This is a genomic window from Dongia deserti, from assembly GCF_003574735.1.
Classification (GTDB): domain Bacteria; phylum Pseudomonadota; class Alphaproteobacteria; order Dongiales; family Dongiaceae; genus Dongia_A; species Dongia_A deserti.
In genome coordinates this window covers 1-57,671 of sequence record NZ_QORW01000012.1, presented here as the reverse complement: position 1 = coordinate 57,671, position 57,671 = coordinate 1, and the positions used below count along the sequence as shown (strand labels likewise).

The window sequence follows — 57,671 nt, the reverse complement described above, 5'->3', positions numbered from 1 at the left end:
TCAGGGCCTCCGTCGACACACCTGACGCGATGTGCGACTTCGAGAGCGAGGCGCCCTTGGTGCCGTAGAGATAGTCGCCGGCGGCCTCGCTGGCCTGGGGATCATAGGATTCGCTGGTGTTGACGATGCGAACCGCAGCGGTGCCATGGGTGCTCTTGATTGCCGGCGCTTCGTTGACGTTGGCGACGTCGATCGAAAAAGCTTGGGATATCTGGTGGCCGGCCTTATCGGTCGCAGTCACGGTCAAGTTGACGCTGCTCTCGTTCTCGTGGTCCAGCGCGATGCCGCCCTTCAACTTGAGCTGGCCGTTGACGACCTCGAAGCGACTGTCGGAGACCTTGAAACTCTGGCTGTCGCCCGCGTCTGGGTCGGCCACAGTTAGCGTACCGATCACGGCACCAGCGGCATTCTCAGGCACTTGCGTCTGATCGATAGTCAGCGCGGTCTGCGCCTCGTTCACGTCGCCGACACTGATGCTGAAGGTGCGCGTGATCTGGTTGCCGCCCTTGTCGGTGGCAGTCACATCGACGTCGACTGTAGCGCCTTGCTCGAAGTCGAGGGAGACACCGTCCTTCAGCTTGAGCTTGTTGTTGACCACCTCGAAACGGGAATCGGAGACTGTGAAGCTTTGCTTGTCGCCGGCGTCTGGATCGGTGACCTTCAGCGTGCCGATCAAGGCCCCGGCGGCGTTCTCCGTCACCTTGCTCGCGCTCAGGGTCATGCCCGTCTGCGCTTCGTTGACGTTGCCGACGCCGATGGTGAAGGTCTTGGTGATGTCATGACCCGCGGTGTCGGTGGCAGTCACGCTGACCTTGAGAGACTTCGCCTCCTCGAAATTCAGCGAAATGCCATCCTTCAGCTTGAGCTGGCCGCTCACGACCTCGAACCGGTCATCCGAGACCGAGAAGGTCTGTGTGTCGCCCTTGTCCGGATCGGTCACCTTCAGAGTGCCGATCACCGCGCCGGCGGCATTCTCCGACACTTTGGTGCCGCTCAACGTCATCTTGGTCTGCGCCTCGTTGACGTCCTGCACGTTGATGGTGAAGGTCTTGCTGATCTGGTTGCCGCCGGTGTCGGTCGCCGTCACCTTGACTTTGACATTGGCAGCGGATTCGTAGTTCAGCGACACGCCGTCCTTCAGCTTGAGCTGACCGTCGACAACTTCGAAGCGATTGTCGGACACCTTGAAGCTCTGCACGTCGCCGGCGTCCGGATCGGATACGTTGAGCGTGCCGATGATGGCGCCCTTGTCGTTCTCCGTGACCGTGGCGCTGCTCAAAGCCATCGCGGTCTGCTTCTCGTTCACGTTCGTGACGTCGATCGTGAAGGTCTGCGAAATCTTGTGGCCGGCCGTGTCGGTCGCGGTCACCGTAACATCGACCTCAGGCTCGGCTTCGTAGTTGATCGACACACCACTCTTCAGCTTGAGTTGGCCATTGACGATTTGGAAGCGGCTGTCGGAAACCGTGAAGCTCTGCTTGTCGCCGGCATCCGGATCGATGACGGAGACGGCACCGATGACGGCGCCCTTCGCATTCTCGACGACGGTGCTCTTGCTTAGGGTGAGGGCAGTCTGGGTCTCGTTGACGTTGCCGATATTGACCGTAAAGTTCTCGGTGATCTGGTTGCCGCCCTTGTCAGTCGCGGTCACTTGCAGCTTCACCGTCGGCTCGGTCTCGAAGTCGAGTGAGACGCCGTCCTTCAGCTTGAGTTGGCCGTTCACGACCTCGAGCCGGCTGTCGGAGACCTGGAACGTTTGGCTGTCGCCACCATCCGGGTCGGCGACGCTCAGAGTGCCGATAACGGCACCCGAGACGTTCTCCGCCACCTGGTTCTGGTCGAGCATCAGCGCAGTTTGCGCCTCGTTGGTGTCGCCGAGCGAAAGCGTGAACGTCTCCTGCACCTTGTTCCCGGCGCTATCCGTCGCGGTGACGACGACGTCGAGGCTAGGCTCGTCCTCAAAGTCGAGCGAGACACCGTCCTTCAGTTTGAGCTGCCCGTTCACGACCTCGAAGCGATCGTCCGAGACCTCGAAGCTGTGGGTATCGCCGGCATCGGGGTCGATGGCGGAGAGGGTGCCGACCACGGCGCCCGCGGCGTTCTCGACCAGCGTGTTGCCGGAGAGATCGATAGCGGTCGGCGCCTCGTTCACGTCGCCAACGTTGATGGTGAAGGTGCGCTGGATCTGATTGCCGGCGCCATCGGTCGCGGTGAGCGTGACGTCGACCGTCGGCTCGCTCTCGTGGTCAAGCGATGCGCCGTCCTTCAGCTTCAGCTGACCATTTACGATCTCAAAGCGATCGTCTGAGACCTCGAAGGTTTGAGTGTCGTTCTGGTCCGGGTCGGCGACAGTCAGGCTACCGATGATGGCGCCTGCCGCGTTCTCGTTGGCAGCCTTGCCGTCGATCACAAGCTCAGTCTGCGCCTCGTTGACGTCGGTCACGCCGATATGGATCGACACCGTCTGGACGTCACCGCTGCGCGACGTGGCTTTAACTTCGATGTCGATTCCAGACTCGGTCTCATAGTCGAAGCTGACGCCATCGCGCACTTGCAGGATGCCGTCGACGATTTCAAACCGATCATCGGAAACTTCGAATGTGAAATCCGCCGGATTGCCGCTGACGACCTTGCCGAAGGAGCCGCCGGACTGGTTTTCGGAGATCTGCCAGCCGTCGTGACTGTTCCAGGTCACTAGGATCGGCGCTTCGACTTCCTCGTTCGGATCGTAGGCCTTCTTTTCGTCCGTGTTCAGCGCGTCGAAGCTGAGCGAAGTGCCGCCCAGCGTGCCGGCCGAATCCAGGCCGCCGAACTTGTCCGGTTCCGTGTGGAAGGGCGTGAAGATGCCGGCGCCGCCATTCACAGACCCGGTATTATCGTTCGCCGGGCCAGCGGCCGTCTGGAAATTCTCAAGATCAGAGTCGGCGAGGATGGAGGCCAGATCGATCTTCTGACCGTCGGGCAGTGTCAGCTCGCCGTCGACGTCATCGAGATCGACCGTCTCGACAATCGCGCCGCTCTCGTCGCGGACGACTACTTCGTCGCCGCTGATCTCGAGAGAATAGTCGCCAACATTCACCTGGTCGGACACGGTACTGTCTCCAATGGACACGTCATTGGAGACAGCGTGCCTCAGTCTTACTTGGAGCGTTATCGGCGGTCCGGTTGATCCCGCACACTGCAATGTGCTTGGGAATGAGAAAAATCGAGACGCATACAATGCGTCCTTTTTCTTAGCACCGCATTAACTATAGCGGCTAGTCCGCGCGAAAGATGGGACACACGCGCGTATGCCTATTCTAATGGCCTCAATAGACTACGCGAGATGATGTGCCGCTGAATTTCCGAAGTACCGTCCCAAATCCTTTCGACTCGCGCGTCGCGCCACAGGCGCTCCACGCCGACTTCCTCCATCAAGCCCATCCCGCCGAAGATCTGGACAGTCTGGTCTGTCACCCGCGCGAGCATCTCCGTTGCGAACAATTTTGCCATCGCGTAGTCGGCATCGGCTACGGTGCCCTGGTCGGTCTTCCAGGCGGTCTGCAGGCAGAGCAGGTTCGCCGCCTCGATCTCCGTCGCCATATCGGCCAGCTTGAAGGAGACGCCCTGGAATTTTCCGATGGCCTGGCCGAACTGCTTGCGGGTGGCGGCCCATTGCGTCGCCATTTCCATCGCGCGCTGAGCGCGGCCGACGCATTGGGCGGCGACCGTCAGGCGGGTGGCGCCTAGCCACTGGTTGGCGACATCAAAGCCGCGATGCACCTCGCCCAACACATGGCGCTTGTGAACGCGGCAATTGGTGAACACCAGCTCGCAGTGGTGGAAGCCGCGATGCGACACGGAATGCGGGCCCATGTGCACATCCAGGCCCGGTGTGTCCTTATCGACCAGGAACGAGGTGATCTTTTTCTTGGTACCCTTGCCGGTTTCCTCCGCGCCGCTCGCGGCGAACAGCACGATGAAGTCGGCGACATCGGCGTAGGAGATGAAATGCTTCGTGCCGTTGATGACGAAGTCGTCGCCATCGGATTCGGCGCGTGTCTGCATGGAGCGCAGGTCGGAGCCGGCATTCGGCTCGGTGAGCGCCAGGCACTCGACCCGCTCGCCGCGAATGGCCGGCAGTAGGTAGCGCTCGATCTGCTCGCCCTGACAGGCGCGCAGGATGTTGCTGGGCCGCGCCACCGCGTATTGCAGTGCGAACGAGGTGCGGCCGAGCTCGCGTTCCATCAGGGTCAGTGCGATGTGGTCGAGGCCACCGCCGCCCAGCTCCTCCGGCATGTTGGCCGCGTAGAAACCGGTCTTGATCGCGGCCGCATGGATCTGCTGGATCAGCTCCGGCCGCACCTGATTGGTGCGCTCGACCTCGTCCTCGTAGGGCTTCAGCTCCTGCTCCACGAAGGCGCGGATGCTGTCGACCAGCATTTGCTGTTCCGAGGTCAGGCCGAAATCCATGGCGGTCTCTCTACTTCTTCTGCGGCAGGGCGATCGTCCGCCCCGAATAGGCGGGCAGGGGCAAGGCCTTGTGCGCTTCCATGATCTCCGCCAGCTTGGCGGCGACCTCGGGCCGGAACGGCGCCGATCTCGGCTCACCAGAGGTGTCGATGTTAACGAGCATGAACTCCGATGCCGCCGCAATCTCGTCCCCCAGCCGCGCCGTGTGCATGGTGAGATAGAGCTGGAAGCGCTTCTGATCGAAGCCGATCAGCTGAGTGCGGATCTCGACCTCTTCATCCAGCTTCACCTCGCGCAGGTAATTGACATGCGCCTCGAGGGTATAGATCGTGGTTTTGGTCGCGCGTCGCTCGGCATCCGACATGCCGATCAGGTCCATGAAGGCATCGACGCCGCCGAGGCTGAAAATGACCAGGTAATAGCCGTCATTCAGGTGGTTGTTGTAATCCACCCATTCCGGCTTCACCCTGGTCCGGTATAGGCTGAGCGGCGCCGCGATCGTCATATCACTCGTCCGGTCGCAGGCCGTGGCGCTGCTTGGCGCCCTTGATCGCTTCCATCACGCTGATGATGGCATCGTCGCGATAGCGCTCGAGTTGCTTGATGGAGCGGCTGCCTTTCTGCTGATCGGTGCCTTCGACCACGCGATCAATCAGCTGGTCGGTGAGGGGCGGGGCCTTGAGCTTGGTCCAGGGCAGCTCGAGGGCCGGGCCGAACTGTTCCATGAAGTGGCGCATGCCGGCATCGCCGCCCGCCAACGTATAGATCAGGAAGCTGCCCATGAAGGAGAAGCGGATGCCGCAGCCGAAGCGGATCGCATCGTCGATCTCGGCCGTGGTGGCGACGCCCTCATTGATCATGTGCAGGCTCTCACGCCATACCGCTTCCAGCAGGCGGTCGGCGACGAAGCCGGGAATCTCCGCGCTCAGCTTCAGCGGGTGCATGCCGAGGGCAGCATAAATCTGCGCGGCGGCATCGGCTGCTTCCTGCGACGTCCTCTTGCCTTTCACCACTTCGACCAGCGGCAGCAGATAAACCGGATTGAACGGATGGCCGACCAGGCATCGATCAGGATTGACCGCATCGCTGTAGAAATCGCTCGGCAGCAGCCCCGAGGTCGAGGAGCCGATGATTGCGTTCGGCTTGCAAGCCCCGGTGATCTGGGCATGCAGCTTGCGCTTCAGGTCCTCGCGTTCCGGTGCGCTCTCCTGGATGAAGTCGGCATCCTTCACGCTCTCCTCGACTGTCTTCACGACCTTGAGGCGGCTCTGGCTGGCACCGGGCTTCAATCCGACGCGCTCCAGCGCCGGCCAGGCGTTGGCGATGTTGGCGCGCAAGGCCTGCTCGCCATTGGGCGCCGGATCCCAGGCGACGACGTCGAGGCCGTTGGCGAGTGCGCGCGCTGCCCAGCCGCTGCCGATCACGCCGGCGCCGATTACGGCGAAGGTCTTGATGTCGGTAATGTAAGCCATATGCGTTTTTCCTCGCGTGATCTCAATTGCGCGGCTTCAGGCCGAGCTTCTTGCGGCCTTCCGCCGGCGTCAGCGGCCGACCGCCCAGCTTCTGGATGATATCGACAGCGCGGTCCACCAAGGTCGCGTTGCTGGCATAGACGCCTTTCTCGAGGTACAGATTGTCCTCGAGGCCGACGCGTACATTGCCGCCGAGCAGCATGGCCTGCGCCACCATCGGCATCTGCATGCGGCCGATGCCGAACCCGGCCCAGATCGCACCTTCCGGCAGATTGTCCTTCATCGCTTTCATGGTGGTCGTGTCGGCCGGTGCACCCCAGGGAATACCGAGGCAGAACTGGAACATCGGCGGCGCGTCGAGCAGGCCTTCCTTCAGCATCTGCTTGGCGAACCAGAGATGGCCGGTATCGAACACCTCCAGCTCCGGCTTCACCCCCAGCTCCTGGATGCGCTTGGCGCCGGCGCGCAGCTGCTTCGGGGTCGACACATAGATCATATCGCCGTCGCCGAAATTGAGCGTGCCGCAATCGAGGGTGCAGATCTCCGGCAGCAGCTCCTCGACATGCTTCAGGCGCTCGATCGGGCCGACCAGGTCGGTGTAGGGGCCGAACTTCAGCGGCGCCTCGCCCGGGCCGATGTCGAGATCGCCGCCCATGCCGGCGGTCAGGTTGACGATCATGTCGACGCCGGAGGAACGCACGCGATCGACCACCTCGGCATAGAGCTTCACGTCGCGCGAGCCCTTGCCGGTCTCCGGATCGCGCACGTGCATGTGGCAGATGGTGGCGCCGGACTTGGCCGCTTCGATCGCAGAATCGGCGATCTGCTTCGGCGTGACGGGGATCGCTGGATGTCTGCCGACCGTGTCGCCGGCACCGGTGATCGCGCAGGTCACGATGACTTCGGTGTTCATTGGATAGCTCCTCTTGGGTGCAGCTCCGATTGCTGGAATCGTGGTTCCGCGAGGCGAACAAGTGTTGACGAATTACGACATCAGGTTGGATCGGCGCGACTAGCGCAGGGCCGGCATGATTCCGCCCTGCGTGCGGCGCCTCTCTTTGGTCGGTGCCTTGCCGGCCCAGGATCGGTAGGCGCGCGAGAAATGCGCGGGCGAGGCAAAACCGCTGGCGACCGCGATCTCCACCACCGCCAGGTCGCTATATTGCAGCAGGGCGCGCGCCCGCTGCAGCCGCAGATCCAGGTAGTAGCGATGCGGCGTCATGGAGAAGTGCCGATGGAACAGCCGCTCCAGCTGGCGCAAGGAGAGGCCGGCTTTCTTCGCCAGCGCCGCAGCGTCGAGCGGCTCTTCGAGATTCTGCTCCATGAGCGAGAGCGCCTGCGATAGGCCGGGATGCGTGACACCTTGGCGGGCCGGCGGTTCCATGCGCTGGCGATCGCTGGGCGGCCGGATGCGCGCATGGATGAACTGCTCCGATGCGGCGGCAGCCAGGCGATGGCCGTGCTGCAGCGAAATCAAGTGCAGCATCATGTCGAGTGCCGCCGTCCCGCCGGCACAGGTGAGGCGGTTGCGGTCAATCACGAATAAGCCGCTGTCAGCCTCGACCTTTGGAAAGGCTTCGCGGAAGGAGTCCAGCCCTTCCCAATGCGTGGTTGCGCGATAACCGTCCAGCAATCCCGCCCAGGCAAGAAAGAAGCTGCCAGTATCGATGGCGCCGAGATCGACTGAGCGGCTGTTCAGCCCAGTCAGCCACTTGCGGATCGTGCGGTCGAAGTAGCGCTCGGGCTCGAAGCCCGCGCACGCGACGGCGAACGTGACCTCCAGCCTGCCGTCCAAGCCGTGATCGGCCAACAGCGACATGCCGTTTGAAGCCGTTACCGACTTGCCATCGCGTGAGACCACGATCCAGCGATAAAGCTCGCGGCCAGCGAGCCGATTCGCGACGCGCAGCGGCTCCACCGCCGAGACGAATGCCAGCATGGAAAATTGCGGCACGATCAGAAAGGCGATCGTCTGCGGCGTCTCGATCGGCGCGGCCTGGATCCGCGGCTCCGGCTTCATGATCCACCCTCAGGAGCACATGACGTGCTTTCGTCGTTATTCGTCATGGCTTGACGGAATTTGTCAACTGGCGTTTTCCCTGGCTTCATGCTTTCGGCCCGTCCCGCAACAGGTGAGGGGACCCTGGCGTGCTGGATCCTGATATCGCCGCGTTTGCGGTCGACCAGGACAAGACGTTCGACCGGCACTTCTCCACTCGGCCGATCGCGGAGCAGCGTGCGCTTTACGACGCATTCTGGCGGCGTTGGCACGCGCCACTTCCCCTCGGCGTCGAGTCAGAGGATTTCGAGGTTCTCGGTCTCAGCGGCCATATCGCCGTCCGGCTCTATCGGCCCCCGAAGGCGAGCAGCCCAGCGCCTGTCATCGTGTATTGCCATGGCGGTTTCTGGATGTTCGGCGGGCTGGACAGCCATGATCTACCGGTAGTGCGTCTTGCGCTGCACGCGGAAGCCGCGGTCCTTGCCGTCGATTATCGCTTGGCACCGGAACACAAATATCCTGCGGCACTGTACGATGTGTGGGACGCCCTCAACTGGGTGGTCGAAGACGGCGGCGAATATAACCTCGATCCGCGCCGGATTGCGGCGTTTGGTGATAGCGCAGGCGGCGCGCTTGCCGCCGGCATAGCCCTGATGGCGCGCAATGATGGCTGACCGCGTCTGCGGGCGCAGTGACTGATCTATCCGGCCTTGCGCACCAATCGGCCTTCAATCGCGCCGGCCAGCCCAGGCTTGGACGCGGCAGCTGTTTCCGACGCCATCGGTGCCTATCTGTCATTTCCGCGCGATGTGGAGGACCCGTATGCCATGCCGCCGATGGCGCGCGACTTCTCGCGTCTGCCGCCGGCCGTCATCTGCGCCGCGGGGCTGGACGTAATCCTTCCGGATGCCCTGGAATATGCGGCGGCGCTCGAAGCCGCCGGCGTCCCGCAGCGGTTGATCGTCGTGCGTGGGCTGCCGCACAGATTCCTGCGCACGTTTGCACTTTTGCAGTGCCGCAGAGCGGGCCCTTGTCGATTTCGCGCGTGCCCTGGCCGAGTTGCTGCATTGCCAGTGGCAGAAAAAACGGCAGCGTTCGGCATCGAATATCTCACGTGACGCGGACTGTCCGCGATTGTGCGGAGCAAAGTCCATCTGCATAGTAACGCGTGCACACGGTAATGAATGCATAAGCCGAACTCAGGGAAGAGGGAGAATGGGCATGAATCAATGGGATGAGTTGCAGCGCGCCGTCACCAACGGCCGCGTGAGCCGGCGTGAGTTCATGCGTCGTGCCGCGGCGCTGGGCGTCGCCACGTCGATCGCCAGCGGTGTGCTGGCGAAAGCCGGCTTCGCACAAACCCCAGTGAAGGGCGGTCATCTGCGCGTCGGCATCGCCGGCGGCAGCACCACGGACAGCCTCGACATCCGGACCTACACCGATACGACGATGATCAACATCTCGACCAGCATCTATGACGGCTTGGTCGAGGTCGACGCCAAGAACCAGATCCAGCCCGAGCTCTTCGAGACGCTCGAACCCAGCGACGATGCAACCGAATGGGTCTGCAATGTCCGTAAGGGCATCACCTTCAGCAATGGCAAGACGCTGGATGCCGATGATGTCATCTACTCGATCAACCTGCATCGTGGTGACTCCACATCCGGCGCCGCCGGCCCCATGCGGCCGATCAAGGATGTGGTCAAGATGGACACGCATCAGGTCAAGATCGCGCTGGAAGCGCCGGACGCCGATCTGCCGTACGTGCTCAGCGACTATCACGTTCTGGTCGTGCCCAAGGACTTCACCGACTGGTCCAACCCGATCGGCACCGGCGGATACAAGCTGGAGAACTTCGAGCCCGGCGTGCGCGCCATCCTGACCAATCGCGGCGGCTATTGGAAGGAAGGCCGCTGCAACCTGGAATCCGCGGAGCTCTCCGTCATCAACGACGATGCGGCGCGCATGCAGGCACTGCTGGCCGGTGAAGTTGATGTGACTCACCGTGTCGTGGTGCCGCTGGTGGATCAGATCGAGGCCGCCGGCAATTTCGAGCTGGTACAAGCCGCGGCGGGCTATCACTTCATCATGCCGATGATGTGCGACAAGGCGCCGTACGACAATCCGGATGTCCGGCTTGCGCTGAAATACTCCATGAACCGCGAGAAGCTGGTGCAGATGCTGTTCGGCAAATTCGCGCGGCGGGGCAACGACCATCCGATCCCGGAATCCGATCCCTACCACAACAATGAGCTGCCGCAGCGCGAATACGATCCGGAGAAGGCGGCATTCCATGCGAACAAGGCCGGTCTCGGGCCCAAGGATGTCATCCTCTCGGCGTCTGATGCGGCCTTCAATGGCGCGATCGACATGTCGGTGCTGTTCCAGGCGACGGCTGCGGCGGCCGGCATCAACGTCACGGTCCGCCGTGAGCCGGCAGACGGCTTCTGGGAGAACGTTTGGCTGAAGGCGCCATTCATGACCTCCTACTGGGGCGGGCGGCCGGCGGCGACGCAGATGCTGGCAGTGGCGTACCAGTCCAGCGCGCCGTGGAACGACACGCACTGGAAGGTCGAGGCGTTTGACAAGCTGCTGGCCGACGCGAAGGCGACGACCGATCAGGCCAAGCGCAAGACCTACATCTGGGAAATGCAGCGCATGCTGCACGAGCAGGGTGGGGCGCTGATCCCGCTGTTCAAGGATTGGCTCGACGTGCACGACGTCAAGGTCAAGGGGCACACGCCGCACGGCATGTTCGACTTGTGCAACAGCCGGATCGTCCAGAAAGCCTGGATCGAGGCTTAGCGGACAGTTTGGTTTCACGGGCGGCGGATCGGTGGCCGCCGCCCTATTTCCTTGATTTTATCGGACATTTCCGCGCCACGCCCCCTTGGAGAGGAAGCGGCTTGGCGCTAGTGTTGCCGCAAGCCGGTAGCCAACGCGGCGAGTCGAGGGGCGGGCGCCGATATGCCGCCCGGAGCGGAGGGGGATGAATGCTGAAACTGCTCGGTCAGCGGCTGGTGTTGGGTATCCTGACGTTGATTCTCGTTTCGGCTTTGATTTTCGCCGTGACCGAGTGGCTTCCGGGGGACATCGCCACCAACATCCTTGGCCAGCAAGCGACACCCGAGAATGTCGCCGCGATCCGCGCCGAACTCGGTCTCGATCGACCGCCCTACGAGCGCTATGTCGAATGGCTGCGCGGCGCTGTTGACGGCGACTTCGGTACGTCGCTGGCTAACAAGCGCCCGGTCGCGGATGTCATCGGCCCGCGCCTGTGGAACACCTTGTTCCTGGCCGCCTACGCCGCGCTCATCGCGGTGCCGCTTTCGGTGTTCCTGGGCATCCTGGCCGCCATCTACCGCAACAGCATCTACGATCGGCTCGTGAACATCAGCACGCTCGCGGCGATTTCGATGCCGGAATTCTTCATCGGCTACATCCTCATCCTGTTTCTGGCCGTGCAGTTCCGCTGGTTCCCGGCGATCGCCACCTTCAAGCCGGAACAGACCTTTACGCAACACCTCTATGCCACATTCCTGCCGATGCTGACGCTCGTGCTGGTCGTGATCGCGCACATGATGCGCATGACCCGCACGTCGGTGCTGACCGTCATGGCCAGTCCCTATATCGAGATGGCGCTGCTCAAGGGGTTATCCAAAGCGCGGATCGTGGTGCGGCACGCGCTCCCGAACGCGATGGCGCCGATCATCAACGTGATCGCGCTGAACCTGGCCTATCTCATCGTGGGCGTGGTGGTCGTGGAGGCGGTCTTTACCTACAACGGCCTCGGCCGGCTGATGGTGGATGCGGTTTCCAAGCGCGACGTGCCGGTGGTACAAGCGTGCGGCCTGATCTTCGCCGTGGTGTTCATCGGCCTAAACTTGATCGCGGATGTGCTGTCGATTCTCAGCAATCCGCGGCTCCGGCATCCGCGGTGAGAGAGCGATGAGAGTCGGCGGCATCAGGATCACGCTCACTGCGATCATCGGTACGCTGATCATTCTCGCCTGCGTCGGTGGCGCCATTCTTGCGCCCTGGGTCGCACCGCATGATCCCAACCTGCCGATGGGCGGGCGCTGGGATCCGCCCTCGCCCGAACATTGGCTGGGGCTCGACCAGATCGGGCGCGACATGTTCTCGCGCATCCTCTACGGCGGCCGCATTTCCATCGGCCTGGCAATGCTCGCAACCATCCTCGCTTTTGTCGTCGGGGTCGTTACCGGGCTTGCCGCCGCCATCTTCGGCGGATGGATCGACATGCTGTTCTCCCGCGTCGCGGATGTCGTTCTCTCCATCCCGAACCTCATGTGGGCGCTGATCATCCTGTCGGGCTTCGGCACGGGAGCGACGATCATCGTCCTCACGATTGGCTCGCTCTATTCAGTCTATGTGTTCCGTGTCGCGCGGTCGGTAGCCATGAACGTCGTGGTTTTGGAATACGTGGAAGCGGCGCGGTTGCGCGGCGAAGGCCTGATGTGGGTCATCCTGCGCGAGATCCTGCCGAACGCGCTGCCGCCCCTTGCGGCGGAGTTCGGTCTGCGTTTCTGCTTCGCCTTCCTGTTCGTGGCGGCACTGAGTTTCCTGGGGCTCGGCGTCCAGCCGCCCGATGCGGACTGGGGCAGCATGGTCAAGGAAAGCGCACTCGCCATTCCCGCCGGAATCGCCGCGCCGCTCTATCCGGCGGCTGCGATCGCGCTCTTGACCATTGGCGTCAATATGGTGGTCGATTGGCTGCTGTCGATGTATTCGCGTCCCCAGGGTGAGAACGCGTGAGGCCCGCATGGCGCAAGTAAGGCCCAAAGCCGAAGGTCAGATCCTCGATGTCCGCAACCTGCGGATCGAGGCCGTCACTGAGACCGGCCAACGCGTCACCCTGATTGATGACATCAGTTTCACCCTGAATGCGGGCGAGGTGCTGGGCCTGATCGGCGAATCCGGCGCGGGCAAGTCGACCATCGGACTCTCGACCCTGGCGTATGCGCGCACCGGCTGCCAGATCACCGGCGGGCAGATCATGCTGCACGGCAGCGATCTGCGCGGGCTGAGCGTGCGAGGCCGGCAGAGCCTTCGCGGCGTCAAGGTGGCCTATATCGCGCAGAGCGCCGCGGCCGCTTTCAATCCGGCGCACACGATCTTCGATCAGGTGGCGGAGGTCGCCCTGAAGCACGGACTCATGAACCGTGCGCAGGTCCGCATGGATGCGATCCGGCTGTTCAGGGAGCTGGATCTGCCCAATCCCGACGTGTTCGGAAAGCGTTATCCCCATCAGGTCTCCGGCGGGCAGCTGCAGCGTGCGATGGCGGCGATGGCCATGATCGCCAAGCCGGACCTCCTGGTGTTCGACGAACCCACCACGGCGCTCGACGTCACGACCCAGGTGGAGGTGCTGGCATCCTTCAAGAAGCTGATCCGCGAGCATCGCACTGCCGCGCTCTATATCACGCACGACCTTGCGGTCGTCGCGCAGATCGCTGACCGCATCATGGTGCTGCGCGGCGGCAAGATGGTGGAGCAGGGCACCGCGACCCAGATCCTGCAACAGCCCGGGATGGATTACACCCGTATGCTGGTGGCGGAGCGAGTGGCGGCCGAGCAGAGCCGGTTTGTCGAAGATCACGCTGCGGGCGACCGACCGGTCCTGGAGGTGAAGAATGTCGTCGCCGCCTATCGCGGCACGGTCAACGTGATCGATGATGTCTCAATCGACGTCCGGCGTGGTGACACGCTGGCCATCGTCGGCGAATCCGGCTCCGGCAAGAGCACTCTGGCGCGGGTCATCGTGGGGCTTCTGCCGCGCCGGCAGGGCGATGTCCTGTTCGATGCCGCCAGCTTGAAGCCGCGGCTGCAGGATCGCAGCAAGGAACAGCTTCGGCGCATACAGATGATCTATCAAATGCCGGACGTGGCGCTCAATCCGCGCCAGACGCTGCTCGATATCATCGGCAGGCCAGTGCAGTTCTATTTCGGCAAGCGCAGGGCGGAGGTGCGCGTCCGCGTGGAGGAACTGCTGCAACAGATCGACTTGCCGCCGGACTACATCAAGCGGCGGCCGCACGAGTTGTCCGGCGGCCAGAAGCAGCGCGTGTGCATCGCGCGGGCGTTGGCGGCAGAGCCGGACATCATCATCTGCGATGAGATCACGTCGGCACTCGACCCGCTGGTGGCGGATGAGATCCTGCGCCTGTTGCGACGCATCCAGGATGACACCGGTGTCGCGTTCCTATTTATCACGCACGACCTCGGGACAGTTCGCCGCATCGCCAACAAGGTTGCCGTCATGCTGAAAGGAAAGATGGTGGCGAATGGTCCGACCGAGCAGGTGTTCAGCCCGCCGTTCCACCCCTATACGGAATTGCTGTTGTCCTCGGTCCCGGAGATGCGGCCGGATTGGCTGGACGAAGTATTGAGCCGAAGACGAAAGGCTGGTTGATGACCGTGCACCGCAAGCTCGACGAGCTCCCAAACAAGATCAAGAAGGTCGAGCATTTCTGGATCACGCTGAAGGATGGTTGCCGCCTCGCGGCACGCATGTGGCTGCCGGAGGATGCGGAGACGCATCCGGTGCCGGCGATTCTGGAATACATCCCCTACCGCAAGCGCGATGGCACCCGCGGGCGCGATGAACCGATGCATGGCTATTTCGCCGGCCACGGCTATGCGGCGATCCGCGTCGACATGCGCGGCTCCGGTGAATCCGACGACGTGCTGCAGGACGAGTACCTGCAGCTCGAGCTCGACGACGCGGTGGAGGTGATTGACTGGATCACGCGCCAGCGCTGGTGCGACGGCAAGGTCGGCATGATGGGCAAGTCCTGGGGCGGGTTCAATTGCCTGCAGATTGCTGCCATGCGGCCGGAGCCGCTCAAAGCCGTGCTGTCGGTCTGCTCGACCGACGACCGCTATGCCGACGACATCCACTACATGGGCGGGTGCCTGCTCAACGACAATCACTGGTGGGGCGCGATCATGATGGGCTTCCAGGCGCGCCCGGCCGATCCGCTGCTGTTCGGCGAAGGTTGGCGCGAAAACTGGCTGAAGCGTCTCGACGAGATGCCGTTCTGGCCGGCGCTCTGGATGAAGCACCCGACGCGCGACGACTATTGGCGGCACGGCTCCATCTGCGAGGATTACGGCGCGATCCAGTGCCCGGTGATGCTGGTCGGCGGCTGGGCGGATGCCTATACCAACGCGATTCCACGCATGCTCGAGCATCTGAAAGTGCCACGGCGCGCGATTATTGGGCCGTGGGCGCATCTTTATCCGCATGACGGCATGCCGGGCCCGGCATTCGGCTTCCTGCAGGAAGCGGTGAAGTGGTGGGATCACTGGCTGAAGAATGCCAAGAACGGCGCGATGGATGGGCCGATGCTATGGTCCTGGCTGGAAGACGGCGCACAGCCGACAACCACTGCCACCTACCGCGAGGGCAGGTGGGTCGGCGACCAGACCTGGCCCAGCCCGAGCGTCGCAACGCAAGCCTGGTCCCTCGGTGCCGGCGTGCTGTCGCAGTCTGCGCAAGCGGCGGCCGATCTCGCCATTTGCTCACCGCAGACGGTCGGCATCGGCTGCGGTGAATGGATGGGCGCCGGCTGTCCGGGCGAGATGCCGCTCGATCAGCGCATCGATGACGCGGGATCATTGGTGTTCGATTCCGCGACGCTGACCCAGGATCTCGACCTGCTGGGCTTTCCGGTGCTTGATCTGGAATTCTCGGTCGATCGCGCGGTTGCGCAGGTTGGCGTGCGGCTCAGCGATCTGTTTCCGGACGGTGCCGCGCTGCGCGCCAGCTATGCGGTGTTCAACCTCAATCACCTGGCTGGTCACGACAAGCCGCAGCGCCTCGAGCCGGGCAAGCGTTATCGCGCGCGCATCAAGCTGAATGTGCTCGGACATCGGTTCGCGGCTGGGCACCGTCTGCGGCTCGCGATCTCCACCGCCTACTGGCCGCTGATCTGGCCGACACCGGAACGCATTATGCTGACCGTGCACACGGCGAACACACGGCTGGAACTGCCGGTACGGGCACCGCAGAAATACGACGGCGCGAACCCCTTTGCGCCGCCTGAGTCCGCGCCGTTGACGCCGGTCAGCAAAGTCGCGGAAGGACGCATCAAGCGCGAGATCCACCACGATCTTCTCACCGGCGTCGTGACCTACGTCACCGACGGAGAGGGAGGTGTATTCGGCGAGGGTATCCTCCGGTTCGATGAGATCGATGTGACCGTGAACCACGCGCTACGGCGCGAGCTCGTGATCCATCCCGACGATCCGCTCAGCGCGCATTACCGGATCACGCAGAGCCAGGATCTCAAGCGCGACGGCTGGGACATCCACGTGGAGACCGAGACTATCATGGCCTCCACCAACAGCGAGTTGATCCTGACCGGCCGCCTGGATGCCTATGAGAACGGCAAGCGCGTGGCTAGCCGCAACTGGCGCGAAACCGTCGCGCGCACGTTCCTCTAGCCGGATCATGGGGCGCCTGTCGGGCCGGGCCTACACGGATCTGCTCGCCATCCTGTTCGCCGTCATCTGGGCGTTGCTTGCGATTGCGCCGCTCTACCGGCACGACTGGATGCTGGAGAACCTGCTGGTCGTCGCCGTTGCGATCGCTTTCCTGTGGTGGCGCAACGACCTTCGCCTCTCGAAGCTGTCGAGCACACTGATCTTCATCTTCCTATGCGTGCACGAGATCGGCGCCCACTATACCTACTCGGAGGTGCCGTACGACAGATGGGCGCAGGCGCTGATCGGCACGACGATCAGCGAACTCTTCGGCTTCACGCGCAATCATTTCGATCGCCTCGAGCATTTCTTCTATGGCTTGCTGCTCTCCTATCCCATGCGCGAGGGATATATTCACGCCCAGATGCTGACAGGTCGGTTGACCTATACCGTCCCGATCGCAATCACCTTGGCTCTCTCCGCCTTGTACGAGCTTCTCGAGTGGGCGGCGGCGGAGGTTGTAGGCGGTGAACTGGGCGCAGCCTATCTTGGCACCAGGGCGACGTGTGGGATGCGCAGAAGGATATGGCTCTGGCCGGCTTTGGATCGATCCTGGCGATGGGCGCAACGTTTCTCGCGCACCGGCGGCGTCGGGAAAGTGTGGCGTTAACGCTCTGATTGCTCCTATGATGTCCTGAAAGAGCTCCGGTCTGCACGGAGCCGACGCTGGGAGGGACGTCATGCTGACCTTCGACGATTGCGTTGCGCTGTGCGATCTGACGGAAGAGGAGATCGCGGCCATCGCGGAGCATGAGCATCTGCCGATGATCGTCGCCGCAGAACTTGGCAACTATCTCATCCATGGTCCGGATGGTGCGTTGCGCGTGAAGCGCATCATCCTCGATGACGTGACGGCTGCGAACCGGGCGGGCGACGTTCGCCATGCATTGACGCTGAAGCTGGTGCTTCGCCATTTCGTGGAGCGGCATCCGGAGTGCAAGAAGCGGCGTCCGGCACCGCGTCGCGTGGTCAGCGAGACGGTGCGTCAGTTCCTGGAGACGACGCAGCCGGCCGCGTGACGCGCGGCAAGCCGCCCCAGATCTCCGGCCGTTCGGCGTGAAAGGCGAAGCCAAGTTTCAGGCTCTCGGCAATGCGCTGGGCACGCTCTATGAACATCGCGGCAAGCTCAAGATCGAACAGGCCATGGGCCGTTTCCGAGAAGAGCGCGAGCCAGCGCTCGAAGTACCTGGGCTCGATGCAGGGCAGCTTCACGTGCGCGGGGGATCGGCTTTCCCTTGTAGTGGCCAGTCGTGTTCATTACGGAAGACCAGAAATCGCACATGGTCTTGAGGTGCGCGGTCCAATCCTGGCCGATGGCGGCTAAAAAAAACGGACCCAGCTCCGCGTCCGTGCGGATGCGCGCATAGAAGGTCGCGACCAGAGTCTCGATCTGGTCGCTGGCGACCGCCTGCCGCAGCCACTGTCACATATCGATTGTGACAGGAGAGATCCCCGCGGATATAGAAGAGCGCGGCATTAGGGACATTTCAGGAGCGATGATGAAAACGGCCGACGTGATCGTGATTGGCGGCGGCATCGCCGGCGCCTCCGCCGCTGCCGAGATCGCGGCTGACGGCGCGCGCGTTCTGCTGCTGGAGATGGAGAGCCAGCCCGGCTATCACGCCACTGGCCGATCTGCTGCGATGTACGAGCCATCGGAGGGCGCGCCGATCGTCCGCGCTTTGACCCGTGCCAGCTATTCCTTCCTCTCGCAGCCGCCCGAAGGATTTGTGGAGGTGCCGCTGCTTTCGCCGCGCGGCGTGCTGATGCTGGCCTTTGGGGGTAACGAGCGGCTGACCGAGGAAGCGAAACGTAACGGCTATGTCGAAGTGGATGCCGCCTTCGCGCGCGCCAAGCTGCCGCTAGCGAAGCTGGATGACGCCTCTTCTATCCTGTGGGACGGCAGCGCGCAGGATATCGATGTCGACGCGCTGCATGCCGGCCGCCTGCGCGCGCTGCGGCGGGCCAAGGGCGAGATCGTAAACGATGCGCCAGTCCGGCGCGGCCAGCGCGCCGGCGGAGTCTGGCGGCTGGAAGCAGGCGGCGGGACCTACGAGGCGCCGACCATTGTTGATGCGGCCGGAGCCTGGAGCGACCAGGTGGCGCAGTCCTGCGGTGTCGCGCCGGTTGGCTTGCAGCCGAAGCGGCGGAGCGCGGCCATCATTGCGGGTCCGGCAGGCGTATCGGTGAGTGACTGGCCGGAAGTCCTGCCCATCGACATCAGCTTCTATTGCAAGCCGATGGGTGGCAAGCTGATGCTCTCGCCGGCGGAGGAGGAGCCAGTAGAGCCGCACGATACGTGGGCTGACGATCTTCGGCTGGCCGAAGCCGCTGCCGGCCTCGAACGTCTGGTGGACATGCAGGTTCATCGCTTGGAGCGCACATGGGGTGGCTTGCGCACCTTTGCGCCCGATGGTCTGCCGGTGGTCGGATTTGATCCGGCCGTAGACGGCTTCTTCTGGCTGGCCGGACAGGGCGGCTACGGCATCCAGACATCGCCCGCCTTGTCAAAGCTGGCGGCGGCCCTGATCGCGCGCCGAGACATGCCGGCCGATCTGGCGCGCGAGGGAATCTCGACGGAACATCTTTCGCCGCGCCGCTTTCGTTGAGCGCTCGATGAGACGCCGCGACAAGGCCATCAGCGAGATCGAGGCCGCGCGCGATGATCAATTTGCGCGTATTGAGGTCCACCGAAGCCAGGCACGTATCCAGTGAGCACCCCGTGCGCCGCCCAAGAGCGGCTGTCAAGAATCACTAGAAACTCAGAACCACAACGAGCGGCGGCGGCTTCGTGGCGCAGGAGGGGGCTACACCAGCGAGAGTCGCCGTCGCCCTGGCCTCAAGTTAGAAATACACTGCTATTAAACGAGGCCGCACTCTAAACAAGGAAGCAGTCGCTCCGTTGCAGCGCGCCGGGACGCGCATGTGAGCTGCAAGCCCCGCTATCGCGTGCGGCGGGTTCTTTTGCTGTCGGCGATAAGAAGGGATGGTGCTGCCGAGAAGGATTGAACTTCCGACCCCGTCCTTACCAAGGACGTGCTCTACCACTGAGCTACGGCAGCGCCTGATCCGGAACCCCGTCCTTGGTAAGGACGTGCCCGCCCGGAAAACGGCGCGGACAATGCCACTTTGGGCCAGCCAAGGCAAGGCCCGGAAATACCCAGATTTTTCCGCCGCTTTCATCAATTTTCCACGGTTCAGCCATCGTTCCATCATGGCGGGCCGGTAACCAGCGCGCCAGGAGACTGGGAGCAACGGTCTTCGATTCGAGTGGGGAGAGTGGTCATGATCGTCGCGATGCGGGGTTGGTGGCAGCAGTTCCAGAACCGGCGGCGCCACCGCAAGGATATCCAGGCCTTCCAGCGCCTGATGGACGCGCGGGAGGCACGCCGAGCCAGCCACTGAACAAAGCAGTTGGACGGCAATTGACCTCGGAAGCGGCGTCGGATAACTCCGCTGAGAGCGCCGCGAGAGGGTCCCGATGTCGTCCAGCAAGCCGAAATCACCGAAATCCACCGCCAAACCGCCTGGCACGACCGAGCAGTCCGAGCGCTTGGCAGCCGCCTTGCGGGATAATCTGAAGCGCCGAAAAGCCCAGACACGGGCCCGTCGGGAGCCGGGCTCCGGCCAGCGTCAGGGCTGAGCCACGCCGACCTTGAGCCCCCCAAAGCCTTCAAGTACAAAGCGTTAGCCGGCGCACCCGAAGGCTGCGCCGAAACCTTAAATGATCACCCTAAAGGATTGAAAACTATGGGCATCATGCCGGACACCTGGATCCGAGAGATGTCGCTGAAACACGGCATGATCGAGCCATTCGTCGAATCGCAGAAGCGCGAGGGGGTGATCTCCTATGGCGTCTCCTCGTATGGCTACGACGCCCGTGTCTCCCGCGAATTCAAGATTTTCACCAACGTCAACAGCGCGACCGTGGACCCGAAGTCCTTCGCCAAGGAAAGCTTCGTCGATCGCGAGACCGACGTCTGCATTATTCCGCCCAACTCCTTCGCCCTGGCGCGCACGGTGGAGTATTTCCGGGTGCCGCGCGACGTGCTGGTGATCTGCCTCGGCAAGTCAACCTACGCACGCTGCGGCATCATCGTGAACGTGACGCCGCTGGAACCGGAGTGGGAGGGCCATGTCACGCTGGAATTCTCCAACACCACGCCGCTGCCCGCGAAGGTCTATGCCAATGAGGGCGCCTGCCAGTTCCTGTTCCTGAAGGGCGAAGGCGCGTGTGAGACCTCGTATCGCGACCGCGCCGGCAAATACATGAAGCAGACGGGCGTCACTTTGCCGCGCCTGTAAAGGATCGCTCGATCATGGATCGCATTCGCATTCGCGGCGGCAACCCCCTGAAGGGCGAGATCCGCATCAGCGGCGCCAAGAACGCGGCGCTGCCGCTGATGGCAACGGCCTTGCTCACCGATGCCGAAGTGCGCCTCAACGGCGTGCCGGATTTGGCCGACATCACGACCATGACCAACCTGCTGGCGCAGCACGGCGTGGAAGTGACCACCAGGCTGTCCGGCAAGGAACGGTCAATCACGGTCTGCGGCAGCAACATCACGGATACCACCGCGCCATACGACCTGGTGCGCAAGATGCGCGCCTCCGTCCTGGTGCTGGGCCCTCTGGTGGCGCGGCACGGCCAGGCGCGGGTTTCGCTGCCGGGCGGCTGCGCCATCGGCACGCGCCCGGTCGATCTGCATATCAAGGGCCTGCAACAGCTGGGTGCCGAGATCGACCTGAAGGAAGGCTACATCGTCGCCCGCGCCCCGAAGGGGCTGACCGGCGCCGAAGTCAATTTCCCGAAGGTGTCGGTCGGCGCAACCGAGAACCTGCTGATGGCGGCCACCTTGGCCAAAGGCGAAACGAACCTGATCAACGCCGCGCGCGAGCCGGAGATCACCGACCTCGCCAAGTGCCTGATCGGCATGGGCGCCAAGATCGAGGGTCTTGGAACCGATCACTTGCGGATCCAGGGCGTCGAAAGCCTGCACGGCACGATCCATCCCGTCGTGGCGGATCGCATCGAAGCCGGCACCTATGCCATGGCGGTTGCGATCACCAACGGCGACGTCGAGCTCGTCGGCGCGCATCATGATCTGATCGCGTCGGTGATCGCGACCATGACCCAAGCCGGCGTCCAGTTCACCGAAACGCCGCGCGGCCTCCGCGTGAAGCGAACGAATGGCGACCTTCTTGGCGTCGACGTGATGACGGAGCCGTTCCCCGGCTTCCCGACCGATCTGCAGGCGCAGATGATGGCGCTGATGACCACCGCCCAGGGCGCTTCCATGATCACCGAGACGATCTTCGAGAACCGCTTCATGCACGTGCCGGAGCTGACCCGCATGGGCGCCAGCATCAATGTGCATGGCGCATCGGCCATGGTGCGCGGTGTGAAGCGGTTGACCGGCGCGCCCGTGATGGCCACCGACCTGCGCGCCAGCGTCTCGCTCGTTCTGGCAGGGCTGGTGGCCAATGGCGACACAATCCTCAACCGCGTCTATCACCTGGACCGCGGTTATGAATGGCTCACGCATAAGCTGGCAGCCTGCGGCGCGGAGATCGAGCGCCTGTCGGAGGGAGCGGCGGAATGACCCCACCGCTCAAGATCATCGCGTGCGATACCGAAGACCTGGCAATCGTATCGGCCTGTTTGCAGGATGCGCTGATTCCGCTCAACGAGATGCGCTACCTGCCGCAGGAACGGCGCTTCATCATGGTAGCGAACCGGTTCCGCTGGGAACGTGCGGCGCAGGACAAGCAGGAACCGGCGCTAAGCAAGGACGCCTCGTTCGAGGGCGACGACGATTTTGGCGCATTGCAGCGCACCAATGCCGGCATCTGCATCGACCGCGTCCTTGCGGTCCGTAGCCGCGGCATCGACCGCTCGAAGCCCAATGATTTCCTGTCTTTGTTGTCGGTCCAACTGGACGGCAATAAGGTGTCGTTCCTGTTCGCTGGCGGCGGAACCATCCAGGTGGAGGTCGAGGGCTTGGCGCTGTATCTCAGCGATCTGGGCAAGGCCTGGCCAACCCAGTGGCAGCCCGACCACGCGGTGAACTCGACCGACAAGGCAACGGGCCGATGACGGTCGGAACCGGCGCGCCCACGTTTGTGCTGGCATTGCCGAAGGGGCGGATCCTGCGTGAGTTGACGCCGCTTCTCACGCAGGCGGGGTTGGGGCCGGAACCGGATTTCCATGACGAGAATTCGCGCAAGCTGCGCTTCGCGACCAGCGATCCAAAGCTCGAAATCATCCGCGTGCGCAGCTTCGATGTCGCGACGTTCGTCGCGTTCGGTGCTGCCCAACTGGGCGTCGCCGGCAATGACGTGCTACTGGAATTCGACTACCCCGAAATCTATGCGCCGATCGATCTTGGCATCGGCAAGTGCCGCCTGGCGGTGGCGGAGCCGGCGGAGATGGTTGGGGAGGACGACCCGAACCGCTGGTCCCACATTCGCGTCGCGACCAAGTACCCCAACGTCACGCGGGCGCATTTCGCGGCGCGCGGCGTCCAGGCCGAATGCATCAAGCTGTCCGGTGCGATGGAGTTGGCGCCGACTCTGGGGCTCAGCCGGCGCATCGTCGACCTGGTCTCGACCGGCGCGACGCTGAAAGCCAACAACCTGGTCGAAGTCGAGCACATTGCGGACGTGACGTCGCGGCTGGTGGTCAACCGCACGGCCTGGAAGACCTATCCGGAGGAGATCGGCGGCTGGATCGAGCGGCTGCGCGCCGCGGCCGGCGCGATCTGAGCGCATGGCCGAAGCCGGGGCCACCAGGCGCATCGTCAGCATTCACCTGGCAGACGCAGCCTCCCTGCGCCAGTCGGCCGAAGCGGAGCAGGAGAGGGCGGTAGCGATTTTCGACCTGATCGAGGAGAACGAGTTCGCTCCGTCGGTCGATCACCCCGGCCCATATCATCTGGTCCTGGCGGTACAGGACAAGAAGCTGGTGTTCGATATTCGCGACACCAGCGACCAGGAGCTCTACAGGTTCATCCTCTCCCTCACGCCCTTTCGGCGCATCATCAAGGAATACTTCGACGTCTGCGAAAGCTATTACGCCGCTATCAAGACCTCGAGCCTGTCGCAGATCGAGGCGATCGACATGGGGCGACGGGGCCTGCACAACGAAGGATCGGAGATCCTGCGCGACCGTTTGGCGGGCAAAGTGGAGATGGACTTCGGAACGGCGCGACGGCTGTTCACGCTGATCTGCGCCCTGCACATGAAGACGTGAGGGCGGCATGGCGGGCCTGCCTGGCAGCGTGCTGTTCTGCTGCAGCCTCAACTCGATCCGCTCGCCGATGGCGGAGGCGCTGCTCAAATACCTTCATGGCAAGCGGATCTATGTGGATTCGGTCGGCGTACGCGCCAGCGAAGTCGACGGCTTCGCCGTCGCCGTTATGGACGAGATCGGCATTGATATGACCAAGCACCGCTCGAAGACGTTCGATGACCTGGAGGACACGTCATTCGATCTCATCATCTCGCTGTCGCCGGAGGCCCAGCACAGCGCCGTCGAAATGACTCGCACCATGGCCTGCGACGTCGAGTACTGGCCGACCATGGATCCCAGCGTGATCGAAGGAAATCGCGAGGAACGGCTGGAGGCCTACCGGCAGGTGCGCGATACGCTGTTGGCGCGCATCCGGGAGCGCTTCCCACCGGCCGGCGCGCCGCAGATCTGACAACGATCAGGGATTGAGGCCCAGCACGCTTCGCAACTTGCGCGCCAAGTCGTGACGGCGATAGGGCTTGGTGATGATTTCCCCGGCATTGGCGAATTGCGCCTGGTTGCGCAGGGATCCTTCTGCAAAGCCGGTGGTGAGCAGCGTCCTGACCTCTGGACGCAGGCGGCGGGCAGCCTGGACCAGCTCGGTGCCCGACATGCCGCCGGGCATCACGACATCGCTGAACATCAGATCGATCTTCTGGTCCGACTGCAGGATCTCAAGGGCGGCCGCGCCGCTGTTGGCCTCGATGACGGTACAACCGAAATCGCGCAACAGCCTGCACACGATCTTGCGCACATCAATGTTGTCTTCGACCACGAGCACGGCCGCATCGATCTTGTCCGGATCCGTCTGCGCGGGCGCGGGAGGCGCGGCAACCGCAGTATCTTGACCGGCGCGCGGCAGATAGAGCCGCACGGTCGTGCCGTGCCCGACCTCGCTATAGATCTTCACATGTCCGCGCGACTGCCGTGCGAATCCATAGACCATGCTGAGCCCCAGACCGCTGCCCTTGCCGTGCTCCTTGGTCGTGAAAAAAGGCTCGAACACGCGATTCAGTATCTCCGATGATATCCCCGTGCCGGTATCGGAGACGGCGAGCATGACATAGTCTCCTGGCTGGGCGTCTGGATTGGACGCGGCGTACTCTTCATCAAGATGCTGGTTGGCGGTCTCCAGGGTCAGCCGCCCGCCGTTCGCCATCGCATCGCGCGCGTTGATTGCCAGATTCGCGATGGCTGATTCGACCTGGGCGGCATCGGCCATTGCCGCCCAAAGGTCCGGTGCCAGCCGCATCTCCACCTCGATATGCTCGCCAAGCGTTCGCGAGAGAAGCGCACGCGTGGAGGCAACCAGAGCACCCAGGTCAAACGGCTTCGGCGACAGCGCCTGGCGTCGAGAGAAGGCCAGCAGTTGGCGGATCAGGGTCGCTCCGCCAAGCGCCGCCTTCAGGGCGAGATCGACAGATTCCCTGGCGGTAGCCTGCAGTTCCGGCTGATCCTGGAGCAGATCCAGATTCCCGATCACGACCGCGAGCAGATTGTTGAAATCGTGCGCCAGTCCGCCGGTCAGCTGTCCCACCGCCTCCATCCGGTGCGCGTGCTCGAGCTGACGCCGCGTCGCCTTGCTTTCCGTGACATCCTCCACAATGCAGACGGCACCGCGCACGTGCTGCTCTCCATCATACAGCGGAGCACCAAATACCCTGAGCTCGAGCGGTGTCCCCGTGGATGGCTGATGGCGGATCTCGACATCCGTCAGCACTTCGCCCTCGAGCAGCCGCCGCACCATGTCACCCAGTTCGGTGCCGGCCACCTCGACCAAAGGCGGGAAGGGACGCCCGACCACGTCCGTCGCCGACAAGCCGAAGATCCGTTCGGCATTGCGGTTCCAGACAATCACGCGACGGGCGCCATCGAGGCCGAGAATGGCGATCGGCGAGGATTGAACGACGGCATCCAGCGTCTGGTTGGCCTGGCGAAGCGTCGCCATCATCGTCTCGCGATCCGTGATGTCGCGGATGATGGCGGTGAAGATCGTGCGGTCGTCCTCAACCATCTTCGAAATGTAGGCCTCCGCCGGAAACTCCTGCCCGTTCTTTCGCCGCGCGAACAGCTTATCAGGCACGCGGATCTGCATCTCGACGTCGGATGATGCTCCGAATCGCTGGATCTGCTCGCGCACCGGCGCCACGAATCGCGCCGGCAGCAGCATCTCGACGCTGTGCCCGATTGCCTCCTCGGCGCTGCACCCGAACAGGCGCTCGGCGGCCTGGTTAAAGACCGCGATGTGCAGGCCTTGGTCCATGGCGACGATGGCATCAGGCGCGATCGAGAGAATCTGCCGGTAGCGCGCCTCCATCATTCGCCGCCGGCCTTCCGCAGCGGTCCTGTCGCGGCGCACGGCAGAATCGCGCAGTTCCCGCTCGATCGCCGGGGCGAGTCGCTTAAGATTGCCCTTCATCACGTAGTCCTGGGCGCCGGCCTTCATCGCGGCCACGGCCACGTCCTCACCGATGGCGCCGGACACGAAGATGAAAGGAACGTCCAGATTGCGCTCGCGCACCACCTTCAACGCGTCGAGGCCGGAGAAGTGCGGCATGTTGAAATCGCACAGAACGATGTCCCAACTCTGATCGTCCAGTGCGGCCTTGAGCCCTGCTTCCGTGTCGGTACGTTCCGCGCTGATGTCGTAGCCATCGCGCCGAAGCTCGCGGATCAGCAGATCCGTATCGTCGGCGGAATCATCGATAATCAGTGTTCGCAACGATGTGGTCATCTGTTCAACGCGGCGGGCCTTCGTTGAGCAACAGCCAGTACATGCCGAGTTGGCGTGCAGCCTCGACGAACTCGTCGAAATTGACCGGCTTGCGAACGTAGCTGTTGCAGCCGTCCCGATAGCTCTGGGCGATGTCGCGCTCCTCCTTGGAGGAGGTCAGGATCACCACCGGCAACGTCTTGGTTCGCGGGTCCGCACGAATCCGGCGCAACACCTCGAAGCCGTCCAGCTTGGGCAGCTGGAGGTCCAACAGCACGATCTCCGGGAGATCGCTGGCGTCGCGGCCGGCATAAGCGCCCGTTCCGAACAGGAAGTCGACCGCCTCCGCCCCGTCGCGCGCGACCACCACGCCGTTCGCGAGATTGTTCTTGTTGAGAGCACGCAGCGTCAAGGCCTCGTCGTCCGGATTGTCCTCGACAAGAAGAATGTATTTCCCCGCCATTCCGACCTCTGGTGTCTACAAGGTAAAGAAGAACGTGGCGCCGCTGCCCGGTTGGGATTCCGCCCAGATCCGGCCGCCATGCTTATGGATTATACGTTGCACAGTCGCGAGGCCGATACCAGTGCCGGCAAACTCCCGCGCATCGTGGAAGCGCTGGAAGGCGCCAAACATCTTGCCGGCATAGGTCATATCGAAACCGACCCCGTTGTCGCGGACGAAAAAAGCAGACTTGCCATCGACCTTTGCCTTGCCGAGCTCAATCCGGGCCGGCGAGCGTGGCGCGGTGAACTTCCAGGAGTTATTGAGCAGGTTGTCCAACGCCACCTGCAGAAGCCGCGGGTCGCCCTTGGCGCGAAGCTGCGGCGCAATGACGAACTCGGCCCGACGCTCTGGCGCGGAGTCCTGAAGGCCGCCCATGATCTGCTGCGCGATCTCACTGAGATCGACATCGTCGATCCTGATGTCGGTTCGGGTCACGCGCGCCAGCTTGATCAGATCGTCGATCAGCAGCCCCATGCGCTGGGCGGCCTGACGCACGCGATTCAGATAAGTATGATGCTCGGTGTTCAACAGCGGTCCGGCGTCCTCGACGAGCGCCTGGCTGAAGCCGTCGATGGCCCGCAGCGGCGCGCGCAAATCGTGAGAAACCGAGTAGCTGAAGGCTTCGAGCTCCTTGTTCACCGCGGTGAGTTCGGCATTGTCGAGTTGAAGCCGCCGGTTGAGGTCCCGAATCTTGGCCTCGCTGGCACGCTGTTCGGTGATGTCGCGCACGCTGCAGAATACGGCCATGCCTTCGACCGTTTGGGTCGGGCTGAGGCTGATCGCGACCGGGAACTCCGACCCATCCTTACGCAACCCATAGAGCTCGAGCCCGGCGCCCATCGGCCGGGTCCGCGCCGCGCCGACGTAGCCCTTTCGGTGGCCGACATGTACGCCGCGGTAGCGCTCCGGCACCAGCGTCTCGATCGGCTGGCCGATCAGTTCCTCACGGCGATAGCCGAATAGCTGCTCCGCCTGCGCGTTCGCGAGCTGGATCCCGCCCTGGTCGTCGGTGATGAGCACGGCATCGGGTGCCGATTCGAGAAGGTCTCGAAAGCGTGCCTCGCTGGCGCGCAACTTGCGCTGTGCTTCCGCCCGCACCGTGATATCGCGCACGATCGCGGTGAAGAATAGATCGTGATCGACCTCGGAGCTTGCCAGTGCGAGGTCGACGGGAAACTCCCGTCCGTCCTTATGCAGGCCCACCAGCTCCACGGTCTTGCCGATGACCTTTTCTTCGCGAGTGTTGAGATACCGCTGCAGCCCTTCAGCATGTGCCTGGCGGAACCGTTCCGGCATCAACCGGGTCAGCGGTTCGCCTATCATCTCCTGCTCGGAATAGCCAAAGGCGCGCTCGGCGCCCGGATTGTAGTACCGAATGAGTCCGTGGCGGTCCGCCGAGATGATGGCATCGCTGGCCGTTTCCGTGACCGCCCGAAACTTGGCTTCGTTGAGGCGAATACGCTGCTCCGCATCGCGACGATGGATCTGATAGCGCGCAAAGCCGAGCGAGACGGCGGCCACCAGAAGCAGGAGAACCGCTGAGGCACCGATGAAGTCCCGGCGCAGATCGCTCGTCTGCGCGGTTGAATACGCGCGCGGCGTGTGGACCACTATGAACCAGCTGGAGGCAGTCGGCGCAGCAACACCCGATTGGTCGACGGCGGCTTCAGCACGTGTGTAGGTGAAGCGTCCAAGCTCATTGGCGACTTGGCCGGTGGGTGCGGCCTGCATCTGCTGCCAGATATCGGGATAGGCAGCCGCAAAGGTTCTGCCCATGCGGTCCGGATACATGAAAGCGAAGGCGCTGTCCTTCGGTCCCAGCAGCCAGTAGCCCTCTGAGTTCAGCATCCAGATCTCCGCAACGGCATCACTCAGGTCGAGGACCCTGTCCAGTATGCGCTCTGCGAGATAGTTGATGACAACGATGCCACGCTTCGTGCCCACTTCATCAAAGACTGGAGCTCCAACACGGAGGGTCGGTTTCGGCGGCTGCTCGATCACGGCGCCCTCGACGCTGAGATCGAGCTGGGAGATAAACACCTGCCCATGGTCGAGCTTTAGAGTCTCAGTCGTGTAATATCGATCGGCCTTGTTCTGGAGCTGATCAGGCGGCACCAATTCAACACCTGTTGGCGTTCGGTTGATGCGCACGATCTCCTGTCCGCGCGTGTCGATGAACCGAAGTTGCTCGAAGAAACGCCGGCTTTTCGCAAAGACGAGATACTCCGATTCAAGGCGGCGCAGCGATTCTTCGTCACCCTTGGCGAGAAGGCCGCGCAAGGCATCCTGCTCGGAGAGATAGGATACGTCCGCAATCGTTGATGCGACTGGCAGCGCCACGCGCTGGCGTGCGATATCCACAATACGCTGCTCAGTCGACTCCGCGACTAGGCGGATCGCGTTCACTTGGTTGGAATAGAGCAGATATGGGATGACAACCGCCGCCAGGGCCAGCGGAAGAAAAATCAGCGCGGCTCTCTTGACCGTGCGTCCGCTCACGTCACCCCCCGACACCGGGCACGCCCGGATACGCCAATGCCACTTTTGGATTGCCCCTTTGTCAGTATTGCTGAACTCAGCTAAGCATACTTAGGAATATTAGGCCAGCGGTAGTCTCTAGTCCTTTAGCTGCAGCCAGTTAGTCGGAAAAGGCATCGGATCTCATCTCAAACAGCCCCGGAAAAGGCGGCGGCCGGGGAAGGAATTGAGGAATCCGGGAAAAAGGTTTATATCCGCGCCCAATTCGGGGCCTGCCCGCATGCCGGGCGGCTTCGCCAAACAAGGAAGCTACATGGCGAAAGAAGATCTTATTGAGTTTTCCGGGACAGTTACCGAACTGCTCCCCAATGCAATGTTCCGGGTCAAATTGGACAATGACCACGAAGTGCTGGCACACACTTCCGGCAAGATGCGAAAGAACCGGATTCGCGTCCTTGCTGGCGACCGCGTGAACGTGGAAATGACGCCCTACGACCTGACCAAGGGCCGCATCACGTTCCGTTTCAAATAAAGCTCGCAGTTTTCTTCATGCCGGTGGCTGAAACCGGGCGCCAGCAGCTTGTATTGGCTTCAGGTTCGGCGCGGCGGCGCGACCTTCTCCGGCAGATCGGCCTAGAGCCTTCGATCATCGATCCGCCTCACATCGACGAGCATCACGGCCCGCGCGAGCTTCCGCTGGCCTATGCCAGACGGATGGCGCACGAGAAGCTGGCGGTGATCGCGCCGCAGCATCGCGGATCCTGGGTCCTTGCGGCCGATACCGTCGTGGCCTGCGGGCGGCGCATCCTGCCCAAGGCCGAGACCGAAGCCCAAGCGCGTGCGTGTCTGGACCTGCTCAGTGGTCGCCGTCACAGCGTGCTGGGCGGGATCGCCGTCGCGGCGCCGGATGGTCGCATTGCCGAACGCGTGGTGACGACGACCGTCGCCTTCAAGCGGCTGACGGCGCGCGAGATCGACGCCTACATCGCGACCGGGGACTGGCACGGCAAGGCAGGCGGCTATGCGATCCAGGGGCATGCCGCTGCCTTCATTCCGTGGATCAACGGCTCCTACGGCAATGTCGTAGGATTGTCGATCAGCGATGCGGTTGCCATGCTCGGCGGCCTTGGTTGGCGCGTCTGACATGCAGCATCGCATCTTCATTGCCGGTGGCGACGAGACGCTCGAGGTCTTCCGCTGGTCGGACGACCGTCTCGCCCAGGCGATCCGTGAAACCCCGCAGGCACGCTCCCAGATCGGCGCCGTCTATCTGGGCCGCGTGGAACGGATCGAGCCCAGCCTCAATGCTGCCTTCGTTGAGATCGGCCTGGGACGGCCCGGACTGCTGCCGCTGAAAAAGCAGGGGCAGCATCCGACGGAAGGCTCGATCATCCTGGTACAGGTGCGGCGTGACGAGCGCGAAGGCAAGGCGGTGCGGCTCTCTGCCACCGTCCATACCGAGACCGCCTACGAGCAGCAATTGGCGCACGCGCGGGCGCAGGGGCGGATTCCGGCGTGTCTGGTCCCACCGCCCAATGCCTGGCAAAGCTGCCTCGCAGCGCTCGATCCGGCCGAGGTCGAGGAGGTGATCTGCGATCGACGGGTCGATGTCGGTGCAGTCCAGCGCTGGTGCGCCGTTCATGCCCTGGAACTCTCCGAGCGTGTGCGGCACGTGCCGTTGCGGGACTGGCAACCGAAACGCGGCGAAGCGGAGGAGGAGGTCGCAGCGGCTCTGGAGGACACCGTCGCGCTGCCTTGCGGCGGCAATCTCCTAATCGAGCCGGTGCGCACGCTGACGGCGATCGACGTCAACTCCGCCGCTGCGACGCGCAAGGCCGGCATCGAGCTCACGGCCTTGACCGTGAACCTCGACGCGGCGCGGGAGGTGCCGCGGCAACTGGCACTGCGCAACCTGGGCGGGATCGTGGTTGTCGACTTCATCGACCTTGAAAACCGCAACAAGCGGGAACAGGTGCTGCAGAGATTGCGCGAGGCTGCGGCGATCGATCCGGCGATCGAGTGGGTCGGCAACATGTCGCGGCTGGGGCTTGTTGAAATCCTGCGCCGACGGCGCGGCGCGACTTTGGCGGAGATGTGGGGCGGGGAGGAGTGCAATGGCGAGCACTAAAAGCGGCTGCCCGGTCTGCAGCAAGCCGACCGATCCCAAATTCAAGCCCTTCTGCTCGCAACGCTGTCGGCAGGTGGACCTCAACCGCTGGCTCAGCGGGACCTATCGCATCCCAGGCAGCGAGCGCCCCGGCAGCGACGTGGAGGACAAAAATCAATCTGAATCTGAGGATTAGCGGCCGGAGCGGGGCAATTTCCGGACTGGACAGGGGGCGGGAATCTCTCTAAAAGACCGCCTGCCTTACGGCCGGCGCCCGCCGGCCATCGCGGGGCCCAGGTAGCTCAGTTGGTAGAGCATGTGACTGAAAATCACAGTGTCGGTGGTTCGATTCCGCCCCTGGGCACCATTTCCTGTTCGGGCAAACGCAGCTAAGCTCTCCCGCACTTACTGGCGCGCCGCGTCGATGTGCCTTTCTCCTGTTCGGTAGGTAGGCGCCCCGCCTCTCGCAGCCGGCTGGAAACACCTCTCGTTCGTAGATGGGGGAGGCGTCCATGACTCAGCGTCTCGCTTGCCCCAGCGTTCTGACGGCTTTGTTTCTATACGCGGGGGTGCTTATCGCCTATTCGGCAGATGCATCCACGCCGGTACCCATCAAGCTCGCACTCTTTGATTTCGAGTTTGAAGATATGAGCGCGGGCGCGTCCTCCACTGGCTTGGCTTCATCGGACACCGGCCACCTGACGGACGTTACGAGCGCGGTTCGAGAGCTGTTCGCGCGGTCGGGTCGCTACAGTCTGATTGACATCGCTGGCGGAGACGCGGCCCCGCGAAAGCGCGCACGCTGCGCAAGTGCAACGGCTGCGATGCCGGCATCGCGCACCAGTTGGGTGCGGAGCAGTCGTTTGTCGGTGTCGTCAAGCGGATTACTCGGACGGAGTACACGGTGCGATTCCAGATCCGCGACGCGCGGACGGGTGCTGTCCTGAGCGATGAGGACAGCGGGCTTCGCATGGGCTCCGATTATTCGTGGAGTAGGGGCGCGGTTCGGTTGATCAAGGATCGCCTACTGGAGAGGCGAGATCAGCAATAGCCCTACAGAACCCGCCGCCATTCAAGTATCGAGACAATCCAGTCATTGCGATAACACAAGCCGTCGGGTAGCTGAGAGCTGGTCTTCAGCTGATCCGTATTCCCGAGATGAACGCCACCACCACGATCGCGGAACTGGATAGCAGCGCCGCTTGGCGGCGGCTCGCCGCGGCGCTGGCGCTCGCCACGATCGGTGGCGTGGGTCTGTGGTCCAGCGTCGTCGTCTTGCCAACCATCGAGGCGGAGTTCGGCGTCGATCGCGGCGGCGCTTCCATTCCCTATACCGCGACCATGGTCGCCTTCGCCTTCGGCGGCGCGATGATGGGGCGGTTGGCGGATCGTTTCGGCATTATGATGCCGCTTATCCTCGGCTCTATCATGCTGGGCATCGGCTATGTCGTCGCGGCCAGCGCCGGCTCCTACTGGAGCTTCGTTGTCGCCCACGCCGTGCTCATCGGCGGGCTGGGCAGCTCCTCGACCTTCGGCCCGCTGGTCGCCGACATCTCGCACTGGTTCCTGCAGCGGCGCGGCATCGCCATCGCCATCGTCGCCAGCGGCAACTATCTCGCCGGCACGATCTGGCCGCCGATCCTGCAGCATGCCATCGAGACGATCGGCTGGCGCTACGCCTTCATGGGGCTCGGCGTGTTCTGCATGGCGACGATGCTGCCCATCGCCCTGCTGCTGCGGCGAAAGGCGCCGGCGGATCACGGCACTCCATCGACGAACGGCGCGCATGCTACGATCACGACGATGCCGGCACCGCCCCTGGTCCTGCAGGGTCTGCTGATGCTGGCGGGCGTGGCCTGCTGCGTCGCAATGTCGATGCCGCAGGTGCATATGATCGCCTATTGCGGCGACCTGGGTTACGGACCGGCGCGCGGCGCGGAGATGCTCTCCATCATGCTTGGCCTGGGTGTCGTCAGCCGACTTGCGTCCGGCCTGATCGCCGACAGGATCGGCGGCGTGGGCACGCTGATCCTGGGCTCAACCCTGCAATGCCTGGCGCTGCTGCTCTATCTGCCGTTCGACGGGCTGGCCTCGCTCTACGTCATCGCCGGATTGTTCGGCCTATCGCAGGGCGGCATCGTGCCGAGCTACGCGCTGATCGTGCGGCAGTACTTTCCGGCCGGCGAGGCGGGCGGGCGCATCGGCCTAGTGCTGATGGCAACGGTCATCGGCATGGCTCTGGGCGGCTGGATGTCGGGCGAGATCTTCGACTGGACCGGCTCCTATCAGGCGGCCTTCCTCAACGGCATCGCTTGGAACCTGCTCAATATGAGTGTCGCGTTGTGGCTGCTACTGACCCGGTTCCGCGGCGGCGCAAGTTCCAGCCGCGCCTAGCTAGGCCCGGCCCGATCCAAGCCGGATGGCCAGCGCGACCAGTTCGGCCTGGCGGTGGGTGCCGGTCTTCTGGAAGCAGGATTTGATCTGCGACATCACCGTCGAATAGGAGACGCCGATGATCTGCGATGCCTGCCTGAGGCTCGCCCCGGTCGCGAGCAGCCTGACCAGCCTTGCTTCCGCGGGCGACAAACCGAAAGCGCTGCGGAGCGTTTCGACCGAAACCAGCGCCGGTTCGAACTCCTGCGCCAGGATCATGATCGATCCGCCCTCGAGGTCTGGGCGCGCGCTCGTGTCCCTGCGCTGCAGGGGCAGGACGTTGAGCGAGATCAGCGGCGTCTGCTCATCGCTATTCACGATGATATCGGATGGTTGATGCGCGTCCACTTGGTGCGCGGGGCGCGCCGCCGCTTCGATAGCCTCCCATAATCGCTTGGTTGCCTTCGCCGAGCACGTCACGATCCTGCCGTTGGGATCGATGGCGAGCACGCCCGATGGATCGAACAGCCTGCAGGCCGCCTCGTTCGCAAGCACCAGGCGGCCTTCAAGCGTGGCGAGGATGGCCGGTTGTCGGATGTGGTCGAGGGCGTCGGATAGCTGACTCACGCGCAACTTCACGTCATTCAGCTTCATATGCAGGCGCCCGGCGCGCCGCAGGTGCGCGCTGAGCGAGCCGAGGATCTCGACTTGCGCGGTATCCTCCGGATCGGCGTTGCGCGACCGGTGGATGCCGATGCCCAATCCCACGCCGGCGCCGCGGTCCAGCGTGATCCAGCTGGCGGCACTCCAGTATCCGTCCGTGATGCGGCGAAAGAATTCATTGTAGTAGCTGGAGCGGATGAAACGGTCTTGCGGCATGTAGTGATGGAGCAGGTGGACCTCGTCCGACGGGAGGCTCATCAGCACCTGGGCGCGAAGGTCCTGCCGGGCATATTGCTGCTCATAGACCGTTGCGTCGAATTCCCTGTAACCGGCCGCGCCAATTACCTTGGCAGCCGCACCGCTGCGCACCTGGAGCGAGCACGAGACGGCGCCCGCCGCTTGCGCGATATCGCCGGCGACGTCGCTCCACAGGCTGCGTTCGTCGACAGCCGCGTAGATCTTGTCGATGATCTCCTCAAGCTTCGGCCGTGTAATCCCTTGGCCCAAGCCGACCTCCTGGCTTGAAAGCGATATGTCCCGAGACAATCCATTAATCCTTCTAAGATAGACGATGGATTCCCCGCCGTCTTGCGCGGTTCACGTTTCGCATGATGGAAAATCATCCCGGAAGGAAGCGTGAAACGCGTATTCACGCCTGGACTAGGCGCAAATTGCTATAAGTTTCCGATAGTTGCGTCATCACGCACCTGTCCACACACCGGATTGTCGGACAGTGCAAATTCCCCGATTTCACAACGCTTTCCCCCAATTGGGGGATGAGGAATCACCCGATTCCCACAGAATACGTCTCGATCACGCGGGTGGGGGAGACGACATGGCCCACGGGCGACCACAGGAAGGTTCGTTGCGAGCGGCTACCGATCCACGGCTTGGGGTGGCTCGGATGGCCGACAACGTGGCGCGTCAGGCGGCGCTGGAGAGGGCGAGGCCCGTTCGATCGACCAGACGGGACCAAAGGCCAGCGCTGCCTGATAGCGACCTTGATCGTGGCGATGGTCCTGTCTCGCATGTTGCCGTCGAGCAGCTTGAGATCGAACGGTTTCGGGCAGTGCTTGGCGGGAGACGTTGAGCGGGGAGATGACATCGTGTGGCAGATACACTCGTACGGAGATTTTTTGAGCGAGCACGCCGGTAATCGCCATGTCATCGGCAGCGCCTTGATCATCCTGGCTGCTGCTGCCCTGCTGCTGATCGTGTTTGCGTGAGTTGAGGTTTGCGACTGCCGAGTACCCAGTAACTTGCCATCAGCATCCCTAACTGGACCGACGATCCGTCCCCACTTTCGTTGGTCAGTGGCGACGAAGCCTCAGTCCCGGAGGCTTCGTCGCCAAATTTTTTTGTGAGGGAAAGATTCTCAGCCGTCTAGCGTTTCCCTGATGCATGCCGCCAGCTCGTGCTTGCGATAGGGCTTCGATAGCACGCGCACGCCCGGGTCGAGCTTGCCGAGGCGCAGGATCGAATCTTCCGTATAGCCCGAGGTGAACAACGTCTTGAGATTAGGGTGCCGGCTCTTGGCGGCTTCCGCGAGTTGGCGGCCGGTCATGCCGCCGGGCATGACGACATCCGTGAACAAGAGGTCGACCGAAGCGCCATCTTCCAGAATCCTCAGCGCCTGGGGGCCATTGGCCGCTTCGATCACCTGGTAGCCGAGACCACGCAGCTGGTGCAGCACCAAGCGGCGCACATCAGGATTGTCCTCCACCACCAGAATGACCTCGCCACCGCCCTTGTGCGGCGTGGCGGCCGGCGCGGAGTCGGCGGTCGCCGATGCATTGGAAAGGCGCGGCAAATAGAGCCGCACGGTCGTTCCGTGGCCGACCTCGCTATAGATCTTCGCGTGCCCGGCGGATTGTTTCGCGAAGCCGTAGATCATGCTGAGGCCGAGGCCAGTGCCCTTGCCGACTTCCTTCGTTGTGTAGAACGGCTCGAAAACGTGGGCCAGGATATCGGGGGACATGCCGGTTCCGGTGTCCGTCACGGCCATCATGACATAATCCCCAGGCGCGACCTCCGCTTTGCTGCTGGCATAATCCTCATCAAGGTGGACATTGCCGGTCTCGATCGTGAGCTTGCCGCCCTCCGGCATCGCGTCGCGCGCATTGATGGCGAGATTGAGCAGCGAGTTCTCGACCTGACCGCTATCCGCCAGGGCCGGCCACAAATCCTGGGCAAGCTTCAGCTCGATCTCCACATGCTCGCCCAGAGTACGGCGCAACAACTCGTCCATGTCGCCGATCAGCCTGTTGAAGTCGACCTCTCGCGCCACCAGTGTCTGCTGACGGGAAAAGGCCAAAAGTCGGTGGGTGAGGGCGGCGCCGCGCTCCGCGGCACGCAACGCCTGTTCGATCGGCGGACGCATCTCGCCCGGAATGCGTTGCGGATCGAAATCGAGCGCACCGATGATGACCGTCAGCAAGTTATTGAAATCGTGTGCCACACCGCCGGTCAATTGGCCGACCGCATCCATCTTCTGGATCTGATGGAGTCGCGATTCCGCATCGCGTTGCGCGGTGACATCGCGCCCTGAGGAGATGACGTGCAGCACGCCATCCTGCATGAAGGGAACGGCCTGCAGCTCCCCGACCCGCGTCTTGCCGTCAAGGCCGAGAATCCTCATCTCCGCGAGGGGCAACGGTTGGAGTCTCTCCTTCAATCGCCGGGTCCGTTCCATCGCGCGCTCGCGGTCGTCGGGATGGATGATATTGAAGATCGGCATGCCGATCAGCTCATCCGGGCCGTTCGCGCCGAACAGTCGTGCAGCCGCCGGATTGGCGAACTGTACCCTGCCGTCCACATGGATCCAGATCCCCTCCTGCACCAGATCAAAGATGTGGCGGAATCGCTGCTCCGACGCCTGCCGTTGAGCCTCGCTTGTGGCGAGCGCAAGCTCCGCGCGCTTTTGCTTGGTTCTGTCGATATCGAAGCCACCGATCGCGATGACCTTTCCGGCCTCGTCCCGGATCGGAAACTTCACCAGCAGCGCCCACTCGTACTCCACGTCGGGCGGCATGCGGACTTCCTGGAGGATCGGCTCACCGGTTGCGACGACTTTCTGGTCCATCGCATCGATGGCGGCGGCATAGGTCGGGTCATAGATGTCGCGGATGGTCTTGCCGAAATAGTGCTTCTCGCCCATGCGGAAGACGCGTTGGGACTCGCGATTGTAGAACAGGTAGTGTCCTTCGATGTCCTTGATGTAGGTCACGAAGGGTGCGTTCTGGATCAGCGACAGAAAGATCTCCCGCAGCCTTCCTTCGGTTTCGGTCTGCCGCGTGGTCTCGCGCGTCGGCGTGGCGGCCGCCTGGAACAGGGCGCGCATTTCCTCCGTCGCGATGTTGACAGCCTCCTCCAGCGAGCGCGCACCCTGGATGCGCAGCAAGGCATTCGCTACGGAGGCAATCCTGTCGTCGGCCATGAAAGCCCTCTGGGAGATGCGCTCAGCGTAAAATATCGCGGCATCCCAGCCACGCCATCATAGCGCGTCCGGGCCACGCCGAAAGAGCGGATTTAGGGGTCAGATTTGCCCGATCAGGACCTTTGGTGCGGCACTCAGAGCCGCCTGGCGCCTACTCCGCCGCTTCGGCCTTCGCGATCACGCCATGGATGGCGTCGTAGTCGACCGGTTTGCGCGCCGTCCCGATGATGTTGAGCCCGCGCATCCTGCCGGCCTGAGCGGCGCTGTCGAGGTCCGGCTGGGAAACGCCGCTGATGACGATGACGTCACCCTTGAATTTGAGCGTACCAAGCACGCCGAGCAAAGCGTATCCATCGCGGTCGGGTATGCCGATATCGAGCACGACGATGTCTGGCTTCCAATCGGTGACCAGGCGCTCAAACGCCTTGGTGTGATCGAGGGTCGCGACCTCCAGAGAAAGGGCCGTGCCGGCGCGCTCGATGGTCGCGACGTCCTGGGGCTCGTCATCGACGATGAGAATCCGCCCCGTCTTTCTGGTCATCAGCGCGCTCCGTTCGTGAGGACGCCGCTATCCGAGACCACAAAGGGTTAAGAATCAATTGAAAATAGGTGCTCAGGCAGGTTCGACCACCCGGCGCCCGAGCTCCTCAAGCGCCGGCTGTATGCTGATCTCTGCCGTACCGACCGGTCGAACGCGTTCGCGTCGCATGGCCGCGTCGATCGCGAAGTTCAGCGCGCTGAGTGTGGGCAGGTAGTAGTCGGTGTCGGTGACGAAGCAGCGCAGCTCGAAATCCAGCTTCTCCTCGCCAATCGCGCGGAGAATGACACTGGGAGCCGGATGCTTCATCACGTGCTCACCCTCACGGGCGCAGGCAAGGAGCATGCTTTCGATCCGGCGCGGATCCGCGCCAAGCGGGACACTCAGCTTCACGATCACGCGGGCTATGCGGTTCTTGTGAGTCCAGTTGGTGACGGGGCTCGCGACCAAGGCGGAGTTCGGCACGATAACCGAGGCACGATCGAAGGTCTCGATCTCGGTCGACCGCACTGAAATGCTTTTTACGATGCCTTCGGTGGCGCCGACGACGATCCAGTCGCCTGCTTTGACCGGCCGCTCGATCAACAGCAGCAGGCCGGCGACGAAGTTCTCCACCACGGTGCGCAGCCCGAAACCGATACCGACGGAGAGTGCACCGGCCACGAGGGCAATCGACGAGAAGTCGATGCCCAGCACCATGATCGCGATCATGATGACGATCAGGCCACCGATATAGCCGACGCCCGTGGAGATCGAGTTCTGCATGCCGAGATCGAGTTGAGTGTTCGGCATCACCCGCTCGCGCACCCAGCGCTTCATCCCACCGACGACCAGGAGGCCGATGGTGGCAATGAGGATCGCGGTCCCCACATCGATCAACGACAGATTGATGTCGCCAAGGCGAATCTGGGTGAAGAACCGCACCAGCCAGGCATTGAGCAGTGTGGGCGAGATCTTGCAGGCGAGCAGAACCCCATAGATGACCGGCGGCCACAAGATCAGGTCCGCCGCAAGGCGGATCCAGAAGGTGAGGCGGCGGCCCGATTCCGGTGAGAGTCCTGTCGTGCGCGATAGTCTGTCGTAGAAGCGCCGACCGGGTGTCATGAAGGCGCCGATGCCTTCGCCGATAACTTCGCGCAGCAGCAGTGCACCGCCGATCAGCAGGGTGGATTGCGACAGAGCGGCAAGAAGATCGGTCGCCAACGACGCATAGCCACCCAGCGCGGCGACTAGCGCGGCAATGATGACCAGGCTTGCGATCGTCCGCACCAGCCAGGACAGGCGCGACTTGAAATGCGTGTCGGTGACCCAGTATTTCGCGCGCAGGCAGGGCAGGAGCACGACGACGGCGATGATGCTGGCAAAAAGCGCGATGATCGAGGCGAAGCTGTCGGACGGATGCAGCTTGGTCGGGCTCGAGACAGCATTGTTGGCAATGCTCAGCAAGAACAGCAGGCCGGCGCCCGTAACGACACGTCCGCCGAGCATCGCCGCGGCTCTCTCCGGCACGGGTATGATGCGCCAGGCGGGCAGATCTGGCGACAGGCAGGCGATCGTCAGGCCCGAGACCACGAAGAACAGGACGAGGCCGCCGCCGCTCGCCAGCACGAAGATGGGGAACGCGGGATCATACTCCTGGGGAAGGGTGACGACGAAAACGATATAGAGGGCCACGATCGCCAGGGACGGCAGCAGGATGCGTGCGATGGTGCCCGCCACCGCCGCAATCATCCGGTGGGTGTAGCTTGGCGTCTCCATCTCGGCGACCGGGCCCCACTTTGCGAGCACCCAGCGACGGACGGGAAACGCCAGGAATCCCGCAAGGATGAGAATGCCGATGCCGATCGCGATGGCAAGCCACCCCATCTCCGCGATCTCGAGATTGCGCCACCATTGCATCGCCGACGGCTGGATCTTCTGGTAGATGACGTCGGTGTCAGACAGCGCGTCCTGCCAAGTGCCCAAGGACAACGGCAGGGGGCCTTGGACCGCGAGCTTGCGCTGGGTCATCTCCTGCTCACGCCGACCCATCTCATCCTGGATTGCCTGGACCCGGGCGATGACCAGCTCTGCCCGCGTGACCCTGCCCTGGGAGCGCGTCAGCTCTTCCGACAACCTGGTGCGATTGGCTGTGATTCCGGGATCTTCTGGCGGCTGGCCTTCGGTCGGCGGTGCTCCCAAGCGGGCGAGTTGATCACGCAGCGGGTCCGTCTGCCCTTGCTCCTGCGAACGCAATGCCCGTGCTTCAGCCCCGAGGAGTTTCAGCGTGCGGAGGATCTCCGTATGGCGCTCTGGAGGCAGTTCGGACTCCGCCGCCAGAGCCCGCTCGATTCGCGTGAGCGTGGACTCCCAGTTCGCCAGCTTCGTCGCGGGCGAGTCCTGAGCCGCCGCGTGCCATCCGATTGCTGCAAAGAGGATGCCGAGGAAAGCCGCCAGGAATCGCCGCATGAGTCCTTCAAGACCGTGCAAAATATGGAAAACGGCCGCCCCGCAGCCTTTAAATCGGCGGCTAGACTAGCCAGCAAGGACTGCTTGTCCAGCGCCAACTTTCCATTAATCCGAATGGATTAAGGCTAAATGAAGGCGACGGTCACCTGGCCGAGGCCGATGAACTCCGCCGTTACCTGGTCGCCCGCCGCGACTGCCGGCGGCGTGAAGCAAGTGCCGGTGGTGATGATATCGCCTTCCTTGAGGCCGATGCCGCGCTGCGCCAGATGATTGGCAAGCCAGGTCAAAGCAATGCGCGGATCGCCCAGCACATTCGCTCCAGTTCCTTCGGCGATCACGGTGTCACTCTTGAGCGCGCGGACCCGCTGAGTTGAGAGATCGAGCTGCCGCCAGCCGTGCACCTCGGGGCCAAGCAGAAACCAGGATGCGAACGCATCGTCGGCAACGATCTGTGCCGCTCCGATCTCGGCAAAGCGATCAAAGCGCGCGTCCGGCACTTCGATCGCGAGGTGAAGCACGGCAACGGCATCACACACTTCCCGCTGCTCATAGGCCGCGTCTCTTGGCGGGAGGGCGCGTCCTATTCGGAAGGTGAACTCCGCTTCCATCACTTTCATATGCAGCGGTGCCGCCGGCAGGCGTGCACCATCCTTCAGCACGAAGTTCTTGAAGAGTCGGCCGGCGAGCGGTTCGGTAACGCCGATATGCTCCTGCCCGGCTTTGCTGGTCGCAGCGATCTTCCAACCCAGCACGGGCTGAGCCGCCATGGCGACCATCGCATCCTGGATCGCATGGCCCTCTTCCAGCGTGTGCGGACGCAGATGATCGGGCAGAGTATCGATGCGGCGCTGCTCAATGCGTGCTTGCCACAGCAGGGCGGCGGCCTGCTCGGTCTGCGATTGATCCATGATGTGCATCCCCCTGGAAGCTATGTTTCCCGGAGCATAGTCAAGGACGAGGTCAGTGGAAATCCCGGCTGCGGACGCGCAGGCGCTGATCGCCGCTGGTGGCGTATTTCACCTGGTCGCCACGCGCGATCACCCGGTCCGTGTCATGCTGCTCCTCATTCAGCGTGCGCAGCAGCGGGCTCAAATCCGTCACCCGATCCGCGACCACATGAATCACCAGGCCCTCGCGCTGCAGCTTCCCCTCGATTGCGACCATCCGGCTGCCGAGCACGATGCGGCGATAGGCTTCGAACACTTTGGGCCAGACCACGATATTGGCGATTCCGCCTTCGTCCTCGAGGGTCATGAAAATGACGCCGCTGGCGGTGCCGGGTCGCTGGCGCACCAGGACAAGGCCAGCCACCTTGATCCGCTCGCCGTTCCTGGCGGTCGCAAGAGTCTTGTTGGGTGTGATGCCAAACCTGTTCAGCCGATCCCGCAGCAGCGAAACCGGATGGGCGCGCAGCGAGAAGCCGATCGTGTGATAATCCTCCAGCACCTGCTCGCCCAGGCTCATCTCCGGCAGCGGTGCCGACAGATCCTCCGCCGGAATGTGAGACGGCCAACCGCGATCGGCTGATGTGTCGTCATCCGCATCGAACAAGGGCAATTGCCCTTCATCCAGAGCATGGATCTGCCACAAGGCCCGGCGGCGGTCGATGAACAGCGAGCCATAGGCATCGGCCTTGGCCAGGGTTTCCAGCGCGGCCGGACCCAGCTCGCTTCGGCGCCACAGATCGTGCAGCGTGCGATAGCCGGCGCCGCGCACCTTGATCAGCGCGTCGGCATCCTGCTTGCGGCAGCCATTGATCTCGCGGAAGCCGAGACGGAGTGCCAGCTTGCCGTCATGCGTGCGCTCGAGCGTGTTGTCCCATTCACTGACATTGACATCGACCGGCCGCACTTCGACGTCGTGTTCGCGCGCGTCGCGCACCAGCTGCGCCGGCGCGTAGAACCCCATCGGCTGCGAATTCAGAATGGCACAGGCGAAAACGGCTGGATGCCGGCACTTGATCCAGGCCGAGACATAGACCAGCAGGGCGAAGCTGGCAGCATGGCTTTCCGGGAATCCGTAGTCGCCGAATCCTTCGATCTGCTTGAAGCAGCGCTCGGCAAAGTCGCGGCTATACTCTTTCGCAACCATGCCTTCGATGAATTTCTCCTTGAGGGTGCCGATCGTCCCGTTCCGCCGGAACGTCGCCATGGCCCGCCGCAGCTGATCAGATTCCGCAGGTGTGAAACCGGCCGCAACAATGGCGATGCGCATGGCCTGTTCCTGGAACAGGGGCACGCCATAGGTCTTCTTGAGGACCTCATGCAACTCCGCACGCGGGATGTCCGCTTTTTCCAGCCCATCTCGCCGGCGCAGATACGGGTGCACCATGTCGCCCTGAATCGGTCCTGGCCGGACGATCGCGACTTCTACCACCAGATCATAGAAACTGCGCGGCTTGAGGCGCGGCAGCATGCTCATCTGCGCGCGACTTTCCACCTGGAACACACCCACTGAATCCGCCTTGCACAGCATGTCGTAGACTTCGGGCTCTTCCGGCGGAATGGTGGCAAGTGTCAGCTTCTCTCCGCCGCAATGCTGCTCGATCAGCTCGAATCCCTTGCGGATGCAGGTCAGCATGCCAAGTGCCAGAACGTCGATCTTCAGCATGCGCAGCGTATCGAGATCGTCCTTGTCCCATTCGATAACCGTGCGGTCCTCCATCGCCGCATTCTCGATCGGCACATATTCATGGAGGTCGCCGCGTGTGATGACGAAGCCGCCGACATGCTGCGACAGATGGCGCGGAAAGCCGATCAACTCGCCCGCCAGGGCGATAACCTGGCCAAGGCGAGGCTCTTTGAGATCAAGGCCAGCCTGGCGGATATGCTGCTGAACGATGTTGTCATCGCCCCAGCCCCAGACCGTCTTGGACAAGCGATTGAGCACGTCCTCGCTGAGGCCGAACACCTTGCCCACGTCGCGCATGGCGCTCTTCGGGCGGTAGGAAATGACGGTCGCGGCGATGCCGGCGCGATGCCGACCGTATTTCTCGTAGATGTATTGAATGACCTCTTCGCGCCGCTCGTGCTCGAAATCGACGTCGATGTCCGGCGGCTCGTTGCGCTCGGCGGAGACGAACCGTTCGAACAGCAGGTCGACCTTGATCGGATCGACAGCGGTGATGCGCAGGCAATAGCAGACGACCGAATTCGCTGCCGAGCCGCGGCCCTGGCACAGGATGCCTTTGCTCTCTGCGAACCTGACGATGTCGTGCACCGTCAGGAAATAGGGCGCGTAGTTCAACTTGGCGATGAGCGCCAGCTCCTGTGCGAGCGTGCTTCGAACCTTTTCCGGTATGCCATTCGGATAGCGTTTCGCGGCGCCTTCCCAGGTCAGCTGCTCCAGGTGCTGCTGCGGCGTGAGGCCCTCGGGCACCGGCTCGCTGGGATACTCATAGCGCAGCTCGTCAAGCGAGAAACGGCAGGAATCGGCCAGGCGTGCGGCGTTCTCCAAGGTTTCCGGCCAATGCCGGAACAGGCGCTGCATCTCATCCGGTGATTTCAGGTGACGCTCGGCATTGGCAAGCAGGCGGAAACCGGCTTCCTCGATGGTCACGTGTTCGCGGATGCAGGTCATCACGTCCTGCAGCGGCCGCCGCTCCGGCACGTGATAAAGCACATCGTTAGTGGCAATGAGGGGCAGGCGATGCTCTGCTCCCAACTGGGCAAGCCTGCGGATGCGCCGCGCATCATCGCCGCGATAGAGATGGCTGGCCGCCAGATGTGCGTTCCTGTCGATATCATTGCGGAAACGTCTCAAGAATTCAGCAAAGCGTTCGTCAATCTCTTCCGGCGCCAGCGCCACCAATTGCTGACCGAGGCGATGATCCAGCACATCCGCATAGGTCAATTCGCACTTGCCTTTTTCCGTGCGTCGCTTGCCGAGGGTGAGCAGCGTGCACAGCCTGCCGTAGGCCGCGCGATCCTCCGGGTAACAAAGCAGGCTCGGCGCATCCTGGAGATCGAGCCGGCAGCCGACGATGAGGCGGATCGGCTTGAGGCGCTCCTTGATCTGATTGCAAGCATCATAGGCCCGCACAATTCCCGCCACCGTATTGCGATCCGTGATGCCGATCGCCTCATACCCCAGCGCAGCAGCCTGCAACGCCAGCTCCTGCGGCCGCGACCCACCCTGCAGGAAGGAGAAGTTGGTGGTGACCTGGAGTTCGACGGGGCGGAATATCATTTTTTCATTTCAGTGCCGGCTACCTTAAATTTCTGCCAGCCGATCCTAATGTGTTCAGATAAACGAACGAGAGAGATGAGATCGTTGTCACTGCTTAACGACAGCGATTTCCTGACATTCTCCTGCAGTTGAGTCCAATTACTGCCGAAGTGGCCCTGTCCAAGCCAGCCTAGAGCAATAAGGTCGATCTTCTGGGTATCTGAGAGAGCTTGAATGTCGTGCCTGATGCTTCGAAACACAGGAGTATCGAGATTAAGTTTGATGTCATTTGTATCAAGGCTCTTCCAGGTCTTTTCAATGTGTTCGAATTGACGTATGAAATCTTTGATCATCTCCTCCGAAAGTGAAATATTGTAACGGTCGTCCAACCTTTGGCAGATGAGAGCCAACGGTGTTCCTGCCAAACCTCTTCTTAATCTGTCGTCGGCAGTAACAAGGGAGCTATCGAGAGACTCTGCGCAAGCTAGATAGAGGCAGTCATATACCGGATGCTTGATCGACAGAGCTATCTGCAGTGCGCGGTCGATAAGTTCACTAACTGGTGACAGCGTAATCGGGAGGTCACGGAGAGATAGAGCAATCTTTTGGGCTTGCTCTTCTTCGATTTCACCTCGGATAACTTTTTTCCATGCAATGTTGCCGACTTCTGCTAAGAGCAGGTCGGGGGCATACAGGCGTTCTTCGCCTTTCAAAAGATACCGGGCGTGCTCATGCAGTGGTTCATCGATGAACCACTTGATCGCGACACTGGCATCTATAACCAGGCTCATCGCCGACGATCCTCACGCAGAAGCTCAGCGCTGTCAGTCTGACGAACGTTAGGAGTCATCGCGGCGATGCGATCAGCCTTTGCAAGGAAACGCTGTCTCCGCTCTTGCTCTCTGACGATGCCTGAGAGAAGTTCGCGCAATTCCGCTTCCAGAGATCGGTGATTTGATTTTGCTCTCGCCTTCAGTTTTGCGACGACCTTGTCGTCAAGATCGCGAATGGTAACGGTTGCCATCTTTGTTCTCCCTTTGGTGACAGCAAAATGCTAGCATAATGCTGTCACCTTGTCATCCGAACATCCCATGCATGAACCAGCGCGGAGTTGGTGTCGTTTGATAGAGCCCAGCGCGATAGAGCCAGAAGCGGCGGCCCTCGGAATCCTCTACGCGATAATAGTCGCGGATCTCGGCATCCTCGCCGCCGGGCAGCCACCATTCCGGGGCGATGCGCTCCGGCCCTTCGGCCGCGCGCACCTTGTGCAACACGTGGCGCCAGCGGAATTGCACCGGCGGATCGTCCGGGATCGGCGCCACGGCCTCTATCGGTTCCGGATGCGGCAGCAAGCGGATCGGGCGCTGCGATGCCTTCGGCCAATGCAGGCGCGGGCTTTCAGCGAGCGGCGGCAGGCGACGCACGGCACGCTCCGGAATGTGGCTCTCGCAGGTCTCGACGCGATGGACGGCGCTCTCGCCCAGCCGGTTGCTCAAGCGATCGATGAGCGGCGCCAGATCGTGGCGGATGGCGCTGCCCGCTTCGAAATCGTGCTGCTGTGTCGTCAACCGCTCCATCTCGCGCCCCGACAGGCGCATCGCTTCGAACCCGTCATCAGGGTGGAGCTGATTGAGCTTTTCCTCGAACAGGCGGAAGAGATGCGCGGCATTTAGGCTGGCACGCGCGGTCCCGATGGTGAGGCGCTGCGTCTCGCCATCCAGGCGATAGCAGGAGAGGTCCAGCTTGCGCGGCCCGCTTTCATGCGGCCGCAGCGCTTCCGTCAGCCGCTTCAGCAGCAGTGTGAGCGCGCGGTCGATATCGGCGCGTTGCGTGATCGGCTCGGCGAAGTCCATCCGCACATAGCATTGCGGCGGCGGCAGAAGGGGCGACAGGATCTCGTCCTGCCGGTCCAGCGCCTGGTCCAGCCGGTCCATGAGCCCGGTGCCGAACCGCCGCGCCAGGGCCGCGCGCGGCAGGGTGCAGAGATCGGCAATGCGCTTCAGCCCCAGCCGCTGCAATTGCGCGCATAACTCCCCCGGCAAGCGCAGCGCTTGCGGCGGCAAATCGGCCAAAGCGGCTCTCTGCTGACCATGCGGCACGATCGGGTTCGTACCCGCGCCGAAGCGCGCGGCGCCCCATGCCGCACCGATCGTATCTGCGACGGCGACGCGATAATGCAAGCCGAAGGTGCGCATGTGCCGGTCGAGATCGGCGAGCATCCGCGTTTCGCTGCCCCACAGATGCGCGCAACCGGCGATATCCAGCATCAAACCATCGGTGCCGTCGATTGCAACCAAGGGCGAGAAGCGTGTCGTCCAATCGGCGAGGCGCTTGAGGTCCGCTGCATCCGCTTCGGGATCGAGCGGAAGCACCACGACCTGCGGTACCCAGGCGCGCGCATCGGCCACTGCCATGCCGGGCTTCAAGCCGAGCGCCCGGGCAGCAGGGTTCACCGCCTGGATTTCCAGGCGGTTGCCCGCTTGCGCAGCCATGACTAGCGGCGGCTCTGCTGGCGCGCGCTCAGCCGAAGCGAAGGAGGGTGGCCGTTGCCCGCCCTGCTTCAGGTTCCGTCGCTGGCGCCGCCGATATTGATCGGTCGGCCAGTGCGGGAGCCACAGGGACAGGAAACGCCGCGCCCCGCTGTTGATCAGCATGATCGAACTCCATGATCCAGGAAGCTGCCGTCGCATTGCGGCAGCGCCAAAGATCGAGACGCCAATGCGCCGGCCCCAGCTCCGGCAGTGTTGTCAGCTTTTGATCCGGCATGCGCGCGTGAGGCTGGGGCGTAATACGCCAGCGTGTGACCGCTGCGATCGGCTGTGCGCGCTGTTGTTGCGCTGCTTCCTGCGTCCGCCAACGCCGTAATAAGAAGCAGGGAATGCCGACTTGTTCTGCCGCCAATTGCAGACGGCGCGTGGCATTGAGCGTCAGAACGCCTGTCTCTCCCACGACCGCGCTCAAGGATCGGCTGCGCAAGGCTTCCTCGAGCGCCCAGCACACTTCCGCATCGCGCCGGGCGGAAACGAGGATCAACCGCCGCAGATCAAGCCCGAAGGCGGCAAGACCAGGCGCATAGAGATCGGTATCCTGTGTGATCCAGGCGATCCATCCCGTCGCCGCATTGGACTTCAGTGAGCGCGCAAGAAAGCCGGCACCTGCCGCGCCTTGTTCCTCATCGCCGGCATGGCCGGCAATTTCATGGACAGCGCCGAGTGGAACACCGGCTTCCTGCAGATAGGCATCGACGGAAGCCATTCCGGTGGAAAGCACAGCTGCCGGTGCACGTGACTCCGACCGCAAGGCGGGAATGCCGGCAATTCGCTGTTTTAAGTGAGCCAAGTCGATCCGAGTGTTCATCGCCTGCAGCCGCATTCTGTGTTCTCTTTTTGTTCTAAACACTCCTGACTGTCAAGCGTCCCATCATCCTTAGAATGTCATTCAACATCTCTGAAAAAACACCGCTAAATGAATGAATTACATTGACTTTCACTCGTTTCGGTTCATGCCCCATTCAGGCGTTCATTGGTAGCTTCCCGGCACCAACTCGAACAACACGAGGAAGTCAACAATGAGGCCAACCATTCGTACTCTTCTGACCTCGCTTCTGATCGCCGCGGTCGCCCCGATGGGCCTGGCAGCGCTCGATCTCGAGCAGCCGGCCTACGCGAAGAACGGCGGCGGGAACGGTGGGGGTAACGGCGGTGGTAATGGTGGCGGCAACGGCGGCGGCAATGGTGGCGGCAACGGCGGCGGCAATGGCAACAACGGAAACCACGGCGGCAATAGCGACGCCGCGAAGAGCGAAGCCAAGGCAGCAAAGGTCGATGCCGAGGACGGCGAGGGGTTGCATCCCAGCGAACTCGGGAAGCTGAATGGCGTCCTGCACGCTTCCGACACCGCCATCGCGAATGCCAGTGCCAACTCGCCGCTCGGTATGGCGCGCGAATTCGGTGAAGCTTTGAGAGGCTTCCTCGGCATGGACGACGAGGAGACGGCGGACGAGGGCACGACCGAAGAGGGTGACGAGGTCGCCGATGAAACGACCGTCGATGAGCTCGGTGGAATGGTGGCCGGAATGACCAACAAGACGGTCACGGGCGATCAGGTCCAGGCCGTTGCCAACAAGCTTGGCATCCCGACCACCGATGAGGCGCCGACGGGCGAAACGACGGACGAGACCGCGGAGGAAACGGGTCCTGCGCTCGACCAAGGAACGGCCGATGCTATCGCCGCCGCGGCCAATGGCGCCCCCAATGACGACATCGACGGCGATGACGCTGGAGATGACACCGGTGATGACACGGCTGATGCTGGGGACACTGGTGACACCAGCGATACCGGTGACGAAACCGTCACCAACTAAGGCTGGAAGACTGCAGCAAGCTTGGCGCGGGAGGAAACTCCCGCGCTTCCTTTTTTGGGATCAGCGCGCTTCGCTGCGGCCGCGGCGCAACAGAAAGGCCGGCGTGTGATCGCCGAAGGCGAGGCCCGGCAAGCCGCCATCCGTGTGATGAACACGTCCATCCCGGCGCTGCGGACGGGGCGGATGCTGCTCCGTTTCCTGGTGATCCCGGCCGCCTGAACGGCGCTGGTGGCGGTTGAAGTGCGGCTCCTTGTCGGCCGGCAGGGGCAAAGCGACGCTGGCTTCCAGCATGGCGTGCCGGCCGATCTCGCGCTCCGGATGCGGCACCACCGCGTCGATCACTTCCTCGACCTTGCGCTGGCGCTTCTCTTTCTGCTGACGGCCGCGGTCGTGGCGGCTGCCCCGGCCGCGATGCTCCCGCCCGCTGGCCAGAGCGACGCCTTCCAGGCCTTCGATGGTGATGCGCGGGATCGTCGTGCCCACCAGTTTCTCGATCGCAGCAACATATTTGCCATCGCTCGGCGCGGCCAAGGTGAAAGCGTGGCCTTCGCGCCCGGCGCGCCCGGTGCGTCCGATCCGGTGCACGTAATCCTCGGCATGCATCGGAACGTCGAAATTGAAGACGTGGCTGAGGCCCTTAATGTCGAGCCCGCGGGCAGCCACGTCGCTGCACACCATCAGCCGCACTTCGCCGCGCTTGAACTTGTCCAGCGTCTCCGTGCGCGCCGGCTGCGACATGTCGCCATGGAGGCGCACCGCATCGAAGCCATGCTTGGTAAGCGACTTGAACAGGATCTCCACATCGCGTTTGCGATTGCAGAAGATGAGCGCATTGGTGACGTTCTCGCTACGGATCAGCCGGCGCAAGGCTTCGCGCTTCTGCTCGGCCTCCACTACCACCATGGCCTGAACGACAGTCGCGGCCGCCGTCGCTGGCGGAGCAACGCTGACCTCCTTCGGATTCATCAGGAACGCATCCGCCAGCTTGCGGATCTCCGGCGCCATGGTGGCGGAGAAGAACAGGGTCTGCCGCAGCTTGGGCAGCAGCCCGACGATCCGCTCGACGTCCGGAATGAAGCCCATGTCGAGCATCCGATCGGCCTCGTCGATCACGAGGATCTTGACATCGTTCATCAGGATCTTGCCGCGCTCGAACAGGTCGATGAGGCGGCCGGGTGTGGCGATCAGCACGTCAACGCCGCGGTCCAGTTTCTTTTCCTGATCGGTGAAGCTTTCGCCGCCGATCAGGAGCGCATAGCTCAGATTGGCGTTCTTGCCGTATTTCTCGAAGCTGTCCGCCACTTGGGCCGCCAGCTCCCGAGTCGGCTCCAGGATGAGGGAGCGCGGCATCCGGGCCTTGGCCCGGCCGCTGCTCAGGATCTCAATCATGGGCAGGGTGAAACCGGCGGTCTTTCCGGTGCCGGTTTGGGCGCATCCCAGCACGTCCCGGCCCATGAGAACCACTGGAATTGCTTGGGCTTGGATGGGGGTGGGCTGCTGATAGCCGACGTCGGCGATCGCTTGCAGGATAGAGGGGCTGAGCCCCAGTTCTTCGAACGTCATTATCTCAAGATGCGGGCATTTACTGGGATCGCCGAAGGGCGAAAGTGGGCAGGGGGAGCCCGATCCCGCTGCCGATAAGGTCGCGCGCACTATAGGGATAGGGCAAGCTTTGTCAATTCAACCGCTTGGCGCATAGTTTGCACTTAACTCAGACTTCATAAGTCAAATGGTGAGGGTCGGTGCTTATTCACCGCGGCGCGTCCCAGCCGCCGGCGTCGATCAGCAGCCCGGAACGAAGCAGATATCGCGATCATTGCGATCGTCCGGGCTGGGTCCGGGGAACAGCTTCACGACCGAGAAACGCACGAACTTCCGGAACCGCGGATCGTCCGGCCCGGAAATGTCGGAGACCGATCCCGTCAGGAAGGTGAGGGCAGACCCGTAGCCGGGGCATAAGGCCGCCACCAGCGTCAGATCGCCGCTTGTCGGTCCGCCGCCGGACGCCTGGCACGCCAGATCCTTATTCACGCTCCTGGAGCCATTGAAGGCGAGACGGATGCGGTACGGACTCGCATCGGTCGGAACAATCCCCGGCGGCTGAATAGTCTCGGATACCAGATCGTTGAACGCCTGCTGATCCATGCCGAAGGGGTTGCCGGACACATCGGCCTTGAGCGCCCGCGTATAAGGGACGAATTGGTACTGCTGCGGGTCGTAGCCCGATTCCACACGAATGCGATCAATCCTCCCGGGCGTGCAGCCGGTGGCCAGCGCACCGACCAGGAGGATCACAAGAAGTCTGGACATCGCTGTCTCCTCGGGGAATCTGTTCAAAGTCATTTGACGACCATCAACCCGCCAGCTAGGCATCACGTTTTCGAGACATGACCGTTCACCTTATCAAACTTTGTGTAGGCGTCAGCGACGTCAATCAACTCATCCAGGAGCATGAGCGACTGACGAAGCAAGCGCTCAAGCGCAAGAAGCCGGTCGAGGATCATCATTGGACGCGCATGCGCCCAAAGCGCGCCGACGAGGTGCTCGACGGCGGCTCGCTCTACTGGGTCATCCGCGGCGTGATCCGTGTCCGGCATCGGATTCTACGCTTGGATGACGTGACGGATGCAGACGGGCAGGAATACTGCTCGATCATCTACGACCCGAAGGTGACCCTGGTGGAGCCGCGGCCGCGTCGCGCGTTCCAGGGCTGGCGCTATCTGGAGGCGGAGGACGCGCCGCCCGATCTGCCCAATCAGCGGCAGGCGCTCGCCAATGCTGCGGCAGAAGGCGATATGCCGGCGGATATGCTAGCCGAACTTCGGACGCTGGGCCTGTTCTAGTTTGTCTCTGCGCCCGCGTCGTCTTGGCAGACGCCGCCCACTCCACAGGGAGACCGTGGCACGGGGAATTTCATGGTCCGCCGCTTCGGTGTCAGCTGCGCCAGAACGGCTTCCTGCATTCGTCGGCGACTTGGTGGGGCGAAAGCCCGATATCGCCGAGCAAATATGGATCGAGTTCGGCCAGCGCCCGGCGTTCGCGCCATTGGGAGAGCCACAGGACGATACCGCGCTCAGGGCGGCCAACTGGCTCCAGGTTCTGCGCCCATCGATAGAGTGCGTCGTACAACATAAGACCCTGAGAAACCCGCGCTTGGTCATCACGGATGCCGCGAGCCAGGCCAAGCGAGATCGCGCGCAGTCCCGCAGCTTCTGGTATCGTGGGCGCATTGTCGTTGTCCGCCTCACGCACGATGGCGGCGATCCGCTTCAACGCCGGGTCATTGAGCTTGTACTTCGCAAGAAGCATGTCGAAGCTGCATCCCCGACCGCCGTGCCAAAGATCCACGCCGGGAACGTCGAACGGGATGGCGCCCGTCGCGCTGGCGACGCCTATCACTTCGTCAACGTGCACGAACAGAAATGTCGGATCGCTGTCGATGAAGCGGGTGATCAGCCATGGGCAAGCGATGCGGTCGATCTTCGGGCGCTGTCTCGTGACCCATTGCATCGTCCACCTCCATTCGTTTTACCGCGATACAAAAAAGGTTTCGTTGCGCATCGGATCAGAAAACACCCACGGTCAGGTACAAGGCGAGTCCCGCTGCCGAGCAAACGGCCAGCACCGGGATCATCCCGACCTTGAAGCGGAATACCGCCACAAGCGCAGCGAGCGTCAGCAGCGATGAGAGGACGTTCACGCTGTCGAGCATTGGCACGTCCTGTGGGATGCCAAAGATCGAGACCTCGCGGACTTCCCTGAACAGGACGTGGAGCGCGAACCACACCGCCAGATTGAGCACAACGCCGACCACGGCGGCCGTGATCGTGGCGAGCGCGGCCGACAGCGCCTTGTTGCCGCGCAGCCCCTCGATGAAGGGAGCACCGAGGAAGATCCAAAGAAAGCACGGCACAAAGGTTACCCAGGTGGTCAGCAGTCCGCCAAGGATGCCAGCAACAAGCGGGTCGAGAGCCCCAGGCGCCCTGAAGGCGCCCATGAAGCCGACAAACTGCGTCACCATGATCAGCGGTCCTGGGGTCGTCTCCGCCATTCCAAGGCCGTCCAGCATCTCGCCTGGCTGCAGCCAGTGATAGGTTTCCACTGCCTGCTGCGCGACATAAGCGAGGACTGCATACGCGCCGCCGAAGGTGACGACCGCCATCTTGCTGAAAAAGACTGCAATGTCGGTGAATACATTCTCGCCACCCAGGAACAGGAAGAGCGCTAGGGTTGGTCCAAGCCATAGCAGCAGGAAAATAGCCGATACCCTCAGCGACCAGGCGAGCGGCGGCCGAGCGTGCGCAGGCACCCCGGTTCCAAGAGCGGTTTCCGCATCTGGAACAGCCTTGCCGTGACTGCCTCCGTGTCCGCCTGCGACCAGGAAGGGCTGCAACCCAGCGCGCCCGCCCACGAAGCCGATCACTGCTGCGCCCAGCACAATCATCGGGAAAGGCACATGAACGAAGAAGATCGCGACGAATGCAACGGCAGCAATGGCCAGCATGACATTGTTCTTGAGCGCGCGCTTACCGATGCGCACGACGGCTTCCAGCACGATCGCCAGCACCGCGGCCTTGAGGCCGAAGAAGATACCCCGCACCAGGCCAACATCTCCGAGAACGGCGTAGATCACGCTCAAAGCCATGATGCAAACCACGCCCGGCAGGACGAACAACGTGCCTGCCAGGAGCCCGCCCTTGGTCTTGTGCAGCAGCCAGCCAATGTAGACGGCGAGCTGCTGTGCCTCGGGACCAGGCAGCAGCATGCAATAGTTCAGCGCATGCAGAAACCTGTTCTCTCCGATCCAGCGCTTTTCCTCGACAAGAATGCGGTGCATTACGGCGATCTGTCCGGCAGGTCCGCCAAACGAGAGCGCCGCCACGCGCGCCCAGACTCGCACGGCATCCGAGAACGTGATCCTGTGACTCAGCGGGGTGTCAGCTCCGGCCGGAGCTGCCATGCTGGTCGGCGATCGCTCATTCATCGTGGATTTCCCGGCTTCTTCTGAAAATACAAATAGAGATCGTCGAGGATAGCCTTGCCCCGCGCGATCCTTTCGTTGTCGTCGGCGGTGGCGACGCAGATGCTGTCAATCAGTGTCTTGATGCCAGCCGCTTCGTCGCGGCCGAACTTGGCGTCCTTGAGATCGATGTCGTGCACGATCGCGGCGATGTCTTTCAGCGCGGCATGACGGAGTCCCGCCCGTTGCAGGAGCACCTCGAACGTGCAGCGGTCGCCTTCGTGGGTGTACTCAGCCTCGAACATGTCGAACCGCAGGTCGCCGGCCTCGGGCTTGTACCCTTTGCTATCGACGAACTTGAATTTGCCCTCGGGGTCGATGAATCGGTGGATCAGCCAAGCAGAGGCAATGCGATCGACTTGCACGCCACGGCGGGTGACCCAGGTTCTTCCCTCCAACTCGCCGGGCAGTCGGTGCTCGATTCCGTCACTGGCCATGACGCCTTCCTTTCTGACCCTCGCTTCCAGCGCGGAGACGATGCCTTCTGCCGTCTCTCGGCTGTTGGCGCCGAAAAAATCAATGGCGGCGATCTGCGTTAGCCGGGTGCGCAGCCGCGCGAGCTGGGCCCTAGTGTCCGCTTGCGGTCCATTCGAAGGCGCGTTCGCAAAGACCATGGCCAGCTCCCTGGCTTCCTTTGCCACAGCTTCGTAGTCAGCGTCGCGCTCGGCTCGGAACATCTGGCGGATCTCGTGGTCATCAAGGCCTTCAATCATCCGCGCCTCGCAGACCATAGCCTCGCCACCGCCGTCAGCGATCTCTCGCCGTATCCACTCGAAATCCTCCTGAGTCTGCTCGTTCGAGGGGAGAACATAGACGGAGTTCTTCACGCCAATAGCGCCGATCCCCTGCAAGCGCCGCCAGACCTTCACCCGGAAATAAGCTGGCTTCGCGGGCAATTGGTGGATCAGGAGCAGCCATCGCTCGGCTCCATCTTGCGCGTCCATCATGAGCCATTGATATCACCGTCCGGTCGACTTTGCAACAGTTGTATCATGCATAATATGCCTGTATCATAAAAAGAAATGAGAACGGAGAAAGCCATGCCATATTCAGTTAAGCCACTGTTATTCAAGCCTTCTCGGCTCCACGGATTGTCAGAGCGAATGATGGCCAGCCATTACGAGAATAACTACGGTGGCGCTCTGCGGAGGCTGAATGCCATCGAGGCGAAGCTGTCCGGCGTGGACTGGGATAAGGCTGCGGTGTTCGAGATCAATGGCCTGAAACGTGAGCAGCTGATCGCCGCGAACTCGGTCATCCTGCACGAGGTCTACTTTGATGGATTGGGCGGCGACGGCAGTGATCCGTCCGGTTCTCTCGCCGAGCACCTGGAACGCGACTTTGGCAGCGTCGAGGCTTGGAAGCGCGAGTTCATCGCGATGGGGAGGGCATTAGCCGGCGGCTCTGGCTGGGTTCTCCTGACTTGGTCAGCAAGGCTGGGCCGCCTCGTGAATCAGTGGTCCTCCGATCACGCGCATTGCCTCAGTGGTGGACAGCCGATCCTCGCGCTCGACATGTACGAGCACGCCTATCACGTGGACTTCGGCGCCAAAGCCGCTGCCTATGTCGATGCCTTCATGGCGAATATCCACTGGGGGCGCGTCGCGGAACGGCATGGCCGCGCGATGGAAGCACCGCACTTGTCCTCGGAAACCTCACGCGAGGGGGAAGCGATCACCGTCGAAGAACTGCGCGATATGCTCGCCCGAAATGGCGATGTGGTCGTGCTCGATGTCCGCTTGGCCGACGATCTCGCCAACGGCACGGACATCCTGCTTAGTGCCCAATACCGGGACCCTGCTCGGCTCGAGCAATGGGCCAAGGACTTGCCGAAGGATCGATTGGTGATCGTCTACTGCGTTTATGGCTTCCAGGTGAGTGGGGACGCGGCCGCGGCGCTCAGGCAGCGGGGATTCAACGCGCGCAATCTGACCGGTGGTATCGCCGCCTGGCATGCCATCGGCGGACCGACAATGCCGAAGAGCTAGAGGAGGTGCCGAGCCGTGAGGTGGATTACGAGAGAGCGCCCGAAGATCGACCGCATCGCTTGCCCGTGGCTGATCAGTCGCTTCATCGATCAGCAGCCCGAGTTTCTCTACGTGCCGAGCGACAAGGTCCTGGAGGTGGCGAAGCAGACTGGAGCCACGCCTTACGATATCCCAGGCGTTGAGTTCAGCCATGTCGCCGATAAGTGCAGCTTCGATGCATTCCTGGAGCGCTACGATCTGCACGATCCTGCTCTGGATCGGCTGGCCCTGATCGTGCGTGGCGCGGATACGTCCCGCCTTGACCTGACGCCGCAGTCGGCTGGTCTGTTCGCGATCTCCCTGGGTCTATCTGCCATCTTCGGCGATGACCATGAGATGCTCCGCCACGGCATGGTGATGTATGACGCTCTGTACGCGTGGTGCAAAAGCCTGCAGGGCGAGACGCATAATTGGCCGCCGCAGAATTGACGTTCGGGCGTGCGATCGAGTGTGCCGCGGACCATATACGACGATGCCGTGGAGGCGGCATCACGCCGAACGTCGGTCACTAGCGGGCGCGCTGATCCCAAAATTCGAACGACTTCGGCGTCGGAATCGACGGGAGAGTCTCGGTTGAAGAAGCCCGGCAATGCTCTCCTTTGCGCCTGGTGCGCAATTACGTTGAGCAAGGCTTGGATGCCAGGCGTCTTGGGAAAGCCGGGAGTCTGCGATATCCCGACGCACGAATTCTGGGCTTGCGATGCCGCGTGGTCGACCCCATCTTGGCAGAGCGGGGTTGTGGATAAGATTGTTGCGTTTTCCTCTTTACACCCCGCGCGGACTCGACTAGAAACCGCGCCGTCGAACGGAGCCGCTGGTTCTAGGTCGGCTCCGGAAACAGCAGCAGAAAATCGCTGTTAGTTCTGCGGGTGATGCCCCGAGGGGCGCTTGAATCACCCACCCGGCATCGCTATATTGCGCGATTGTCTCCGGCCGAATCAGGCCAGAGCGTCGCGCGTGCGACGCCCAGCTATTTGACAGAGTTGATATTGAGAGAAGGGATTCGCGGGCGGCGGGCTTTTGGGTGGTATCCGGAGCTTTTGCTGTTTTCGTGGATCTTGGGTTTGGTTGTTGTTGGTTGCGGCGGTGTGGAGCGATCTGTGCTGTTGGG

General features: G+C 62.6%; 48 protein-coding genes, 2 tRNA genes and 2 pseudogenes (1 of these 52 running past the window's edge). 26 read left to right on the top strand and 26 right to left on the bottom strand.

Annotated elements, in window-relative coordinates:
- From DTX69_RS19115 to DTX69_RS19090, 6 genes are all read right to left on the bottom strand, one after another.
- Positions 1–3,091, bottom strand: the 5' portion of a protein-coding gene (locus tag DTX69_RS19115) for a DUF4114 domain-containing protein (RefSeq protein WP_119303159.1). The gene continues 1,409 nt to the left of window position 1, outside the view; the window shows 3,091 of its 4,500 coding nt (coding positions 1–3,091); it begins with the start codon at positions 3,089–3,091; the stop codon falls past the left edge of the window.
- Positions 3,092–3,294: 203 nt separating this feature from the next.
- Positions 3,295–4,452: an acyl-CoA dehydrogenase family protein gene (locus tag DTX69_RS19110; protein ID WP_119303158.1), complete on the bottom strand. Its 1,158-nt coding sequence runs from the start codon at positions 4,450–4,452 to the stop codon at positions 3,295–3,297.
- Positions 4,453–4,462: 10 nt separating this feature from the next.
- Complete coding sequence (locus DTX69_RS19105; RefSeq protein ID WP_119303157.1) at positions 4,463–4,957, bottom strand: thioesterase family protein; 495 nt, start codon at positions 4,955–4,957, stop codon at positions 4,463–4,465.
- 1 nt (position 4,958) lies between these two features.
- Complete coding sequence (locus tag DTX69_RS19100) at positions 4,959–5,924, bottom strand: L-carnitine dehydrogenase (protein ID WP_119303156.1); 966 nt, start codon at positions 5,922–5,924, stop codon at positions 4,959–4,961.
- Positions 5,925–5,946: 22 nt separating this feature from the next.
- A complete protein-coding gene (locus tag DTX69_RS19095) occupies positions 5,947–6,837 on the bottom strand; it encodes a BKACE family enzyme (protein ID WP_119303155.1) in 891 nt (296 codons plus the stop codon).
- A 99-nt stretch (positions 6,838–6,936) separates the two neighbouring features.
- On the bottom strand, positions 6,937–7,944 hold the full coding sequence (locus DTX69_RS19090) for a GlxA family transcriptional regulator (RefSeq protein ID WP_119303154.1): 1,008 nt from the start codon (positions 7,942–7,944) through the stop codon (positions 6,937–6,939).
- A 128-nt stretch (positions 7,945–8,072) separates the two neighbouring features.
- Here DTX69_RS19090 and DTX69_RS30755 point away from each other — a divergent pair.
- The 9 genes and pseudogenes from DTX69_RS30755 (at position 8,073) to DTX69_RS19035 (ending at position 19,040) form a co-directional block, all read left to right on the top strand.
- Positions 8,073–9,041, top strand: a pseudogene (locus DTX69_RS30755) (alpha/beta hydrolase).
- A 103-nt stretch (positions 9,042–9,144) separates the two neighbouring features.
- Positions 9,145–10,728, top strand: coding sequence for an ABC transporter substrate-binding protein (locus DTX69_RS19075; protein WP_284735919.1), 1,584 nt, complete (start codon positions 9,145–9,147; stop codon positions 10,726–10,728).
- Positions 10,729–10,916: 188 nt separating this feature from the next.
- Positions 10,917–11,864 carry an ABC transporter permease gene (locus tag DTX69_RS19070; protein WP_119303151.1) on the top strand — a complete coding sequence of 316 codons (948 nt, stop codon included), beginning with the start codon at positions 10,917–10,919 and terminating at the stop codon, positions 11,862–11,864.
- A gap of 7 nt (positions 11,865–11,871) precedes the next feature.
- Positions 11,872–12,699 carry an ABC transporter permease gene (locus tag DTX69_RS19065; RefSeq protein WP_119303150.1) on the top strand — a complete coding sequence of 276 codons (828 nt, stop codon included), beginning with the start codon at positions 11,872–11,874 and terminating at the stop codon, positions 12,697–12,699.
- Between the two features lie 7 nt (positions 12,700–12,706).
- Entirely contained in the window at positions 12,707–14,356 is a 1,650-nt protein-coding gene (locus tag DTX69_RS19060) for an ABC transporter ATP-binding protein (protein ID WP_119303149.1), read from the top strand.
- On the top strand, positions 14,356–16,392 hold the full coding sequence (locus tag DTX69_RS19055) for a CocE/NonD family hydrolase (protein WP_119303148.1): 2,037 nt from the start codon (positions 14,356–14,358) through the stop codon (positions 16,390–16,392). The genes DTX69_RS19060 and DTX69_RS19055 overlap by 1 nt, the downstream gene beginning before the upstream one ends.
- 7 nt (positions 16,393–16,399) lie before the next feature.
- Entirely contained in the window at positions 16,400–17,041 is a 642-nt protein-coding gene (locus DTX69_RS19050) for a DUF2238 domain-containing protein (RefSeq protein WP_284735918.1), read from the top strand.
- A 70-nt stretch (positions 17,042–17,111) separates the two neighbouring features.
- Positions 17,112–17,450, top strand: a complete 339-nt coding sequence (locus DTX69_RS19045) for a hypothetical protein (RefSeq protein ID WP_119303147.1) — start codon at positions 17,112–17,114, stop codon at positions 17,448–17,450.
- Positions 17,451–17,930: 480 nt separating this feature from the next.
- On the top strand, positions 17,931–19,040 hold the full coding sequence (locus DTX69_RS19035; RefSeq protein ID WP_284735917.1) for an NAD(P)/FAD-dependent oxidoreductase: 1,110 nt from the start codon (positions 17,931–17,933) through the stop codon (positions 19,038–19,040).
- Between the two features lie 378 nt (positions 19,041–19,418).
- Here the strand turns inward: DTX69_RS19035 and DTX69_RS19030 are convergent.
- Both DTX69_RS19030 and DTX69_RS30245 read right to left on the bottom strand, forming a co-directional pair.
- Positions 19,419–19,493: transfer RNA gene (locus DTX69_RS19030), tRNA-Thr, on the bottom strand.
- Positions 19,484–19,636, bottom strand: a complete 153-nt coding sequence (locus tag DTX69_RS30245; RefSeq protein ID WP_162917359.1) for a hypothetical protein — start codon at positions 19,634–19,636, stop codon at positions 19,484–19,486. Before DTX69_RS30245 ends, DTX69_RS19030 begins: the two co-directional genes overlap by 10 nt.
- A 545-nt stretch (positions 19,637–20,181) precedes the next feature.
- Between DTX69_RS30245 and dcd the strand changes: the two genes are divergently transcribed.
- The 6 genes from dcd to DTX69_RS19000 are packed head-to-tail and all read left to right on the top strand — an operon-like array spanning position 20,182 to position 24,134.
- A complete protein-coding gene (gene dcd / locus DTX69_RS19025; RefSeq protein ID WP_119303145.1) occupies positions 20,182–20,736 on the top strand; it encodes a dCTP deaminase in 555 nt (184 codons plus the stop codon).
- A 14-nt stretch (positions 20,737–20,750) separates the two neighbouring features.
- The gene (murA, locus tag DTX69_RS19020; RefSeq protein ID WP_119303144.1) at positions 20,751–22,034 is read left to right on the top strand and encodes a UDP-N-acetylglucosamine 1-carboxyvinyltransferase; all 1,284 of its coding nucleotides are present in this window, start codon (positions 20,751–20,753) and stop codon (positions 22,032–22,034) included.
- On the top strand, positions 22,031–22,528 hold the full coding sequence (locus tag DTX69_RS19015) for a DUF2948 family protein (protein WP_119303143.1): 498 nt from the start codon (positions 22,031–22,033) through the stop codon (positions 22,526–22,528). Before murA ends, DTX69_RS19015 begins: the two co-directional genes overlap by 4 nt.
- Positions 22,525–23,196 carry an ATP phosphoribosyltransferase gene (gene hisG / locus DTX69_RS19010; protein ID WP_119303142.1) on the top strand — a complete coding sequence of 224 codons (672 nt, stop codon included), beginning with the start codon at positions 22,525–22,527 and terminating at the stop codon, positions 23,194–23,196. Before DTX69_RS19015 ends, hisG begins: the two co-directional genes overlap by 4 nt.
- A 4-nt stretch (positions 23,197–23,200) precedes the next feature.
- Positions 23,201–23,683: a UPF0262 family protein gene (locus DTX69_RS19005; RefSeq protein WP_119303141.1), complete on the top strand. Its 483-nt coding sequence runs from the start codon at positions 23,201–23,203 to the stop codon at positions 23,681–23,683.
- Between the two features lie 7 nt (positions 23,684–23,690).
- Positions 23,691–24,134, top strand: coding sequence for an arsenate reductase ArsC (locus DTX69_RS19000; protein ID WP_119303140.1), 444 nt, complete (start codon positions 23,691–23,693; stop codon positions 24,132–24,134).
- A 6-nt stretch (positions 24,135–24,140) separates the two neighbouring features.
- Here DTX69_RS19000 and DTX69_RS18995 read toward each other — a convergent pair whose 3' ends face one another.
- The 3 genes from DTX69_RS18995 to DTX69_RS18985 are packed head-to-tail and all read right to left on the bottom strand — an operon-like array spanning position 24,141 to position 29,439.
- The gene (locus tag DTX69_RS18995; protein ID WP_119303139.1) at positions 24,141–26,456 is read right to left on the bottom strand and encodes a PAS domain S-box protein; all 2,316 of its coding nucleotides are present in this window, start codon (positions 26,454–26,456) and stop codon (positions 24,141–24,143) included.
- Between the two features lie 4 nt (positions 26,457–26,460).
- On the bottom strand, positions 26,461–26,898 hold the full coding sequence (locus tag DTX69_RS18990; RefSeq protein WP_119303138.1) for a response regulator: 438 nt from the start codon (positions 26,896–26,898) through the stop codon (positions 26,461–26,463).
- 15 nt (positions 26,899–26,913) lie between these two features.
- Positions 26,914–29,439 carry a sensor histidine kinase gene (locus DTX69_RS18985; protein ID WP_119303137.1) on the bottom strand — a complete coding sequence of 842 codons (2,526 nt, stop codon included), beginning with the start codon at positions 29,437–29,439 and terminating at the stop codon, positions 26,914–26,916.
- 292 nt (positions 29,440–29,731) lie between these two features.
- Between DTX69_RS18985 and infA the strand changes: the two genes are divergently transcribed.
- The 7 genes and pseudogenes from infA (at position 29,732) to DTX69_RS18950 (ending at position 33,919) form a co-directional block, all read left to right on the top strand.
- Positions 29,732–29,950, top strand: a complete 219-nt coding sequence (gene infA / locus DTX69_RS18980; RefSeq protein WP_026870679.1) for a translation initiation factor IF-1 — start codon at positions 29,732–29,734, stop codon at positions 29,948–29,950.
- 17 nt (positions 29,951–29,967) lie between these two features.
- Entirely contained in the window at positions 29,968–30,561 is a 594-nt protein-coding gene (locus tag DTX69_RS18975; RefSeq protein ID WP_119303136.1) for a Maf family protein, read from the top strand.
- 1 nt (position 30,562) lies between these two features.
- Positions 30,563–31,546 carry a ribonuclease E/G gene (locus tag DTX69_RS18970; protein WP_162917358.1) on the top strand — a complete coding sequence of 328 codons (984 nt, stop codon included), beginning with the start codon at positions 30,563–30,565 and terminating at the stop codon, positions 31,544–31,546.
- Complete coding sequence (locus DTX69_RS18965; protein WP_119303134.1) at positions 31,533–31,721, top strand: DNA gyrase inhibitor YacG; 189 nt, start codon at positions 31,533–31,535, stop codon at positions 31,719–31,721. The genes DTX69_RS18970 and DTX69_RS18965 overlap by 14 nt, the downstream gene beginning before the upstream one ends.
- 95 nt (positions 31,722–31,816) lie before the next feature.
- A tRNA-Phe gene (locus DTX69_RS18960) sits at positions 31,817–31,892 on the top strand.
- Between the two features lie 130 nt (positions 31,893–32,022).
- Positions 32,023–32,576, top strand: a pseudogene (locus tag DTX69_RS31045) (DUF3280 domain-containing protein).
- Between the two features lie 107 nt (positions 32,577–32,683).
- Complete coding sequence (locus DTX69_RS18950) at positions 32,684–33,919, top strand: MFS transporter (protein WP_119303133.1); 1,236 nt, start codon at positions 32,684–32,686, stop codon at positions 33,917–33,919.
- Here DTX69_RS18950 and DTX69_RS18945 read toward each other — a convergent pair whose 3' ends face one another.
- The 10 genes from DTX69_RS18945 to DTX69_RS30750 all read right to left on the bottom strand — a co-directional run bounded on the left by DTX69_RS18945 (position 33,920) and on the right by DTX69_RS30750 (position 48,522).
- Positions 33,920–35,068 carry a helix-turn-helix transcriptional regulator gene (locus DTX69_RS18945; RefSeq protein WP_119303132.1) on the bottom strand — a complete coding sequence of 383 codons (1,149 nt, stop codon included), beginning with the start codon at positions 35,066–35,068 and terminating at the stop codon, positions 33,920–33,922.
- Positions 35,069–35,936: 868 nt separating this feature from the next.
- A complete protein-coding gene (locus tag DTX69_RS18935) occupies positions 35,937–37,997 on the bottom strand; it encodes a PAS domain-containing protein (RefSeq protein ID WP_119303130.1) in 2,061 nt (686 codons plus the stop codon).
- Positions 37,998–38,148: 151 nt separating this feature from the next.
- On the bottom strand, positions 38,149–38,538 hold the full coding sequence (locus DTX69_RS18930; RefSeq protein WP_119303129.1) for a response regulator: 390 nt from the start codon (positions 38,536–38,538) through the stop codon (positions 38,149–38,151).
- Positions 38,539–38,610: 72 nt separating this feature from the next.
- Entirely contained in the window at positions 38,611–40,983 is a 2,373-nt protein-coding gene (locus DTX69_RS18925; protein WP_119303128.1) for a mechanosensitive ion channel family protein, read from the bottom strand.
- A gap of 125 nt (positions 40,984–41,108) precedes the next feature.
- Positions 41,109–41,891 (bottom strand): 2-keto-4-pentenoate hydratase, encoded by a 783-nt coding sequence (locus DTX69_RS18920; RefSeq protein ID WP_119303268.1) that lies wholly within the window; start codon positions 41,889–41,891, stop codon positions 41,109–41,111.
- A 52-nt stretch (positions 41,892–41,943) separates the two neighbouring features.
- Entirely contained in the window at positions 41,944–45,171 is a 3,228-nt protein-coding gene (locus DTX69_RS18915; RefSeq protein ID WP_119303127.1) for an error-prone DNA polymerase, read from the bottom strand.
- Positions 45,168–45,941, bottom strand: coding sequence for a type II toxin-antitoxin system VapC family toxin (locus DTX69_RS18910; RefSeq protein WP_119303126.1), 774 nt, complete (start codon positions 45,939–45,941; stop codon positions 45,168–45,170). The genes DTX69_RS18915 and DTX69_RS18910 overlap by 4 nt, the downstream gene beginning before the upstream one ends.
- Positions 45,938–46,174: a FitA-like ribbon-helix-helix domain-containing protein gene (locus tag DTX69_RS18905; protein ID WP_284735915.1), complete on the bottom strand. Its 237-nt coding sequence runs from the start codon at positions 46,172–46,174 to the stop codon at positions 45,938–45,940. Before DTX69_RS18905 ends, DTX69_RS18910 begins: the two co-directional genes overlap by 4 nt.
- Positions 46,175–46,226: 52 nt before the next feature.
- Entirely contained in the window at positions 46,227–47,642 is a 1,416-nt protein-coding gene (locus tag DTX69_RS18900) for a Y-family DNA polymerase (protein WP_284735914.1), read from the bottom strand.
- 28 nt (positions 47,643–47,670) lie between these two features.
- Positions 47,671–48,522 carry an ImuA family protein gene (locus DTX69_RS30750; protein WP_284735913.1) on the bottom strand — a complete coding sequence of 284 codons (852 nt, stop codon included), beginning with the start codon at positions 48,520–48,522 and terminating at the stop codon, positions 47,671–47,673.
- A gap of 253 nt (positions 48,523–48,775) precedes the next feature.
- Here DTX69_RS30750 and DTX69_RS18890 point away from each other — a divergent pair, with 253 nt between their 5' ends.
- Positions 48,776–49,513 carry a hypothetical protein gene (locus DTX69_RS18890; RefSeq protein ID WP_162917355.1) on the top strand — a complete coding sequence of 246 codons (738 nt, stop codon included), beginning with the start codon at positions 48,776–48,778 and terminating at the stop codon, positions 49,511–49,513.
- A 60-nt stretch (positions 49,514–49,573) separates the two neighbouring features.
- Here DTX69_RS18890 and DTX69_RS18885 read toward each other — a convergent pair whose 3' ends face one another.
- Both DTX69_RS18885 and DTX69_RS18880 read right to left on the bottom strand, forming a co-directional pair.
- Positions 49,574–51,076 (bottom strand): DEAD/DEAH box helicase, encoded by a 1,503-nt coding sequence (locus DTX69_RS18885; protein ID WP_119303122.1) that lies wholly within the window; start codon positions 51,074–51,076, stop codon positions 49,574–49,576.
- 219 nt (positions 51,077–51,295) lie between these two features.
- Complete coding sequence (locus DTX69_RS18880; protein ID WP_119303121.1) at positions 51,296–51,823, bottom strand: hypothetical protein; 528 nt, start codon at positions 51,821–51,823, stop codon at positions 51,296–51,298.
- A gap of 77 nt (positions 51,824–51,900) precedes the next feature.
- On the opposite strand from DTX69_RS18880, the gene DTX69_RS18875 reads away from it, so the two are divergent.
- On the top strand, positions 51,901–52,356 hold the full coding sequence (locus DTX69_RS18875; protein WP_119303120.1) for a DUF1489 family protein: 456 nt from the start codon (positions 51,901–51,903) through the stop codon (positions 52,354–52,356).
- A 91-nt stretch (positions 52,357–52,447) separates the two neighbouring features.
- Here the strand turns inward: DTX69_RS18875 and DTX69_RS18870 are convergent, their stop codons facing one another.
- The 3 genes from DTX69_RS18870 to DTX69_RS18860 are packed head-to-tail and all read right to left on the bottom strand — an operon-like array spanning position 52,448 to position 55,480.
- Positions 52,448–53,023: a chromate resistance protein ChrB domain-containing protein gene (locus DTX69_RS18870; RefSeq protein ID WP_162917356.1), complete on the bottom strand. Its 576-nt coding sequence runs from the start codon at positions 53,021–53,023 to the stop codon at positions 52,448–52,450.
- Positions 53,024–53,078: 55 nt separating this feature from the next.
- Positions 53,079–54,497: a chromate efflux transporter gene (gene chrA, locus DTX69_RS18865; RefSeq protein ID WP_284735912.1), complete on the bottom strand. Its 1,419-nt coding sequence runs from the start codon at positions 54,495–54,497 to the stop codon at positions 53,079–53,081.
- Complete coding sequence (locus DTX69_RS18860) at positions 54,494–55,480, bottom strand: chromate resistance protein ChrB domain-containing protein (RefSeq protein ID WP_284735910.1); 987 nt, start codon at positions 55,478–55,480, stop codon at positions 54,494–54,496. Before DTX69_RS18860 ends, chrA begins: the two co-directional genes overlap by 4 nt.
- A 156-nt stretch (positions 55,481–55,636) precedes the next feature.
- On the opposite strand from DTX69_RS18860, the gene DTX69_RS18855 reads away from it, so the two are divergent.
- Together DTX69_RS18855 and DTX69_RS18850 are read left to right on the top strand one after the other, a co-directional pair.
- Positions 55,637–56,521 carry a Fe-Mn family superoxide dismutase gene (locus tag DTX69_RS18855; protein WP_284735909.1) on the top strand — a complete coding sequence of 295 codons (885 nt, stop codon included), beginning with the start codon at positions 55,637–55,639 and terminating at the stop codon, positions 56,519–56,521.
- A gap of 15 nt (positions 56,522–56,536) precedes the next feature.
- Positions 56,537–56,989 carry a chromate resistance protein ChrB domain-containing protein gene (locus DTX69_RS18850; protein ID WP_119303118.1) on the top strand — a complete coding sequence of 151 codons (453 nt, stop codon included), beginning with the start codon at positions 56,537–56,539 and terminating at the stop codon, positions 56,987–56,989.
- Positions 56,990–57,671 lie beyond the last annotated feature (682 nt).

Excerpts from the sequence above, each read along its gene's own strand:
- DTX69_RS19110 (WP_119303158.1), bottom strand. The coding sequence starts at position 4,452 with ATGGATTTCGGCCTGACCTCGGAACAGCAAATGCTGGTCGACAGCATC.
- DTX69_RS19105 (WP_119303157.1), bottom strand. The coding sequence starts at position 4,957 with ATGACGATCGCGGCGCCGCTCAGCCTATACCGGACCAGGGTGAAGCCG.
- DTX69_RS19100 (WP_119303156.1), bottom strand. The coding sequence starts at position 5,924 with ATGGCTTACATTACCGACATCAAGACCTTCGCCGTAATCGGCGCCGGC.
- DTX69_RS19095 (WP_119303155.1), bottom strand. The coding sequence starts at position 6,837 with ATGAACACCGAAGTCATCGTGACCTGCGCGATCACCGGTGCCGGCGAC.
- DTX69_RS19090 (WP_119303154.1), bottom strand. The coding sequence starts at position 7,944 with ATGAAGCCGGAGCCGCGGATCCAGGCCGCGCCGATCGAGACGCCGCAG.
- DTX69_RS19075 (WP_284735919.1), top strand. The coding sequence starts at position 9,145 with ATGAATCAATGGGATGAGTTGCAGCGCGCCGTCACCAACGGCCGCGTG.
- DTX69_RS19070 (WP_119303151.1), top strand. The coding sequence starts at position 10,917 with ATGCTGAAACTGCTCGGTCAGCGGCTGGTGTTGGGTATCCTGACGTTG.
- DTX69_RS19065 (WP_119303150.1), top strand. The coding sequence starts at position 11,872 with ATGAGAGTCGGCGGCATCAGGATCACGCTCACTGCGATCATCGGTACG.
- DTX69_RS19060 (WP_119303149.1), top strand. The coding sequence starts at position 12,707 with ATGGCGCAAGTAAGGCCCAAAGCCGAAGGTCAGATCCTCGATGTCCGC.
- DTX69_RS19055 (WP_119303148.1), top strand. The coding sequence starts at position 14,356 with ATGACCGTGCACCGCAAGCTCGACGAGCTCCCAAACAAGATCAAGAAG.
- DTX69_RS19050 (WP_284735918.1), top strand. The coding sequence starts at position 16,400 with ATGGGGCGCCTGTCGGGCCGGGCCTACACGGATCTGCTCGCCATCCTG.
- DTX69_RS19045 (WP_119303147.1), top strand. The coding sequence starts at position 17,112 with ATGCTGACCTTCGACGATTGCGTTGCGCTGTGCGATCTGACGGAAGAG.
- DTX69_RS19035 (WP_284735917.1), top strand. The coding sequence starts at position 17,931 with ATGAAAACGGCCGACGTGATCGTGATTGGCGGCGGCATCGCCGGCGCC.
- DTX69_RS30245 (WP_162917359.1), bottom strand. The coding sequence starts at position 19,636 with ATGGCTGAACCGTGGAAAATTGATGAAAGCGGCGGAAAAATCTGGGTA.
- dcd (WP_119303145.1), top strand. The coding sequence starts at position 20,182 with ATGGGCATCATGCCGGACACCTGGATCCGAGAGATGTCGCTGAAACAC.
- murA (WP_119303144.1), top strand. The coding sequence starts at position 20,751 with ATGGATCGCATTCGCATTCGCGGCGGCAACCCCCTGAAGGGCGAGATC.
- DTX69_RS19015 (WP_119303143.1), top strand. The coding sequence starts at position 22,031 with ATGACCCCACCGCTCAAGATCATCGCGTGCGATACCGAAGACCTGGCA.
- hisG (WP_119303142.1), top strand. The coding sequence starts at position 22,525 with ATGACGGTCGGAACCGGCGCGCCCACGTTTGTGCTGGCATTGCCGAAG.
- DTX69_RS19005 (WP_119303141.1), top strand. The coding sequence starts at position 23,201 with ATGGCCGAAGCCGGGGCCACCAGGCGCATCGTCAGCATTCACCTGGCA.
- DTX69_RS19000 (WP_119303140.1), top strand. The coding sequence starts at position 23,691 with ATGGCGGGCCTGCCTGGCAGCGTGCTGTTCTGCTGCAGCCTCAACTCG.
- DTX69_RS18995 (WP_119303139.1), bottom strand. The coding sequence starts at position 26,456 with ATGACCACATCGTTGCGAACACTGATTATCGATGATTCCGCCGACGAT.
- DTX69_RS18990 (WP_119303138.1), bottom strand. The coding sequence starts at position 26,898 with ATGGCGGGGAAATACATTCTTCTTGTCGAGGACAATCCGGACGACGAG.
- infA (WP_026870679.1), top strand. The coding sequence starts at position 29,732 with ATGGCGAAAGAAGATCTTATTGAGTTTTCCGGGACAGTTACCGAACTG.
- DTX69_RS18975 (WP_119303136.1), top strand. The coding sequence starts at position 29,968 with ATGCCGGTGGCTGAAACCGGGCGCCAGCAGCTTGTATTGGCTTCAGGT.
- DTX69_RS18970 (WP_162917358.1), top strand. The coding sequence starts at position 30,563 with ATGCAGCATCGCATCTTCATTGCCGGTGGCGACGAGACGCTCGAGGTC.
- DTX69_RS18965 (WP_119303134.1), top strand. The coding sequence starts at position 31,533 with ATGGCGAGCACTAAAAGCGGCTGCCCGGTCTGCAGCAAGCCGACCGAT.
- DTX69_RS18950 (WP_119303133.1), top strand. The coding sequence starts at position 32,684 with ATGAACGCCACCACCACGATCGCGGAACTGGATAGCAGCGCCGCTTGG.
- DTX69_RS18935 (WP_119303130.1), bottom strand. The coding sequence starts at position 37,997 with ATGGCCGACGACAGGATTGCCTCCGTAGCGAATGCCTTGCTGCGCATC.
- DTX69_RS18930 (WP_119303129.1), bottom strand. The coding sequence starts at position 38,538 with ATGACCAGAAAGACGGGGCGGATTCTCATCGTCGATGACGAGCCCCAG.
- DTX69_RS18925 (WP_119303128.1), bottom strand. The coding sequence starts at position 40,983 with ATGCGGCGATTCCTGGCGGCTTTCCTCGGCATCCTCTTTGCAGCAATC.
- DTX69_RS18920 (WP_119303268.1), bottom strand. The coding sequence starts at position 41,891 with ATGGATCAATCGCAGACCGAGCAGGCCGCCGCCCTGCTGTGGCAAGCA.
- DTX69_RS18915 (WP_119303127.1), bottom strand. The coding sequence starts at position 45,171 with ATGATATTCCGCCCCGTCGAACTCCAGGTCACCACCAACTTCTCCTTC.
- DTX69_RS18910 (WP_119303126.1), bottom strand. The coding sequence starts at position 45,941 with ATGAGCCTGGTTATAGATGCCAGTGTCGCGATCAAGTGGTTCATCGAT.
- DTX69_RS18905 (WP_284735915.1), bottom strand. The coding sequence starts at position 46,174 with ATGGCAACCGTTACCATTCGCGATCTTGACGACAAGGTCGTCGCAAAA.
- DTX69_RS18900 (WP_284735914.1), bottom strand. The coding sequence starts at position 47,642 with ATGGCTGCGCAAGCGGGCAACCGCCTGGAAATCCAGGCGGTGAACCCT.
- DTX69_RS30750 (WP_284735913.1), bottom strand. The coding sequence starts at position 48,522 with ATGCGGCTGCAGGCGATGAACACTCGGATCGACTTGGCTCACTTAAAA.
- DTX69_RS18890 (WP_162917355.1), top strand. The coding sequence starts at position 48,776 with ATGGGCCTGGCAGCGCTCGATCTCGAGCAGCCGGCCTACGCGAAGAAC.
- DTX69_RS18885 (WP_119303122.1), bottom strand. The coding sequence starts at position 51,076 with ATGACGTTCGAAGAACTGGGGCTCAGCCCCTCTATCCTGCAAGCGATC.
- DTX69_RS18880 (WP_119303121.1), bottom strand. The coding sequence starts at position 51,823 with ATGTCCAGACTTCTTGTGATCCTCCTGGTCGGTGCGCTGGCCACCGGC.
- DTX69_RS18875 (WP_119303120.1), top strand. The coding sequence starts at position 51,901 with ATGACCGTTCACCTTATCAAACTTTGTGTAGGCGTCAGCGACGTCAAT.
- DTX69_RS18870 (WP_162917356.1), bottom strand. The coding sequence starts at position 53,023 with ATGCAATGGGTCACGAGACAGCGCCCGAAGATCGACCGCATCGCTTGC.
- chrA (WP_284735912.1), bottom strand. The coding sequence starts at position 54,497 with ATGAATGAGCGATCGCCGACCAGCATGGCAGCTCCGGCCGGAGCTGAC.
- DTX69_RS18860 (WP_284735910.1), bottom strand. The coding sequence starts at position 55,480 with ATGATGGACGCGCAAGATGGAGCCGAGCGATGGCTGCTCCTGATCCAC.
- DTX69_RS18855 (WP_284735909.1), top strand. The coding sequence starts at position 55,637 with ATGATGGCCAGCCATTACGAGAATAACTACGGTGGCGCTCTGCGGAGG.